The 57,671-nt window shown below is 53.9% G+C and carries 48 protein-coding genes and 5 pseudogenes (1 of these 53 running past the window's edge); 30 read left to right on the top strand and 23 right to left on the bottom strand.

Annotated elements, in window-relative coordinates; all coding sequences use genetic code 11:
• The 3 genes from INF68_RS07300 to tolC all read right to left on the bottom strand — a co-directional run.
• Window positions 1-295, bottom strand: the start of a protein-coding gene (locus INF68_RS07300; protein ID WP_126785776.1) for a glutathionylspermidine synthase family protein. Its footprint begins 866 nt before the window's first position; 295 of the gene's 1,161 nt are visible here — the first part of the coding sequence; its start codon is at window positions 293-295; its stop codon lies off the left edge, out of view.
• Window positions 296-297: 2 nt separating this feature from the next.
• Complete coding sequence (locus tag INF68_RS07295) at window positions 298-966, bottom strand: DUF1190 family protein (RefSeq protein ID WP_126785777.1); 669 nt, start codon at window positions 964-966, stop codon at window positions 298-300.
• 189 nt (window positions 967-1,155) lie between these two features.
• Complete coding sequence (tolC, locus tag INF68_RS07290; protein ID WP_032659905.1) at window positions 1,156-2,634, bottom strand: outer membrane channel protein TolC; 1,479 nt, start codon at window positions 2,632-2,634, stop codon at window positions 1,156-1,158.
• Between the two features lie 204 nt (window positions 2,635-2,838).
• Between tolC and nudF the strand changes: the two genes are divergently transcribed.
• Genes nudF through parE form a run of 5 tightly spaced genes read left to right on the top strand, consistent with a single transcriptional unit; the run spans window position 2,839 to window position 7,247 of the window.
• Window positions 2,839-3,471 carry an ADP-ribose diphosphatase gene (gene nudF / locus INF68_RS07285; RefSeq protein ID WP_008502974.1) on the top strand — a complete coding sequence of 211 codons (633 nt, stop codon included), beginning with the start codon at window positions 2,839-2,841 and terminating at the stop codon, window positions 3,469-3,471.
• The gene (locus tag INF68_RS07280; RefSeq protein WP_003862516.1) at window positions 3,468-3,890 is read left to right on the top strand and encodes a DUF1249 family protein; all 423 of its coding nucleotides are present in this window, start codon (window positions 3,468-3,470) and stop codon (window positions 3,888-3,890) included. Before nudF ends, INF68_RS07280 begins: the two co-directional genes overlap by 4 nt.
• 27 nt (window positions 3,891-3,917) lie before the next feature.
• Window positions 3,918-4,745 (top strand): 3',5'-cyclic-AMP phosphodiesterase, encoded by an 828-nt coding sequence (gene cpdA / locus INF68_RS07275; RefSeq protein ID WP_024906493.1) that lies wholly within the window; start codon window positions 3,918-3,920, stop codon window positions 4,743-4,745.
• Window positions 4,745-5,326 (top strand): esterase YqiA, encoded by a 582-nt coding sequence (gene yqiA, locus INF68_RS07270; protein WP_193525296.1) that lies wholly within the window; start codon window positions 4,745-4,747, stop codon window positions 5,324-5,326. Before cpdA ends, yqiA begins: the two co-directional genes overlap by 1 nt.
• A gap of 28 nt (window positions 5,327-5,354) precedes the next feature.
• Complete coding sequence (gene parE, locus INF68_RS07265; RefSeq protein WP_193525295.1) at window positions 5,355-7,247, top strand: DNA topoisomerase IV subunit B; 1,893 nt, start codon at window positions 5,355-5,357, stop codon at window positions 7,245-7,247.
• A gap of 83 nt (window positions 7,248-7,330) precedes the next feature.
• On the opposite strand, the gene INF68_RS07260 is transcribed toward parE, so the two are convergent.
• The gene (locus tag INF68_RS07260; protein WP_126785778.1) at window positions 7,331-9,472 is read right to left on the bottom strand and encodes a TonB-dependent siderophore receptor; all 2,142 of its coding nucleotides are present in this window, start codon (window positions 9,470-9,472) and stop codon (window positions 7,331-7,333) included.
• Window positions 9,473-9,856: 384 nt separating this feature from the next.
• Between INF68_RS07260 and INF68_RS07255 the strand changes: the two genes are divergently transcribed.
• From INF68_RS07255 to INF68_RS07235, 5 genes are read left to right on the top strand one after another with little or no spacing between them, the layout of a single operon-like run.
• Complete coding sequence (locus tag INF68_RS07255; RefSeq protein WP_126785779.1) at window positions 9,857-10,669, top strand: ABC transporter ATP-binding protein; 813 nt, start codon at window positions 9,857-9,859, stop codon at window positions 10,667-10,669.
• A complete protein-coding gene (locus tag INF68_RS07250) occupies window positions 10,666-11,649 on the top strand; it encodes an iron ABC transporter permease (protein WP_126785780.1) in 984 nt (327 codons plus the stop codon). The genes INF68_RS07255 and INF68_RS07250 overlap by 4 nt, the downstream gene beginning before the upstream one ends.
• Window positions 11,646-12,686, top strand: a complete 1,041-nt coding sequence (locus tag INF68_RS07245; RefSeq protein WP_126785781.1) for an iron ABC transporter permease — start codon at window positions 11,646-11,648, stop codon at window positions 12,684-12,686. The genes INF68_RS07250 and INF68_RS07245 overlap by 4 nt, the downstream gene beginning before the upstream one ends.
• 9 nt (window positions 12,687-12,695) lie before the next feature.
• A complete protein-coding gene (locus INF68_RS07240; protein WP_126785782.1) occupies window positions 12,696-13,646 on the top strand; it encodes an iron-siderophore ABC transporter substrate-binding protein in 951 nt (316 codons plus the stop codon).
• Entirely contained in the window at window positions 13,643-14,530 is an 888-nt protein-coding gene (locus tag INF68_RS07235; protein WP_023309195.1) for a MurR/RpiR family transcriptional regulator, read from the top strand. The genes INF68_RS07240 and INF68_RS07235 overlap by 4 nt, the downstream gene beginning before the upstream one ends.
• A 17-nt stretch (window positions 14,531-14,547) precedes the next feature.
• Here INF68_RS07235 and lysM read toward each other — a convergent pair whose 3' ends face one another.
• The 5 genes from lysM to qseB form a co-directional block, all read right to left on the bottom strand.
• A complete protein-coding gene (lysM, locus tag INF68_RS07230) occupies window positions 14,548-14,988 on the bottom strand; it encodes a peptidoglycan-binding protein LysM (RefSeq protein ID WP_023309194.1) in 441 nt (146 codons plus the stop codon).
• Between the two features lie 141 nt (window positions 14,989-15,129).
• Window positions 15,130-15,444: a putative quinol monooxygenase gene (locus INF68_RS07225; protein ID WP_023309193.1), complete on the bottom strand. Its 315-nt coding sequence runs from the start codon at window positions 15,442-15,444 to the stop codon at window positions 15,130-15,132.
• A 31-nt stretch (window positions 15,445-15,475) separates the two neighbouring features.
• Window positions 15,476-16,057 (bottom strand): NAD(P)H-dependent oxidoreductase, encoded by a 582-nt coding sequence (locus INF68_RS07220; protein WP_023309192.1) that lies wholly within the window; start codon window positions 16,055-16,057, stop codon window positions 15,476-15,478.
• A gap of 104 nt (window positions 16,058-16,161) precedes the next feature.
• Window positions 16,162-17,511 (bottom strand): quorum sensing histidine kinase QseC, encoded by a 1,350-nt coding sequence (gene qseC / locus INF68_RS07215; RefSeq protein WP_126785783.1) that lies wholly within the window; start codon window positions 17,509-17,511, stop codon window positions 16,162-16,164.
• Window positions 17,508-18,167 (bottom strand): quorum sensing response regulator transcription factor QseB, encoded by a 660-nt coding sequence (gene qseB, locus INF68_RS07210; RefSeq protein ID WP_193525294.1) that lies wholly within the window; start codon window positions 18,165-18,167, stop codon window positions 17,508-17,510. The genes qseC and qseB overlap by 4 nt, the downstream gene beginning before the upstream one ends.
• 139 nt (window positions 18,168-18,306) lie before the next feature.
• Here qseB and INF68_RS07205 point away from each other — a divergent pair, with 139 nt between their 5' ends.
• From INF68_RS07205 to ftsP, 4 genes are all read left to right on the top strand, one after another.
• Window positions 18,307-18,708, top strand: coding sequence for a YgiW/YdeI family stress tolerance OB fold protein (locus INF68_RS07205; protein WP_193525293.1), 402 nt, complete (start codon window positions 18,307-18,309; stop codon window positions 18,706-18,708).
• A gap of 118 nt (window positions 18,709-18,826) precedes the next feature.
• Window positions 18,827-21,085, top strand: a complete 2,259-nt coding sequence (gene parC, locus INF68_RS07200; RefSeq protein WP_032659942.1) for a DNA topoisomerase IV subunit A — start codon at window positions 18,827-18,829, stop codon at window positions 21,083-21,085.
• A gap of 163 nt (window positions 21,086-21,248) precedes the next feature.
• On the top strand, window positions 21,249-21,986 hold the full coding sequence (gene plsC, locus INF68_RS07195; RefSeq protein WP_023309187.1) for a 1-acylglycerol-3-phosphate O-acyltransferase: 738 nt from the start codon (window positions 21,249-21,251) through the stop codon (window positions 21,984-21,986).
• Window positions 21,987-22,044: 58 nt separating this feature from the next.
• Window positions 22,045-23,457 (top strand): cell division protein FtsP, encoded by a 1,413-nt coding sequence (gene ftsP, locus INF68_RS07190; RefSeq protein ID WP_023309186.1) that lies wholly within the window; start codon window positions 22,045-22,047, stop codon window positions 23,455-23,457.
• Between the two features lie 30 nt (window positions 23,458-23,487).
• Here ftsP and INF68_RS07185 read toward each other — a convergent pair whose 3' ends face one another.
• A complete protein-coding gene (locus INF68_RS07185; RefSeq protein WP_045356053.1) occupies window positions 23,488-24,963 on the bottom strand; it encodes a TrkH family potassium uptake protein in 1,476 nt (491 codons plus the stop codon).
• A 199-nt stretch (window positions 24,964-25,162) separates the two neighbouring features.
• On the opposite strand from INF68_RS07185, the pseudogene INF68_RS07180 reads away from it, so the two are divergent.
• A pseudogene (locus INF68_RS07180) lies at window positions 25,163-26,338 on the top strand (YgiQ family radical SAM protein); the annotation flags it as partial.
• A 135-nt stretch (window positions 26,339-26,473) separates the two neighbouring features.
• Here the strand turns inward: INF68_RS07180 and INF68_RS07175 are convergent.
• A complete protein-coding gene (locus INF68_RS07175; RefSeq protein ID WP_023279901.1) occupies window positions 26,474-27,109 on the bottom strand; it encodes a hypothetical protein in 636 nt (211 codons plus the stop codon).
• A 613-nt stretch (window positions 27,110-27,722) separates the two neighbouring features.
• Between INF68_RS07175 and INF68_RS07170 the strand changes: the two genes are divergently transcribed.
• From INF68_RS07170 to INF68_RS07150, 5 genes and pseudogenes are all read left to right on the top strand, one after another.
• Window positions 27,723-28,970 carry a site-specific integrase gene (locus INF68_RS07170; RefSeq protein ID WP_007897923.1) on the top strand — a complete coding sequence of 416 codons (1,248 nt, stop codon included), beginning with the start codon at window positions 27,723-27,725 and terminating at the stop codon, window positions 28,968-28,970.
• On the top strand, window positions 28,957-30,723 hold the full coding sequence (locus INF68_RS07165; protein ID WP_007897920.1) for a hypothetical protein: 1,767 nt from the start codon (window positions 28,957-28,959) through the stop codon (window positions 30,721-30,723). The genes INF68_RS07170 and INF68_RS07165 overlap by 14 nt, the downstream gene beginning before the upstream one ends.
• On the top strand, window positions 30,711-32,828 hold the full coding sequence (locus INF68_RS07160; protein WP_017384059.1) for a hypothetical protein: 2,118 nt from the start codon (window positions 30,711-30,713) through the stop codon (window positions 32,826-32,828). The genes INF68_RS07165 and INF68_RS07160 overlap by 13 nt, the downstream gene beginning before the upstream one ends.
• A gap of 3 nt (window positions 32,829-32,831) precedes the next feature.
• Window positions 32,832-33,260 (top strand): hypothetical protein, encoded by a 429-nt coding sequence (locus INF68_RS07155; protein ID WP_017384060.1) that lies wholly within the window; start codon window positions 32,832-32,834, stop codon window positions 33,258-33,260.
• A 90-nt stretch (window positions 33,261-33,350) separates the two neighbouring features.
• Window positions 33,351-34,039, top strand: a pseudogene (locus tag INF68_RS07150) (IS3 family transposase); the annotation flags it as partial.
• A gap of 546 nt (window positions 34,040-34,585) precedes the next feature.
• Here the strand turns inward: INF68_RS07150 and INF68_RS07145 are convergent.
• Window positions 34,586-34,894, bottom strand: a complete 309-nt coding sequence (locus INF68_RS07145; RefSeq protein WP_032415288.1) for a helix-turn-helix transcriptional regulator — start codon at window positions 34,892-34,894, stop codon at window positions 34,586-34,588.
• Window positions 34,895-34,989: 95 nt separating this feature from the next.
• The gene (locus INF68_RS07140; protein ID WP_023279877.1) at window positions 34,990-36,114 is read right to left on the bottom strand and encodes an alkene reductase; all 1,125 of its coding nucleotides are present in this window, start codon (window positions 36,112-36,114) and stop codon (window positions 34,990-34,992) included.
• A gap of 260 nt (window positions 36,115-36,374) precedes the next feature.
• Between INF68_RS07140 and INF68_RS07135 the strand changes: the two genes are divergently transcribed.
• The 5 genes from INF68_RS07135 (at window position 36,375) to INF68_RS07115 (ending at window position 41,089) form a co-directional block, all read left to right on the top strand.
• Window positions 36,375-37,307, top strand: a complete 933-nt coding sequence (locus INF68_RS07135; protein WP_158002126.1) for a LysR family transcriptional regulator — start codon at window positions 36,375-36,377, stop codon at window positions 37,305-37,307.
• An 82-nt stretch (window positions 37,308-37,389) separates the two neighbouring features.
• A complete protein-coding gene (locus INF68_RS07130; protein ID WP_017384065.1) occupies window positions 37,390-38,265 on the top strand; it encodes an MBL fold metallo-hydrolase in 876 nt (291 codons plus the stop codon).
• Between the two features lie 106 nt (window positions 38,266-38,371).
• Window positions 38,372-39,223, top strand: coding sequence for a DMT family transporter (locus INF68_RS07125; RefSeq protein ID WP_023279882.1), 852 nt, complete (start codon window positions 38,372-38,374; stop codon window positions 39,221-39,223).
• A gap of 75 nt (window positions 39,224-39,298) precedes the next feature.
• Window positions 39,299-40,135 carry a helix-turn-helix transcriptional regulator gene (locus INF68_RS07120; RefSeq protein WP_023279881.1) on the top strand — a complete coding sequence of 279 codons (837 nt, stop codon included), beginning with the start codon at window positions 39,299-39,301 and terminating at the stop codon, window positions 40,133-40,135.
• Window positions 40,136-40,429: 294 nt separating this feature from the next.
• Entirely contained in the window at window positions 40,430-41,089 is a 660-nt protein-coding gene (locus INF68_RS07115) for an SDR family oxidoreductase (protein WP_007897903.1), read from the top strand.
• Between the two features lie 41 nt (window positions 41,090-41,130).
• Here INF68_RS07115 and INF68_RS07110 read toward each other — a convergent pair.
• Window positions 41,131-41,727: pseudogene (locus tag INF68_RS07110) on the bottom strand (LysR substrate-binding domain-containing protein); the annotation flags it as partial.
• A 447-nt stretch (window positions 41,728-42,174) separates the two neighbouring features.
• Window positions 42,175-42,501: a four-helix bundle copper-binding protein gene (locus INF68_RS07105; RefSeq protein WP_022649401.1), complete on the bottom strand. Its 327-nt coding sequence runs from the start codon at window positions 42,499-42,501 to the stop codon at window positions 42,175-42,177.
• Between the two features lie 431 nt (window positions 42,502-42,932).
• Between INF68_RS07105 and INF68_RS07100 the strand changes: the two genes are divergently transcribed.
• Both INF68_RS07100 and INF68_RS07095 read left to right on the top strand, forming a co-directional pair.
• Entirely contained in the window at window positions 42,933-44,066 is a 1,134-nt protein-coding gene (locus INF68_RS07100; protein ID WP_022651297.1) for a glutathione-independent formaldehyde dehydrogenase, read from the top strand.
• 569 nt (window positions 44,067-44,635) lie between these two features.
• Window positions 44,636-44,935: pseudogene (locus tag INF68_RS07095) on the top strand (transposase); the annotation flags it as partial.
• 71 nt (window positions 44,936-45,006) lie between these two features.
• On the opposite strand, the gene INF68_RS07090 reads toward INF68_RS07095, so the two are convergent.
• The gene (locus INF68_RS07090; protein ID WP_012561117.1) at window positions 45,007-47,658 is read right to left on the bottom strand and encodes an excinuclease ABC subunit UvrA; all 2,652 of its coding nucleotides are present in this window, start codon (window positions 47,656-47,658) and stop codon (window positions 45,007-45,009) included.
• A 616-nt stretch (window positions 47,659-48,274) separates the two neighbouring features.
• Here INF68_RS07090 and INF68_RS07085 point away from each other — a divergent pair.
• A pseudogene (locus INF68_RS07085) lies at window positions 48,275-49,408 on the top strand (IS3 family transposase).
• 199 nt (window positions 49,409-49,607) lie between these two features.
• Here the strand turns inward: INF68_RS07085 and fghA are convergent.
• The 5 genes from fghA to INF68_RS07060 all read right to left on the bottom strand — a co-directional run bounded on the left by fghA (window position 49,608) and on the right by INF68_RS07060 (window position 53,181).
• Window positions 49,608-50,444, bottom strand: a complete 837-nt coding sequence (gene fghA, locus INF68_RS07080) for an S-formylglutathione hydrolase (RefSeq protein ID WP_012561110.1) — start codon at window positions 50,442-50,444, stop codon at window positions 49,608-49,610.
• Window positions 50,445-50,508: 64 nt separating this feature from the next.
• Entirely contained in the window at window positions 50,509-50,907 is a 399-nt protein-coding gene (locus tag INF68_RS07075) for a VOC family protein (protein ID WP_012561111.1), read from the bottom strand.
• A 43-nt stretch (window positions 50,908-50,950) separates the two neighbouring features.
• A complete protein-coding gene (gene frmA, locus INF68_RS07070; RefSeq protein WP_017384070.1) occupies window positions 50,951-52,060 on the bottom strand; it encodes an S-(hydroxymethyl)glutathione dehydrogenase in 1,110 nt (369 codons plus the stop codon).
• Between the two features lie 34 nt (window positions 52,061-52,094).
• A complete protein-coding gene (gene frmR, locus INF68_RS07065) occupies window positions 52,095-52,370 on the bottom strand; it encodes a formaldehyde-responsive transcriptional repressor FrmR (RefSeq protein WP_017384071.1) in 276 nt (91 codons plus the stop codon).
• A 113-nt stretch (window positions 52,371-52,483) separates the two neighbouring features.
• Window positions 52,484-53,181 (bottom strand): IS1 family transposase gene (locus tag INF68_RS07060; protein ID WP_223195083.1). Its coding sequence is split into 2 segments (ribosomal slippage): window positions 52,484-52,932 and window positions 52,932-53,181, totalling 699 coding nucleotides; the frame shifts between segments, so codons are not numbered across the junction.
• 400 nt (window positions 53,182-53,581) lie between these two features.
• Between INF68_RS07060 and INF68_RS07055 the strand changes: the two genes are divergently transcribed.
• Window positions 53,582-54,565: an MDR family oxidoreductase gene (locus INF68_RS07055; RefSeq protein ID WP_023280857.1), complete on the top strand. Its 984-nt coding sequence runs from the start codon at window positions 53,582-53,584 to the stop codon at window positions 54,563-54,565.
• Window positions 54,566-54,627: 62 nt separating this feature from the next.
• Here INF68_RS07055 and INF68_RS07050 read toward each other — a convergent pair whose 3' ends face one another.
• Together INF68_RS07050 and INF68_RS07045 are read right to left on the bottom strand one after the other, a co-directional pair.
• Window positions 54,628-55,284 (bottom strand): TetR/AcrR family transcriptional regulator, encoded by a 657-nt coding sequence (locus INF68_RS07050; RefSeq protein ID WP_023280966.1) that lies wholly within the window; start codon window positions 55,282-55,284, stop codon window positions 54,628-54,630.
• Window positions 55,285-55,707: 423 nt separating this feature from the next.
• The gene (locus INF68_RS07045; protein ID WP_023314851.1) at window positions 55,708-56,004 is read right to left on the bottom strand and encodes a helix-turn-helix transcriptional regulator; all 297 of its coding nucleotides are present in this window, start codon (window positions 56,002-56,004) and stop codon (window positions 55,708-55,710) included.
• An 858-nt stretch (window positions 56,005-56,862) separates the two neighbouring features.
• Here INF68_RS07045 and INF68_RS07040 point away from each other — a divergent pair.
• Window positions 56,863-57,669, top strand: coding sequence for a P-loop NTPase fold protein (locus INF68_RS07040; RefSeq protein ID WP_193525292.1), 807 nt, complete (start codon window positions 56,863-56,865; stop codon window positions 57,667-57,669).
• The last annotated feature ends 2 nt before the right edge of the window (window positions 57,670-57,671 follow it).

Below are 57,671 nucleotides of genomic sequence, written 5' to 3'. Positions count from 1 at the left end.
AGTAAAGCGAAGGTTGATTCGTTTTCCACGACTGGCGCACAAAGCCCCAGGTGTGCTTCGGAATGCGGAACTTTGCCATCAGCTCGTCGCTGTCGATGACCTTTTCCACGACCTTCAGGCACATCTGGTGCAGCTCGGCCGTCACCTCTTCTAATTTTTCCACCTGGGCCAGCGTGAGCTTGTAATAGGCGTCTTCACACCAGTACGGCTCGCCGTACATGGTGTGGAAGTTAAAACCGTACTCGGTGGCTTTTTCGCGCCAGTCCGGGCGCTCGGTGATACTGACTCGTTCCATGATTAGCCGCCCATTGAGCGAGTAGAGGAGGTGCCTGTCGCACTGCGCTGCATGCTGGTCTGCTTCGCCACAGATTCACCAAACCCGCCGCGGGTGATGGTGCTGGTCGTCGCAGGCTTCGGCGCCATCGCCGTTTTCGGTACGGTCACGGTGCGGCCAGGGGTCGCTGCGCCGTAGCCTTTGCCGCTGGCATCGGTATATTGACCGTAAGCCGGGCTGGCCGGGTTTTTCGAGCTAAACAGCGGCTGCTGCTGGTAGCCCGCACCGCCGCCCATCAGGCGACCCATCATGTAGCCTGCCATCAGCGGCATCCAGAAGCTGCCGCTGGACTGCGCCTGCGCCTGATTTTCAGGTGCGGTGCCTGCCTGAGCCGGTGCCTGCTGGCACTGACCTTCACCAAACTCCGCCACGCAGTCTTCGCGTGAGGCATATTTCGGCGCGGTGCGTTCCGCTTCTTTCAGCGCGCTGGTGTAAGCCGTTTTACATTCAGCGGCTTTGCCGGTTGCGGCGGAGCAGTCGTCCGCGTTTTGATACAGCGAAACCGTTTCGTCATTTTTCTCACAGCCTGCCAGCATAAAGACAGCCGTGACCGCCAGCGCAACAGGGGTGAGGTGACGCGCGTTCCAGCTCTTACGGAACGAAGCGTGATTTATAAATTTTGTCCGTTTCATGTTTGTCTTCCAGGACCCAGTGGTAATAACGCTCAGGATAGAGGATGAGTGGTTGAAAATGAAGCGAAGAGGGGCGGAATCAGGGGGATCTTTACGTTGGCTTACGTTCGGATGTGATTCAGATGCGCCCTCTCCCTGTGGGAGAGGGCGGGGCGAGGGCATCAGGCCGCAGTGGACCTGATGACACTCTTAGTTACGGAACGGATTATTGCCTTTGCTGGCGGATGTAGTGGTACGCGCAGCGGCCGGCTGTGCCGCAGGGGTGTTGCTGTTAGCGTTGAAGTTATCAACCGCGGCAACCTGCTCCGGGTTCTCCGGTGCAACGCTGTCCGGAGAGGTGGAGACCGGTTTGCCCAGCGCGCTGTTCAGCATCTGCAGATCTTGCTCGTTCAGCGTACCCAAAGCCTGTTTGATGTTCAGCTGGTTAATCAGGTACTGGTAACGCGCGCTTGAGAGCTGCTGTTTCGCGTTGTACAGCGTGGTGGTCGCGTCGAGCACGTCCACGATAGTACGTGTACCGACCGAGTAGCCCGCTTCCATCGCATCCAGAGAGCTCTGTGCAGACACAACGGCCTGTTTATAGGCGTTGATGCTGCTGATCGAGGCGTTCACGTTGTTAAAGGAGGAACGTACGGTCTGCACCACGTTGCGGTGGGCGCTTTCCAGCTGCTCGCTCGCACCAACAAAGTTGTACTGTGCCTGTTTCACCTGAGAGTTGACCTGGCCGCCCTGGTACAGCGGCAGGGAGAAGCTCAGACCTACTTTGTTCTGACCCATATTGCTGTCGTCATACTGGGACGTATTGGTTTTAGAGCCGCTGTAGGTCGTATCAGAGACACCGGTAGACGCGCTCAGGCTCAGGGTTGGCAGATGGCCGTCCTGCGCCTGACGAATTTGCTCGCGGGCCAGGTCCTGGCTCAGACGCGCCTGCAGCAAACTCAGGTTGCGGTTTTCCGCCTCTTTCAGCAGGGCGTTAACGGCCTGCGGTTTATCCGTTTTGAAGCTGTCCACGTTCAGCGACGCCAGCTCAGGATAGTAATTCCCGGTGACCTGACGCAGGGATTCCAGCGCGTTGTCGAGGTTGTTACGCGCGGTCACTTCGTTAGCCAGCACGGTATCGTACTGTGAACGGGCGTTCTGCACGTCGGTGATCGCCACCAGGCCCACGTTGAAACGCTGGGTGGTTTGATCTAACTGGCGGTAAATCGCCTGTTTCTGCGCTTCGGTGTAGGAGAGTGCGTCAATCGCGCTCAGCACGTTGAAGTACGCCGTGGCAGTGTTCAGGATCAGCGTCTGCTGGTCGGTCTGATAGGTCACATCCTGAATACCCGCACTCTTTTCCTGCAGGGTCAGGGCGCGCCATTTGGACATATCAAACAGCGTCTGTGTCAATTGCAGTGAGGCGCTGGTAGCATTGGAGTTTACGCCGTTAGCGTCGCGGAAACCGTTACTGTAGGTATAATCTGCACCTAAACCTAACTGTGGCAGCAAGGGGCTACGCGCTTCGTTAATCTTTTCAAACGCAGCATCACGATCGGCCGCTGATTTACGTAAATCAGGGTTGCCCAGACGTGCCTGCTGGTAGACCTGTAACAGGTTTTCCGCCTGGCTCATTGCACTGAAGCCCGTCAGGCTCAGGCCGATAAGGATGGGGAGCAATTTCTTCATTTGCATTCCTTGTTGTGAAGCAGTATTAGCGCTGATCTAATTAAAAAATAATTGCCGATTCTAACAGAATCTTCCATACCAAAAGGTTGGCGTAACGTGCCATCTGGCGGTAATTTGCACCAATCTACCATATAGCCTTACAAACGGCAGCCAAACAGCCTTGAAATTCACAATTTCATCACCATTGCTACCAGGACTCGACTCATGCAAAAACCAGAAAAGTTGCCCGTGACATTCGCCAAAAACGATGTAGAAATTATTGCACGAGAAACGCTTTATAGCGGTTTTTTTTCAATGGATCTTTACCGTTTCAGGCATCGCCTGTTTAACGGGGAAATGAGCGGCGAAATCAGACGCGAAATTTTTGAGCGCGGGCATGCGGCAGTCTTGCTACCCTTTGACCCAGTGCGTGACGAAGTTGTGCTGGTGGAGCAGATCCGCATCGCCGCTTATGACGTCAGTGAGAGCCCGTGGCTGCTGGAGATGGTGGCCGGGATGATCGAAGAAGGTGAAACGGTTGAAGACGTCGCCCGGCGCGAGGCGCTGGAAGAGGCCGGACTGGTGGTGGGTCGCACCAAGCCGGTGCTGAGCTATCTGGCAAGCCCGGGCGGTACCAGCGAGCGCTTGTCCATTATGGTGGGCGAAGTGGACGCCACGACGGCGGAAGGGATCCACGGTCTGGCAGATGAAAACGAAGATATTCGGGTTCATGTGGTGAGCCGGGAACAGGCTTATCAGTGGGTAGAAGAGGGGAAAATCGACAACGCAGCGTCTGTCATCGCCCTGCAATGGCTACAGCTGCATTATCAGACATTACGAAACGAGTGGAAAAAATGAAGCGCTATACGCCTGACTTCCCAGAAATGATGCGCCTGTGCGAAACCAATTTCGCACAGCTGCGCCGCCTGCTGCCGCGAAACGACGCACCCGGCGAAACGGTAAGCTATCAGGTGAGCAACGCGCAGTATCGGTTAACGATAACAGAATCAACGCGCTACACTACGCTGGTGGAGATTGAGCAAACGGCACCCAGCATTAGCTACTGGAGCCTGCCGTCGATGACGGTGCGTCTCTATCACGACGCGATGGTCGCTGAAGTGTGTTCAAGCCAGCAGATCTTTCGCTTCAAGGCGCGGTATGATTACCCGAATAAAAAGTTGCATCAACGCGACGAAAAGCATCAAATTAACCAGTTTTTAGCCGACTGGCTAAGATATTGTTTAGCACATGGAGCAATGGCGATTCCGGTTTGTTAGCGTCATAAACCTACCTAAGGACACCATTTGGAAAGCCTGTTGAACCTGACTGTTGCTGGTGGGGCGCCAGTCAGGATATTACAAATCACCGATACCCACCTTTTTGCCGAAAAGCATGAGACGCTACTGGGGGTTAACACCTGGGAGAGTTATCAGGCGGTGCTTAGCGCCATTCACGCTGAAAACCGTGCATGCGATCTGATTGTCGCAACGGGCGATCTGGCGCAGGATCAGTCCTCCGCGGCCTACCAGCATTTTGCTGAAGGCATCGCGAGCTTTAGCGTGCCTTGCGTCTGGCTGCCAGGAAACCATGACTTTCAGCCCGCCATGTACAGTTCTCTCCAGGATGCGGGGATTTCTCCGGCGAAATGTGTTTTTGCGGGTGAACAGTGGCAGATCCTGCTGCTGGACAGCCAGGTGTTTGGCGTCCCGCACGGTGAGTTAAGCGAGTTTCAGCTCGACTGGCTTGAGACCAAACTGGCTGCTGAACCTGAACGCCATACGCTGCTGTTGCTGCATCATCATCCTCTTCCGGCGGGCTGCAGCTGGCTCGATCAGCACAGCCTGCGCAACTCCGCAGCGCTGGATCGCGTGCTGGCGAAGTTCCCGCGGGTGAAAAATCTGCTGTGTGGGCATATTCACCAGGAACAGGATCTCGACTGGAACGGACGCCGCATGCTGGCGACGCCATCGACCTGCGTTCAGTTTAAGCCGCACTGCGCCAACTTTACGCTGGATACCATCGCGCCAGGCTGGCGCTGGCTGGAACTGCATGCCGACGGCACGCTGACCACGGAAGTCTGCCGTTTGACCGGTGCAAAATTCCGCCCGGATACCGCTTCAGAAGGCTATTGATGTCTACGCTCCTTTACCTGCACGGGTTCAACAGCTCGCCGCGCTCCGCAAAAGCGACACAGTTTCGCCAGTGGCTGAGCGAGCATCACCCCGACGTTGAGATGATTATCCCGCAGCTGCCGCCTTACCCGGCAGAGGCCGCGGAGATGCTGGAATCTATTGTGCTTGCGCACGGCGGCGAAACCTTCGGTGTGGTCGGTTCATCCCTGGGCGGGTACTACGCCATCTGGCTCTCACAATGCTTCATGCTGCCCGCCGTTGTGGTTAATCCGGCGGTTCGGCCATTTGAGCTGCTGAGGGACTTTCTTGGCGAAAACGAGAACCCCTACACCGGGCAGCAATATGTGCTAGAGTCACGCCATATTTACGATCTCAAAGTTATGCAGGTCGACCCGCTTGAGGCGCCGGATCTCATCTGGCTGCTGCAACAGACGGGTGATGAAGTGCTGGATTACCGCCAGGCAGTGGCGTATTACGCCTCCTGCCGCCAGACTATAGAAGAGGGCGGAAACCATGCTTTCACGGGCTTTGAGAATCATTTCACCCAGATTGTCGATTTTCTTGGACTGCACAGCCACTGACAATCAATGCGAATTGCTAGTTTAAATCATGACGCAAACCTATAACGCTGGTGCCATTGAGGTCCTCACCGGGCTTGAGCCGGTTCGCCGCCGCCCGGGGATGTACACCGATACGACGCGCCCAAACCATCTGGGCCAGGAAGTTATTGATAACAGTGTGGACGAAGCGCTGGCGGGCCATGCCAAACGCGTCGACGTTATCCTGCACGCCGATCAGTCGCTGGAAGTCATCGACGACGGGCGCGGCATGCCGGTGGATATCCACCCGGAAGAGGGCGTGCCTGCCGTTGAGCTGATCCTCTGTCGTCTGCACGCGGGCGGTAAGTTCTCCAACAAGAACTACCAGTTCTCCGGTGGTCTGCACGGCGTGGGCATTTCCGTCGTGAACGCCCTGTCCAAACGCGTGGAAGTGAACGTCCGCCGCGACGGCCAGGTCTATAACATCGCGTTTGAAAACGGCGATAAGGTGCAGGATCTGCAGGTTGTCGGCACGTGCGGCAAACGCAACACCGGCACCAGCGTCCACTTCTGGCCTGACGAAAGCTTCTTCGACAGCCCGCGTTTTTCCGTTTCTCGCCTGACGCACCTGCTGAAAGCCAAAGCGGTGCTGTGTCCGGGCGTGGAAATCACCTTTACCGATCACGTTAACAATACCGCACAAACCTGGTGCTACGCCGACGGTCTGAACGACTACCTGTGCGAAGCGGTAAACGGCCTGCCGACGCTGCCGGAAAAACCGTTTGTCGGTAACTTTAGCGGCGATACCGAAGCGGTGGACTGGGCGCTGCTGTGGCTGCCGGAAGGCGGCGAGCTGCTGACGGAAAGCTACGTCAACCTGATCCCGACCATGCTCGGCGGTACGCACGTCAACGGCCTGCGTCAGGGGCTGCTGGACGCGATGCGTGAGTTCTGCGAATACCGCAATATTCTGCCACGCGGCGTGAAGCTGTCGGCGGAAGATATCTGGGATCGCTGCGCCTACGTGCTCTCCGTGAAGATGCAGGATCCGCAGTTTGCTGGTCAGACCAAAGAGCGCCTGTCGTCACGTCAGTGTGCGGCGTTCGTTTCCGGCGTGGTGAAAGATGCGTTTACCCTGTGGCTGAACCAGAACGTGCAGGCGGCAGAGATGCTGGCCGAAATGGCCATTTCCAGCGCCCAGCGTCGTCTGCGTGCCGCGAAGAAAGTGGTGCGTAAAAAGCTGACCAGCGGCCCTGCGCTGCCGGGCAAGCTGGCGGACTGTACCGCGCAGGATCTCAACCGTACTGAGCTGTTCCTCGTGGAAGGGGACTCGGCGGGCGGATCGGCCAAGCAGGCGCGCGATCGTGAATATCAGGCGATCATGCCGCTCAAGGGTAAGATCCTGAATACCTGGGAGGTCTCATCTGATGAAGTGCTGGCCTCGCAGGAAGTGCACGATATCTCGGTAGCGATCGGTATCGATCCGGACAGCGACGATCTGAGCCAGCTGCGCTACGGCAAGATCTGTATCCTCGCGGATGCGGACTCCGATGGTCTGCACATCGCCACGCTGCTGTGCGCGCTCTTCGTGAAGCATTTCAAAACGCTGGTGAAAAACGGTCACGTCCACGTGGCGCTGCCGCCGCTGTACCGTATCGACCTTGGCAAAGAGGTTTACTACGCGCTGACGGAAGAAGAGAAAGCGGGCGTGCTGGAACAGCTGAAGCGCAAGAAGGGCAAACCGAACGTACAGCGCTTTAAAGGGCTGGGCGAGATGAACCCGATGCAGCTTCGCGAAACGACGCTGGATCCGAACACGCGCCGTCTGGTGCAGCTGACGATCAGCGACGAAGACGAACAGCAAACCAACGCCATGATGGATATGCTCCTTGCCAAGAAACGTTCGGAAGACCGACGCAACTGGCTGCAGGAGAAAGGCGATATGGCGGATATTGAGGCCTGATGCCCTCACCCTAACCCTCTCCCACAGGGAGAGGGAATGGATCGTAGGCCCGGTAAGCGTTAGCGCCACCGGGCTTTTTTACGTCAAAACTCCATCTTCACCGTCAACTGCACTTCGCGCGGATCGCCAATCTGGTTGCCCAGGTTGTTGGTCGCAATGGACGACGTGTAGTAGGTCTTATCAAACAGATTTTTCACGTTCACCTGCAGCGTCACCGGATACTGTAGCTTCATTTTGTACGCCGCAAACGCATCCGCCACGAAATAGCCCGGCAGATAATAATCCGCGCCGTTGGTTGCGGAACGACGGCTTACGCCGTGCCCGCCGCCGCCCAGCGTCAGGGTATTCCCGGCAAACGCATTGTGAATATCGTAGGTCAGGAACAGGGAGCCGGTATGGCGCGGCACGTTTGGCAGCGGTTTGCCCGCATAGTCCGGGTCTTCCAGCACCTTCGCGTCGGTATAGCCGTAGCTGGCGATAATGTTGGTGTTCTCGGTCAGCGAGCCGGCAAGATCCACTTCCACGCCCTGCGAGCGCACGCGGCCCGCGGTTTTGGCGACGGTTTCATCACCAATGCTTTCGGTGTACAGCACGTTGCGCTTGTGGATATCAAACAGCGCGATATTGGCAGTAATGCCGTCGAACAGGTCAAACTTAGCGCCGATTTCATACGCGTTAGACGTTTCCGGCGGCAGGTCGCCGATGTAGCTCGCAATGGACGACTGCGGCATAAACGTCTGGGAATAGTTGGCAAACAGCGAGACCGCTGGGGTGAGCTTATAAACAAGACCCAGCTTCGGCGTCCACTGGTCGTCGCGGCTGTCGGTGTTCACGTTAAACGGACGGCCTTTCCCCGCATACTGGGTGTAATACTGATAGCGCATCCCGGCGACGGCGATCCACTTATCGGTCAGGTACAGCGCGTCCTGCGCGTAGGCGGAGTAGCTCTCCTGCTTGATGGTTTGATCGCTGTCGGATGCCGAGACGGTGGTGCACTTGCCGAGGCTGCCGTAGCTCGGGTTGTAAATATTGAAATCCTTAACGTTCTTACAGCGGATCATGTCCGTACGCAGCAGATCGTAATTCTCATACGACACGCCGGTCAGGATCTCATTGTAAAAGCCCGCGATGTCCACGTTTCCCTGTAGATCCGCGCGCGTCGTGTGCATACGCTGGGTCGAGCCCTGGGTCGCATCCACGCGGCGGGTCAGGTTGCCGGTTTTTGAATCGTAGGCCATCACGCGGGCCTGGTTATCGCTGTATTTATCCTGGCTGTAGCTGTAGTCGAACTTCGCGGTCCACTGGCTGTTGAGGCGATACTCCGCGTTGAGCTGAGCGAGATCGGACTGGCCGTCGGTCACGTTAAACGGTTCGTCGAAGCGGGTTTTACGATCGACGTCGACGGCTTTTTTAGTGTTGAGATCGAAGATCGTTCCGCGATCGAACGGCGTTTTATAGTCGCGATGCGAATAGAGCACGGTCACAGTGGCATCGTCGCCGAACCAGGTCAGCGACGGGGCGATAAAGGTGCTGCGTTCGTTGCCGAAATTACGCCAGTAATCCTCGTCCTGATATTCGCCCGTCAGGCGATACGCCAGACGCGTGCCGTCAATCGGGCCGGTAACATCAACCTGTCCGGTGCCGCCGCCAAAGCTGGACGAGGTAGCGGAAAGTGAGCCGCCGAAGGTCTTCTCCGGGCGTTTGGTGACGACGTTGATCAGGCCGCCGGGGTCGAGAATACCGTATAGGGTCGAGGCCGGGCCTTTCAGCACCTCCACGCGCTCGGTTGCGGCATTAAAGCTGCGCGGCAGCACGGTGCGCAGGCCGTTGGTCATGATCGAGCCGTCGCGGTTCGCGCCAAATCCGCGGCGCACGAAGGCATCCTGCGTACCGCCCAGGGTGTTGGTCTGCACCACGTTGCTGACGTTATAGAGCGCTTCATCCAGCGTGGTGGCATGCTGATCCTCCAGCACTTTATCGCTGACGGTATTGACCACCTGCGGGATGTCCAGCATCGGCATGTTGGTTAACGTCGCGGTGGAGGTATTCAACGGCTGATAGCCACTCGTGGCCTCCGCCGTCGTATTTGGCTCGGCGGTGACGGTAAGCGTTTCGCCGTCTTTAGTCGCGGTGTTATCTGCTGCCTGCACCAGCGGCGCTATGAACAGCAGTGAAAAGAGCGCGCGCCCTTTTACCCCAGAGAGTGAAGGTGTGAACGTAGCCATTACATCTGTTATCCCGAAATATTCCGCGAATGCGTTCGCGGCAAACTGTGTGAGTCATTGCCCTTTACGATCTGTCCGTTAGCCACGGCGGGCATCGGACATGTAATTGAGAATCATTCAATCATGCGCGAATGTAGTAGTAAATGGAAAAAAGCAAAAATCGGCTACAACGTTTAGCCGGGCGTATAAGCGCAGCGGGATAATTATTAACTTATTGAATTAAATGCTTTTGAAAGTCCTTTTTTGTTCATTTCCCTTCAGGCTTATCCCTGGTTTTATCAGGGTGTTTCTTCTCTTGACTACTACATGGCGCAGCGTCAAACTCTCAAAAGAGAATGATTTTTATTTATATTTGTTGCGCTTTTTTATTACGTTGGCATTCACGTGGCTCACAACACAAAAAAACCGGGACTGGTTCTGGAGAACCTCTCTGCGGGCTATCAGAAAAAAATCATCGTTGATGATATCTCCCTTGCGATCCCACAGCAGAAAATGACGGTGCTGGTAGGGGCGAACGGCTGCGGAAAATCCACGCTGCTGAGCACCATTGCGCGTTTGCTTCAGCCGCTTGGCGGCGCGGCAGTTCTCGACGGCAAGGCGATCCACGAGCAGCCGACCAAAGCCGTCGCCCGCGAGCTGGGTATCCTGCCGCAGTCTCCGCTGCTGCCGGAAGGGTTAACCGTCTTTGAGCTGGTCTCGCGCGGGCGTTTTCCCTGGCAAAACTTTATGCGCCAGTGGAGCGACGAGGACGAGCTGGCGGTGGAAGAGGCCCTGCGTCTGACCGGAACGGCGGAGTTTGCCCATATGCCGGTGGAAAGCTTATCCGGCGGCCAGCGTCAGCGCTGCTGGATCGCCATGGCGCTGGCGCAGCAAACGCCGTATATCCTGCTTGACGAGCCCACGACGTACCTCGATCTTCGCTATCAGGTGGAGATCCTGGAACTGCTGCACACCCTGACCCGCCAGCACGGACGTACCGTCGTGGTGGTGCTGCACGATCTCAACTTCGCCGTGAACTACGGCGATTCGCTGGTCTTTTTACGCCAGGGGAAAGTTGAAGGCGTATTGCATGAGGGCGATGCCTGCACGCCGGAGCTGATCAAAGCGGTGTTTGATGTCGACGTGCATATGTCCATAAATCCGTTGACCGGCAAGCCGTTCTTTATGCCGTTTCGCCAGAGCACCGTTCAGCCATGATGCGCTCCTCTCTGGCCTTTCCGATCTTCGCACTGCTGCTGGCGCTGGGCGCGATTATGCACCTGGGCATCGGCGCACGCTTCATCGCCCCGCAGACGGTGGTGGAGGCATTCTTCCATTTCGATCCGCGCAATTTCGACCATAACGTCATTATCAAATTAAGACTGCTGCGCCTCTGCGCCGCGATGGTGACGGGCGCCTCGCTCGGCGTGGCGGGCGTGCTGTTGCAATCCGTGATCCGCAACCCGCTCGGCGAGCCGCATATTCTGGGGCTCAACGCCGGGGCCGCGCTGGCGGTCGTGATTACCAGCGCGCTTGGGCTGTCGCTGCCGTTTGGTCGCCCGCTCGTTGCCGCCGCCGGTGCCGCCGCGCTGTTTTTGCTGGTGCTGATGTTCTCCTCGTCCGGTCGCACCGGGCTTACGCCGATGAAGGTCACGCTGTGCGGCGTGGCGATGTCGGCGTTTGCCTCGTCGATTACCGCCGCGGTGTTAATCCTCGATGAACAGACGCTGCTCGCCATGCGCACCTGGCTGGCAGGGGACCTGGCCGGGATCAACGTGCAGACGCTCCGGAGCGCCCTTTGGGCCGCAGCAGCCGGTTTTGTTCTCGCCATCGGTCTGTCGCCCTCGCTCAACATGCTTGCGCTGGGAGACCGAATGGCGCAGGGGCTTGGCGTGTCGCTGCTGAAAACCCGCCTGCTCGCCCTGCTGGCCATCGCGCTGCTCTGCGGTGCGGCCGTCTCAATTGCCGGGCCGATTGGCTTTATCGGCCTGGTCGTGCCGCAGCTCATTCGCCGTCTGGTGTCGGTCGATTTACGCGTGATGGTGCCGCTGTCAGCCCTGTGCGGCGCGCTGGTTCTGCTGCTGGCGGATATCGCCGCCCGCACGCTGTTTACGCCCTGGGAGCTGGCAACCGGCATCATGACGGCCCTGGTCGGCGCACCCGTATTCATCTTTATGGCGTCGAGGATGTTCAAATGAACCGGGCCGGATTCCGCGCGATCCGTATTGGCCGTGTATCGGCGCTGGTTCGCCCGCGGGCGCTGGCGTGCCTGACGCTTTTGGCGCTGGTGGCGTTAAGCCTGCTGGGCTTTGGCCTGACGCACGGATCTCTTCCTGTTCCCACCTCCGCCATCGGGCGCGCGCTGTTTTCTCCTGAGAGTCTGACGGCAGAGACGCGCTACATCGTGATGGATATCCGCCTGCCGCGCCTGCTGATGGCGGTGCTGTGCGGCGCGATGCTCGGCATGGCGGGGGCGGCAATGCAGTCCATCACCCGCAATGGTCTGGCCGATCCCGGGCTTATCGGCGTGAAGGAGGGCTGTAGCGCGGCGGTACTGCTGCTGATTTTTCAGTTCCCGGCGCTGGGCCTGGCCTGGCGTCCGCTGGTCGGCATGGCCGGAGGGCTGCTTACCGTGCTGCTGGTTATCGCCCTGGCGCGCGATATCTCGCGCCCGCGGTTCATCCTGATCGGCATCGGCGTGTCGTGGGCGTTTGCCGCCGCAATGGGCGTCTTTATCACCACCGCCGACGTGCGGGACGTGCAGACGGCGATGCTATGGCTGGCGGGAAGCCTGCATGCGGCAAACTGGACGCTGGTGGGGTTAGCCGCGCTCTGGGCTGCCCCCGCGTTTGCGCTGCTGCTTTTTACCGCACGGGCTGCGGACGTGGCGTTGCTCGGCAATCAGGCCGCAGCGGGCCTTGGCGTTCGCATAACCCGGCTGGCGCTGCTGCGGGTTCTCGCCCCGGTGGTGCTGACGGCGGCCTGCGTCTCGTGCGTGGGCAGTATAGGTTTCGTGGGGCTTATTGCCCCGCATATGGCGCGCCTGCTGCTGCGCGGTGGGCAAACCGCGCTCCTGACTGGAAGCGCCGTGCTGGGCGCGCTGCTGGTGCTGCTGGCGGATAACGTCGGACGTCTGGCGTTTCTCCCGCTGCAGCTGCCGGCGGGAATTGTGATTTCATTGATTGGCGGACCGTTTTTCCTGCTGCTGCTCTGGCAGCGTCGGGACAGATTTTAGGGGACTAGGATGCGCGTAGTGTTTTCGATGCTGTTGCTGGTGGGGTTCGCGGTGGGGGCGGCGGAGCCGACGCAGACGTTTACTGACGATCTGAACCGAAAAGTGGTGGTGCCGGTTCATCCGAAACGGATTGTCTCTTTACACGATCTGGATATCACCATTCCGCTGATTGAGCTTGGCGTGCCGCCGGTGGCAAGCCATGGCCGCACGCGGCCGGACGGCAGCCACTTTCTGCGCTCCAGCGGCATGTTGACCGGCGTCGACTTCGATAATTCCGACATTAAATTTATCGGTACGGCCGATATCGACATTGAAGCCATCGCCGCCGCAAAGCCTGACCTGATCGTTACCGAGCCGACCCGCAACACCCCGGTGGAACAGCTGGCGAAAATTGCTCCGACGGTGAGCATCGATCATCTCGACGGCGGCGCGCCGGAGATCTACCGCAAGCTGGCTCAGCTGACGGGAACGCAGGCGCGGCTTAAGGTTCTGGAGCGGCGCTATCAGGAGCAGATTAAGGCGCTGAAGGCGACTATTGATACCCGCAAGGTGACCGTGTCCGTGATTCAGGCGAATCAGGGAAAGATTAACGCCATGCACAGCTACCACTCGCTGGGCCGCGTGCTGCGCGACGCCGGGTTCACCTTCCCGCCGCTGATTGAGAGCATCCCGGAAGGAGGGCGCATCGACGTCAGCGCCGAGCGTCTGCCGGAGCTGGATGCCGATTTCGTCTTCGCCACCTGGCGCGGGGATACGGGCGGTAAACCGCAGGACGAGCTGACGGCGATGAATGCGGTCATGCCGGGCTGGTGTCAGTTCCTGAATGCCTGCCGAACCGGGCATTACGTACTGATCTCGCGTGAAGAGGCCATCTCGAATTCGTACGCCTCGTTAGGGCTGATGGCCGCGCAGGTACAGTCGCAGATTGCCGGACGTCCGCTGCCGGAGGCGACACGGTGATCCGCAAAGAGAAAGGGCGCGTGGATGTCTATGGCGACCGCTTTCGCGCGCGCGCGCATCAGCTGACGCCGCGTCTGCTGCAGGTTGCACGCTATATTCATGACAACCGAGAAGCGGTGATGGAACAGACCGCAATGGAGATCGCGACGCTGTTGAAAACCTCAGACGCCACGGTGGTCCGCGCCATTCAGGCGCTGGGTTTCGCCGGGCTGCGCGATCTCAAGCAAACGCTGGAGCAGTGGTTTGGTCCGGTGGTCACCTCCAGCGAAAAGATGTCCACCACAGTGAATACGCTCGCCAGCGACGTCAACGCGAGCATTGATTTCGTGCTGGAGGGGCATCAACACACCTGCGAAGTGTTATCCGAACCCCACAACCGCTACGCGATGGCCCAGGCCGTCTCGCTGCTGGCGCAGGCGAGGCAGGTCGCCATATTTGGCATTGGCGCCTCCGGCATTCTGGCCGAGTACACCGCCAGGCTGTTCAGCCGCATGGGGTTACCCGCCACGCCGCTTAACCGTACCGGCATAGGGCTTGCCGAGCAGCTTATTGCGCTTCAGCGCGGCGACGTGCTGGTGATGATGGCGCAGAAATCCGCGCACCGGGAGGGGCAAACCACGCTGCGTGAAGCAAAACGGCTGGGCATTCCAACCATCCTGCTGACCAATGCCCTCGATTCGCGCTTCAGCAAGGAGGCCAGCGTGGTGATCCACGTTCCGCGCGGCGGCGAAAAAGGCAAAATCCCGCTCCACGGCACGGTGCTGCTGTGTCTGGAGATGATTATTTTATCCGTGGCTTCCACCGAGCCGCAGCGCACCATCAAGTCGATGAAGCGCATCAACGAGTTACATCGTGGGTTAAAACCGGGGAAGAAAAGCAGCTGATTTCCCCGGCTCGCGGATCACGCCTTAGGAATACGCAGCGTCTGGCCAGGATAGATTTTATCCGGGCTGGAGAGCATCGGGCGGTTAGCCTCAAAAATCTTATTGTACTTGTTGGCATCGCCGTAGACGGTTTTGGAGATAGCGCTCAGGGTATCGCCGGATTTCACCGTGTAGTAGGTGGCTTCATCTTTGGCATCGGTCGCGGTGATGTTGTTCTCCACCTCGCTGACGCCGGCGATGTTCCCGACGGCGACCTGGATTTTTTCTTTCTGCTCCTGGGTCAGCCCGTCACCCGTCACGCTGGCTTTGCCGTCGGTAACGTTGACCTGAACCTTATCTGAACCGGGAATATTGAGTTTTTTGAGATGCTCGGTGATTTTGTCGCTCTGGCCTTTATGATCGGTCAGGTTATCCCATAGCTTTTCGCCTGCTTCTTTCACGAAGTTAAAAAGACCCATTCCATCCTCCTGTTAATCATGAAGTCAGAATAAGCATAGCAGTTGAGTTTTAAGCTGATAAAAAACCCGGTAGCGCTGACGCTCACCGGGCCTGGATCTGTTCTCCCTCTCCCGGTGGGAGAGGGCGGGGTGGGGGGAAACTTAAACCCCTTGCTCCAGAATGCGGATGTGGGTTTCCAGCACGTCACCCTTCACCGCGTCACTCCACGCTTTCATGTGAGGGGTCTGCAGGTGCGCTTCAAGATGCGCGACGGTTTCCCACTGCTCAACCATAATGATTGAGTCTGGCGCGGTCGCCTGGAAGCTGGCGTCAGTGGCGGCATCCACCATCGGCGCGTAGCCGTGGCAGCCTTCTTCTTTCAGTACGGTCGGGATAATTTTCACGAACTGATCCAGCACCGCCTGACGGTGATGTTGACCTGGACGAGTACGGATTTCTGCGATTACGGTAAGCATGTTTACTACTCCTTTAATTCCAGGCTACCAGTTAAGCAAAAATTTTCGCGAGATGCTTGCGATATTCTGCGATATAGCTCGGGACGTCAGGCATTTTAATCACGTCGTTGACGATAAAGGTCGGCAGCGGATCCATGCCCAGGAACTGGTTAGCCTTGTGGAACGGCAGGTACGCGCCGTCGACGCCCACGCCTTCGAAGAACTGATCTTTATCGGTGAAGGCTTCCAGCGGGGCGTTCCAGGTCAGCGAGAGCATATATTTTTTGCCCTGAATCAGGCCGCCCGAGCCGTATTTTTTGGAGGCGTCAGAGCGGGTGCGGCCATCGCTGGCATACAGTGAGCCATGACCTTCGGTGAACACGTCGTCCATGTATTTTTTTACGGTCCACGGCGCGCCCATCCACCAGCCTGGCATCTGCCAGATCACCACGTCAGCCCACAGGAAGTTCTGCACTTCGGCCTTCACGTCATAATTGCTGTCTGCACGCACGACCTTAACATCATGCCCGGCGTCGCGCAGGAAACCGTCCGCGACCTCGGTCAGGGTGTCATTCAGCTGGCCTTTAGAATGCGCAAATTCTTTTGCACCGTTGATAATCAGGATATTGCTCATTATTTGTCCTCGATGATAAGATTATGGCCAGTATTCTACGCGCGAGGACGGTGCGGTAAAATGAGCAAAATGTGCAAAGTCTTTTGCGTTAAACGCAATAATCCCTACCAGTTGACCTTCACTTCAAAACCGCCTTCAGGCGCATTGCTCAGCGAAACGCGCATCCCGTGCAGGGCGGCGATGCGTTTTACTATGGATAACCCCAGCCCGCTGCCCGTGGCATCCTGACCCGGCGGACGATAAAAGCGCTCGCCGACGCGCGCCAGCGCGTCAGGTGAAATGCCTGGGCCGTTGTCGCGCACGGTAAAGCTACGCGCGTCCAGCGTCACGTCCACCACGCTGCCGCGCGGACTGTAGCGAATCGCGTTATCCAGCAGGTTGCGCACCAGCAGGCTCATGAGGAGCTGCTGGCCCGTGCGTGTAACCTCTGGTGCATGGATGTTCAGGCGAATATCAATGCCCGCCTGCTGCGCCGGATGCCAGATATCCAGCACGGCTGACTGCAGTAAGTCGGCCAGGGGAATCGGTTCGACATCGTCAAGGTTATCCAGCGAGTCCAGGCGCGACAGCGTGAGAAGTTGATCCACCAGCCGGGAAGCGCGGTCGATGCCAGCATGTAGCTGCGAAAGGGCTTTGGACTGCGCCTCGGGATCGTCCTGATACAGCTGCGCCACGTCAGTTTGCACCTTCAGGGCCGCCAGCGGGCTGCGTAGCTCGTGGGCGGCATCGGACGTAAAGCGGCGCTCGCGGGTCATCATCTCCTGGGTGCGCGCGAAGAGATGATTCAGCGCGTCGAGCAGGGGACGCACTTCCGTAGGAAGGCCCTCCGTCGGCAGTTTATCGGTGGCATCCGGCGAGCGGGAGCGCAGGGTCTGCGCCAGCTTTTTCAGCGGCTTCAGCTCCCGACTCAGGAGGACGATCAACAGCAGCAACATCACGGGCAGCGCCACCAGCCAGGGGGTCAGCTGCGAGCTGACCACGTCCAGCGCCATCTCCTGGCGGTACTCCCACTCCTGGCCGACCACCACGCGGTATTTTCCGTCAGGTGAGGTCAGCCATAAAAAACGCCACTCGTCGTTGTCGCTCTGTAGTTGCCCGTTATCGAACCCGTCGCGGCGATAGTGGTACGGAATATTGCGTCCGTTTTCACCGTCGTTGAGGAGCATTTTGCCGTCGACGGCGTAAATGGCGAAAGCCAGCGCGTCGTCGTCCAGACGACCGTGCTTCACTTTTTTCGGGATCTCGCGCATGCGTTCGGGGGCGCGGATCTCGTCCAGATCCATCGTCAGCAGTCGTTTAGCAAACAGCATTTGCTGGGTATCGAACAGCTTGTCGAGCTTGTGGGTCGTCTGCTGCCAGGCGACCAGGCTGGCGGCAAACCAGGCCGTCAGAGAGAGCAGCAGGAAGAGAAGCGTCAGGCGCAGCTTCAGGCTCAGGCGTTGCGTCAGTTTCATGCTTTACCCAGGGTGTAGCCGATGCCGTGCACGGTGCGGATAAACTCGCTCCCGAGCTTGCGGCGCAAATGATGGACGTGAACCTCGATGGCGTTGCTGGAGACGTCGTCGTCCCAGGTATAGAGTTTTTCCTCGATCAGCTTTCGCGGCAGCACCCGACCGGCGTTACGCATTAACAGCTCCAGCAGCGCGAACTCTTTCGGCTTGAGCGTCAGCGGCTCACCGTCCAGCGTGGCGATGAGACGGGTCGGATCGAGCGTGACCTTCCCGTGACGCAGCTCGCTACGCGCCTGGCCGTGGCTGCGGCGGACCAGCGCTTCGAGGCGGGCACCCACTTCGATCAGCGCGAACGGCTTACAGAGATAATCATCCGCCCCAAGACGCAGCCCCTCGACGCGCTGGTTCAGCGCATCCCGCGCCGTCAGAATTAATACCGGCTCGCTGCGCCCGCTTTCGCGCCACGCGCGCAGAATGTCCAGACCGTCATTTTCCGGCAGCGTCAGATCCAGCACCACGGCATCATAGGGTGCAGAGGAGAGCGCGGCCTGGCCTGTTTTACCGTCGGTAAACCAGTCCACGCTAAAGCCCATTTTGCTCAACCCCGCCTTGATACCGTCGCCGATTAACCTGTCGTCTTCTACCAGTAAAATACGCATGTTCCCTCCTTGATGCCGTCAGTAAACCCTCTGTAAGCGCCTGCTGTACAGCAATAATAAATAAATTTTTCCCTTAAGAAGTTGTTAAGGATTACCCTGTTAAATGGATTGCGAAACGACATTAAAGGGAGAGATGAAAATGAAAAAATTCGCTGCAATTGCTGCCATCATGATGATGACCACCGCGCCGGTCTTTGCTGCTCAGGGCGGTTTTACTGGCCCATCGGCCACACAGACCCAGACGCAAACTCAGCAGGGCGGTTTTGTCGATAACAACGCCAACCTCACCACCGCGGCAAAAGTGAAAGACCTGAAGGACGATGCCTGGGTGAAGCTGCGCGGGAACATTACCGAGCGCCTGTCCGATGACCGCTACACCTTCCGCGATGAGTCCGGCGCGGTCGTAGTTGAGATTGACCACAAGCGCTGGAACGGCGTGACCGTCACTCCGCAGGATAAAGTTGAACTGCAGGGTAAAGTCGATAAAGACTGGAACGAGTTTGAAATCGACGTGAAGCAGGTTATTAAGCTGAACAAATAACCCGAAAAGGGCCGCCTGTGCGGCCCTTTTTCTTTGTGACTCAATTCATCAGATGAGGTAGTATCTGCGGCAACATTGCCTGAAACCCTTCGGTTTCTGAGTTGAGGAATCACACGTAATGAGCGATATGGCAGAGCGCCTCGCGCTACATGAATTCACGGAAAACGCCTACCTGAACTACTCCATGTACGTCATCATGGACAGGGCGTTGCCGTTTATCGGGGATGGCCTGAAGCCCGTTCAGCGCCGCATCGTCTATGCGATGTCCGAACTGGGGCTGAACGCCACCGCCAAGTTCAAGAAATCCGCCCGTACCGTCGGTGACGTACTGGGTAAATACCATCCGCACGGCGACAGCGCCTGTTATGAAGCGATGGTGCTGATGGCGCAGCCGTTCTCTTACCGCTACCCGCTGGTGGACGGTCAGGGGAACTGGGGGGCGCCGGACGATCCGAAATCCTTCGCGGCGATGCGTTATACCGAATCCCGTCTCTCTAAATATGCCGAAGTGCTGCTGGGTGAGCTGGGTCAGGGAACCGTTGACTGGGTGCCAAACTTCGACGGTACGATGCAGGAGCCGAAGATGCTGCCCGCGCGTCTGCCGAACATCCTGCTGAACGGCACCACCGGTATCGCGGTCGGTATGGCGACGGACATTCCGCCGCACAACCTGCGTGAAGTGGCGAAAGCCGCTATTACCCTCATCGAGCAGCCGAAAGCGACGCTCGACGAGCTGCTGGATATCGTGCAGGGGCCAGATTTCCCGACCGAAGCTGAGATCATCACCTCGCGCGCGGAAATCCGCAAAATCTACCAGAACGGTCGCGGCTCCGTGCGCATGCGCGCGGTGTGGAATAAAGAGGACGGCGCCGTGGTGATCACCGCGCTGCCGCACCAGGTTTCCGGTGCCAAAGTGCTGGAGCAGATCGCCTCCCAGATGCGCAATAAAAAGCTGCCGATGGTGGACGACCTGCGCGACGAATCCGACCACGAGAACCCGACCCGCCTGGTGATCGTGCCGCGCTCCAACCGCGTGGACATGGAGCAGGTGATGAACCACCTGTTCGCCACCACCGATCTGGAAAAAAGCTACCGCATCAACCTGAACATGATTGGCCTCGACGGACGCCCGGCGGTGAAAAACCTGCTGGAGATCCTCACCGAATGGCTGACCTTCCGCCGCGATACTGTCCGTCGTCGTCTGAACCATCGTCTGGAGAAAGTGCTTAAGCGCCTGCATATCCTCGAAGGTTTGCTGGTGGCGTTCCTCAATATCGATGAAGTGATTGAGATCATCCGTACCGAGGACGAGCCGAAGCCGGCGCTGATGTCGCGCTTTGGCATCAGCGAAACCCAGGCCGAAGCGATCCTCGAACTGAAGCTGCGCCATCTCGCCAAACTGGAAGAGATGAAAATCCGCGGCGAGCAGAACGAGCTGGAGAAAGAGCGCGATCAGCTGCAGGCGATCCTCGCGTCCGAGCGCAAGATGAACACCCTGCTGAAAAAAGAGCTGCAGGCTGATGCCGACGCGTTTGGTGACGACCGTCGTTCTCCGCTGCACGAGCGCGAAGAAGCGAAGGCGATGAACGAGCATGACATGCAGCCGTCCGAGCCGGTCACCATTGTTCTGTCGCAGAGCGGCTGGGTGCGCAGCGCCAAAGGCCACGATATCGACGCGCCGGGGCTGAGCTACAAAGCGGGCGACAGCTTCAAAGCGGCGGTGAAAGGCAAGAGCAACCAGCCGGTGGCGTTTATCGACTCCACCGGCCGCAGCTACGCCATCGACCCGATTACGCTGCCTTCCGCGCGCGGGCAGGGCGAGCCGCTCACCGGCAAGCTGACGCTGCCGCCGGGTGCGACGGTTGACCATATGCTGATGGAAGCCGATGACCAGAAGCTGCTGCTGGCGTCCGATGCGGGCTACGGCTTTATCTGTACCTTCAACGATCTGGTCTCCCGTAACCGTGCCGGTAAGGCGCTGATAAGCCTGCCGGACAACGCCCACGTGATGGCGCCGCTGGTGATTGAGAATGAAAGCGACATGCTGCTGGCGATCACCACCGCCGGACGTATGCTGATGTTCCCGGTCAGCGATCTGCCGGAGCTGTCTAAAGGCAAGGGCAATAAGATCATCAACATCCCGTCGGCGGAAGCCGCGAAAGGCGAAGATGGCCTGGCGCACCTCTTCCTCCTGCCGCCGCAGAGTACGCTGACCATTCACGTCGGCAAGCGTAAGATCAAGCTGCGTCCGGAAGAGCTGCAGAAAGTGGTGGGTGAGCGCGGTCGCCGCGGCTCGCTGATGCGCGGCCTGCAGCGCATCGACCGCGTGGAGATTGACTCTCCTGCACGCAGCGCTGCGGGTGACAGCGAAGAGTAATGTCGTGATATCCCCCTCTGCCCGGAGGGGGAGTTTCAATAAAATTTCCCGTAAAATCGTTGTTAATTCGTGCGTTGCGATTAACAATACGCGCTCGTAATAAAGTCCTTACCTGGCCACAGGTGAAGTATAATTGTCAGCTGTTGGGGCTTCAGAGGTCGCTATGCTATATATTGTTCGTCTTATTCTTACCGTTATCTACTGCATTCTGGTCTGTATTTTCGGCTCTATTTATTGCCTTTTCAGCCCGCGTAATCCGAAGCATGTTGCCACCTTTGGCCATATGTTCGGTCGTCTTGCGCCGCTGTTTGGTCTGAAGGTTGAAAAACGTCTGCCTGAAGGGGCGGAGAATTTCGGTAACGCCATCTATATCGCCAACCATCAGAACAATTACGATATGGTGACCGCCGCAAATATCGTGCTTCCACCGACCGTGACGGTGGGAAAAAAAAGCCTGCTGTGGATCCCGTTTTTTGGCCAGCTGTACTGGCTGACCGGTAACCTGCTGATCGACCGTAACAACCGTGCGAAAGCGCACAGCACCATTGCGGAAGTGGTGAATCATTTTAAAAAGCGCAAAATCTCAATCTGGATGTTCCCGGAAGGAACGCGCAGCCGCGGCCGCGGCCTGCTGCCGTTTAAAACCGGGGCGTTTCATGCCGCAATTGCGGCAGGTGTTCCAATTATTCCCGTGTGCGTTTCCAATACTTCGAATAAGATTAATCTTAACCGCCTGAATAACGGGCTGGTGATTGTCGAAATGCTGCCACCCGTCGATACCAGCAAATACGGTAAAGACCAGGTGCGCGAGCTGGCAGCGCACTGCCGTGAGCTGATGGCTCAGCATATTGCGCAGCTCGACAAAGAAGTCGCAGAGAGAGAAGCCGCCGGTAAGATTTAATCCGGCGTTGAAGGGAAAACGAATTCCCGCGTTGTTAGTCGTTTCAGATGGAGCTTATATGTCACTCAGTCGGCGTCAGTTTATTCAGGCTTCCGGGATCGCCCTTTGTGCGGGTGCGATGCCGCTGACAGCCAGCGCCGCCGGGCAGCAACAGCCGCTGCCTATTCCGCCATTAATTGAATCTCGTCGCGGTCAGCCGCTTTTCCTGACGCTGCAGCGCAGCCACTGGTCCTTCACCCAGGGGACGCGCGCGCCGGTCTGGGGCATTAACGGACGTTACCTTGGGCCGACCATACGCGTGTGGAATGGCGATGACGTAAAGCTCATCTACAGTAACCGCACCCCTGAAAATGTTGCCATGACCATCAGCGGCCTACAGGTGCCCGGCCCGTTGATTGGCGGCGCGGCGCGAATGATGTCACCCAGCGCCGACTGGGCGCCGGTTCTGCCGATTCGCCAGAGCGCGGCCACCCTGTGGTATCACGCCAACACGCCTAACCGTACGGCGCAGCAGGTTTATAACGGCCTGGCAGGAATGTGGCTGGTGGAAGATGAGGTCAGCAAATCCCTGCCGATCCCGAACCACTACGGCGTGGATGACTTCCCGATTATCATCCAGGACAAGCGTCTGGATAATTTCGGTACGCCGGAATACAGCGAGCCGGGCAGCGGTGGTTTCGTCGGCGATACGCTGTTGGTCAACGGCGCGCAAAGCCCGTATGTCGAGGTCTCGCGCGGCTGGGTGCGCCTGCGCCTGCTCAACGCGTCCAACTCGCGCCGCTATCAGCTGCAAATGAGCGATGGCCGTCCGCTGCACGTGATCTCCGGCGACCAGGGCTTTTTACCGGCCCCGGTGTCCGTCAAACAGCTGGCGCTCTCGCCGGGAGAACGTCGCGAAGTTCTCATTGATATGACCAATGGGGATGAAGTGTCTGTCACCTGCGGTGAAGCGGCCAGCATTGTGGACCGCATTCGCGGGTTCTTTGAACCGTCGAGCATTCTTGTCTCGACCCTGGTGCTGACCCTGCGCCCGACCGGTCTGCTGCCGCTGGTGACCGATAGCCTGCCAATGCGCCTGCTGCCGCAGGAGATCATGAGCGGCTCGCCGGTGCGCAGCCGTGATATCAGCCTGGGCGACGATCCGGGCATCAACGGCGCGCTGTGGGACGTCAACCGCATCGACATTACCGCGCAGCAGGGCACCTGGGAGCGCTGGACGGTCCGTTCAGATATGCCGCAGTCGTTCCATATTGAAGGGGTGGCATTCCTGATCCGCAACGTCAACGGTGCGATGCCGTTCCCGGAAGACCGCGGCTGGAAAGATACTGTCTGGGTGGACGGTCAGGTTGAACTGCTTGTCTACTATGGTCAGCCTTCGTGGCCGCACTTCCCGTTCCTGTTCCACAGCCAGACGCTGGAGATGATGGACAGGGGCTCCGTGGGGCAGATGCTGATCAACCCTGCGCCATAATCCTGACATTCCCGGTTCGCCGGGAATGGTTTATGCCCGCCAGAAAAAGCGCGAGAACAGAATCAGCACCGGGTAAATTTCCAGACGCCCTAAGATCATCGCCGCGCACATCAGCAGTTTTGCCCCCTCTGTTAACGTGCCAAACGTCGACGCCGTCTCCCCAAACCCCAGCCCCATGTTGTTGATGCAGGCGGCGACCGTTGCGAATGCGGTGAACAGGTCGTAGCCCATCAGATTGAGCGACCAGACAAAAAAGCCCGTGATCATGACGTAGAGAAAAAAGAAGCTCCATACCGAGCGCAGGACGCGTTCATTCACCACGCTTTTGCCCACCTTAATGCTCAGCAGCGCTCTCGGATGCGCCAGCTGGTTCATCTCCTGAATACTCTGCTTGAACATAATGAGAAAACGCAGGGCTTTGATCCCGCCGCAGGTCGAGCCTACGCAGCCGCCAAAAAAGCTGGCGCTCAACAGCAGGAAAATGGTGTGTGCGGGCCATTGGGCATAGTCGGCGGTCGAAAGGCCGTTATCGGTCATCATCGAACTGGCAAGGAAGAAGGCGTGCACCAGGCTATCCGTAGCGTTGTACATCCCGGCATGCCAGACCTGCCAGGCGGTGATGGCAATAATCACCGCGGCGGCGCTCAGAAAGAATTTAACCTCCGGGCTGCGGCGAATCGGTTTTAGGGTGCGTCTGACAATGGCGACGTACCAGAGGGTGAAGTTGAACGCGGAGAGCAGTGAAAACGCCCCGGCGACCAGCTCAATCGCGTGGCTGTCATAAAACCCAATGCTTTCGCTGCGGGTGGAGAACCCGCCCAGCGACACGGTCGACAGCCCGTGACAGAGGGCGTCAAAAAATGACATTCCCGCCAGCCAGTAGGCCAGGGTGCAGGCCACGCCCAGCGCGAAGTAGGTCACCCACAGCGTGCGCGCGGTATCGGCAAGGCGGGGAGTCAGACGCTCCTCCTTGAACGGCCCCGGCATCTCTGACTGATAGAGCTTCATGCCACCAATGCCCAGCAGCGGCAGGACCGCGACGGCCAGCACGATGACGCCTAACCCGCCAATGAAATTCAGCTGTGCGCGGTAATAAAGGTACGACTTAGGCAGGGCGCTGACGTCCCCGATCACCGTTGCCCCGGTGGTGGTGATCCCGGAAACCCCTTCAAAGAGCGCGTCGGCAAAGGAGAGCCGTAGCCCGTCATCCATCCAGAGCGGCATGGCGCTAATGAATGAAAACAGCAGCCAGAACAGCACGATAATCACAAACCCGTCGCGGGTGCGCAGCTGTATGCCGGCGTGACGGGTTGCCCGCCAGGTTAACCCTCCGAGAGTAAAAAAGGTTAAAAAGGTGGTCAGAAAGGCAAAGTAGGTCCGCTCTTTATTCAGCAGGGCGATAACCATCGGCGGCAGCATGGAAAGGCTGTACAGCAGAACCAGAAAACCGCAGAGGTGAAGGACAACCCGCAGCTGGGATACATGTAACGAATCGTTGGGCTTCACGACAGAGCTCCGCGCAATAACACGTTCCGGGGCAAATCACCGGAAAATATAGTGAATATTATGATTCAAAATTATCAGGGCGCCGTATTTTAACGACTTCCCCGAATATCTGCCTGCTTCATGCAACCTTTTCTTCAAATCTGGCGGATGAACAGCGTATAATCCCGCTCCTTTTGTCTATTTTTTCTTCGGAAGCATTATGAGCGCAATCTCCCTGATCCAGCCGGATCGTGACCTCTTCTCCTGGCCTCAGTACTGGGCGGCCTGCTTTGGACCGGCGCCGTTCCTGCCGATGTCCCGGGAAGAGATGGACCAACTGGGCTGGGATAGCTGCGACATCATTCTGGTCACGGGCGATGCCTACGTTGACCACCCGAGCTTTGGTATGGCGATTTGTGGCCGTATGCTCGAAGCGCAGGGCTTCCGCGTGGGGATCATCTCCCAGCCTGACTGGAACAGCAAAGACGACTTTATGCGTCTGGGTAAACCGAACCTGTTCTTCGGCGTGACCGCAGGCAACATGGATTCGATGATCAACCGCTACACCGCCGACCGTAAGCTGCGCCATGACGATGCCTACACGCCGGATAACGTGGCGGGCAAACGCCCCGACCGCGCAACCCTGGTCTATACCCAGCGCTGTAAAGAAGCCTGGAAAGACGTGCCGGTGATCCTGGGCGGCATCGAGGCGAGCCTGCGCCGCACCGCCCACTACGACTACTGGTCTGATACCGTACGCCGCTCGGTGCTGGTGGATTCCAAAGCCGATATGCTGATTTACGGTAACGGCGAGCGTCCGCTGGTGGAAGTGGCGCACCGTCTGTCGCAGGGTGAGCCGGTTAGCAGCATCCGCGACGTGCGCAATACCGCCATTATGGTGAAAGAGGCGCTGCCGGGCTGGAGCGGGGTGGATTCCCGCATCATTGATATGCCGGGCAAAATCGACCCGATCCCGCACCCGTACGGCGAAGATCTGCCGTGTGCCGATAACAAGCCGGTTGAGCCGAAAAAAGCGGAAGCGAAGGCTATCGTTGTGCAGCCGCCGCGCCCGAAACCGTGGGAAAAGACCTACGTGCTGCTGCCGTCCTACGAGAAGGTGAAAGCCGACAAGGTGCTCTACGCGCACGCGTCCCGTATTCTGCACCATGAAACCAACCCTGGCTGCGCCCGCGCGCTGATGCAGAAGCACGGCGAGCGCTTTATCTGGATCAACCCGCCGGCGATCCCGCTCTCCACCGAAGAGATGGACAGCGTCTTTGCGCTGCCGTACAAACGCGTTCCGCACCCGGCGTACGGCAACGCCCGTATCCCGGCGTATGAGATGATCCGCTTCTCGATCAACATCATGCGCGGCTGCTTCGGCGGCTGTTCGTTTACTCTTGTTTTTATGTATTTAGAGTTAAACTCTACTTTTCTATTTTTAGAATTCAAGCTATTCATCGTAATTGAGAGATATCCTTTTAATGTTCAGCAAGCCTGTTAAAAGCACTTTATCTGAACCGCGTTTTGCCTAAATCCTGCTCAATATATACTCTCCCTGAGTTCTGAAATCCTCAAATTCCCCAATCTTAAAGCATTGATACATAGATGATGTCAGATAATGCGCAATCATCTCACCGCCAATATGGATCCGTTCCGGGTGTGAGTATGTCGCCTGTATAGCCCTTTGTTCATTCATCATTACAGGAATTGTCTGCAACAAATCCCCATCCAGGATTTGGCACTCAGGTTTTACTCCTGTTCCGTATTGTAATTGCTCTGATTCGAAATCATGGACTGAGCGATAGGCGAACGAAACGATATTTCCTGTTTCCTCGCAAATTGCGAACTGATAAACACTGGTTGTCACCGTTGAAGAAGAGGGAATTGCATGGTCATGCTTGTATTGTTTCCACAGCCTCCTTAGACAGGCCGATGTATGATAATTGAGATTTTGTATACCTGATACGACCATTCTGGTTGATGCTTCAAGCAACCAGGTGTTAGAAAATCCACCTGCCCCCGTACCTGCTATGATGGTTCTTAGCTGGGGGATGTAACCTGCTTTGGAAACAAAAGATAACGGCTCCCCATTATCGGTGACGGCAAGGGTATCTGTTACAATCAGTGCTTGTGCTTCGTCTGTATAAAATATCAGTGATGACATATTTTCCTCATCCAGAAAAGACATTACATGAATCACAGAACAGGTCACTACAACCACGTGAAAGGGAGTCAGACCATTTTCCAGAGGTAAATATATTCTTGTGTTTGGACGCGTTGCGGTTCTCTGTAAAAAATATATAGCACAAACAAAAGTCCCCGCAGGGATAAATATAGTTATATGCGCTTTTTCTGCTGGCTTTTACAATTGAAAGTGACAGGTAAACGAAATGTGTTACAGGTTTCTTTTGCTTTTCGTTGGGTTCTGTATATGCGAATTTACCCTGTGTGTTATTTTTGCAATGGACTCAGGCTGTATTCAATCAATTAAGGTTTACTTCTGGCATTAAGATGTATCCGTTGCCTGTTTTTTAAGGGCACGGTTTGTGCCGGGAAATGAAAATCACATCTTAAGTTCTTCACTCAAAGGATTTGTGATGTTTATCACGTATGGTCCGGGTAACGTGTTGAGGTCAATGTATTGCATCGTGATGGTGTCGTTACATCTTTTACTTTCCTCCTGATTTGCATATTCACTCCCGGCAACCTGGTTGTTTGTTTTTTCTTCTTCCGGATTTATAGTGTAGGCATGAGGTGGCGTTTCAGGGCGACAGACTGTGAGGATAATCACTAACATTCATGCGCGTTATGGGCGTGTCAGCAAACTGGATGCAACAGAGCCGAAACTGAAATTTGAACCCGGATTTCTGTATGCTGAAATACCTTATATTAGCGGCATCCAGAATCGAAAACTGAGCCGATATGTACACTTTTATCTTATGGATAAAGCTATCCTGCAGGCCAGGGATTTAAAGCCTTTAGCCCGGGCATTTTTACGCTGGATAAGGTGGCTGGAGGATAACGGACTTGACCCTTTCACCCCGGGAACGTTGAAATACCAAAGCCCTACATATGGCTTCAGGGAGTATCTTCTGGGGGCCGTAAGGCAGGGGCGCATCGCCTCATCCACCGCGGCGGTGTACATCAGCGTTATCCGACGGTTTTACGTATTTCTGGGCAAGTGTGGTGAGCTGGCTGCCAGCTCATTTTTTACGTTGGTCGAAAAAGTCGTTGACGGGCGACGCAAGGTGATAAGTTCGGATCTTGCCATCAGGATAACCAGCACAACAAAAAGGACAATCAACCCACTGAATGATGCAGAGGTTCATATCCTGGATGAGGCACTGAAATCTGAGTCCGGGTTGTTCAGTTTAATGATTGTGCTGATGAAAAATTGTGGGTTACGGCTGGATGAAATGCTGACCCTGCCGTCGTCACTCTTTACTGAAGAGTACCTTGCCAGTGTCCCTGTATCTGAGTTGACCATCAGGGGGCTTCATATTGGTCCGAGATGCGGAGTTCATACGAAGTTTGGGATGACGCGAGAACTCTTCATCACCAGACGATTGTACGAGCAGGTTCTGGATTATCTGGCGGATGAGGAGTATGAAAAGAAGATCCAAAAATGGCGTGCACGACAGGGTGGGGAAGGGCGGCACGAGCCTTTATTTTTAATGGCAAACGGGAAACGGATGTCTGAAAAAGCCTTTTACTCCCGCTGGTACAGTTTTCGCCATCGCCTGGCCCGGTCTGCTCCGGGAAATGTGTTCAGACATAAACCCCATGATTTGCGGGCAACGTTTGCGACCCATTTTTTACGCTCGGCACTGAGTTGCTATCCCGATCAGGCCGCAAATGCGCTGGGTACAGTAAAATACTGGATGGGCCATAAAAGCGAAAATACGACGATGAAATACATCGTCTTTCTTCAGCAAAACCAGATTTCTGATGCAGTCGCCGGGGTCATGGACGCATTGATTGACGGTGCTGCAGGTCGCGATGGAGCCATATATGAGCCGGAGTGAAACGCAGATAACGTGGATGGCCGAAAATGTGCTGTCATGGGAGACGGTCAGCGGACACATCACTCAGCGGGATCTGAACCGATATTATTTACTTGACGTTTATCTTCAGGCTCATTTTTCAGATTATGTGTTGCTCCCCGGATGGTTTAGTGAACATTCGCATCTTGCCCGCCCTGAAAAACGCGATTTTATTGCCTCTCTGAAACGATTTCTTCTGTCTTACCGTCCCGCCGGAAGGTTAACCATTTTCCGTTATCTCAATATGTTTTTTATATGGCAGTCAGTCAATCAGTATGACTATGGCACGGCTGAAGGCGTTGAAATGTATATTAAACATCTCATGAACGATATTCGTCGGCGAAAAATTTCAGTCAGGATGGCAAGACACTACTTGTCCGTGGTCAACCGGTTTTTGCTTACGGGCGGGCAGATTCAGAGGCGGTATGAATATGAATTCTTACCGAAAGGAACGTATCAGCAGCAGGGAAGGGATAGCTATACCAGGAATGAACTTTCCGAGATCCTGAGGCAGTTGTCATCCATGAATGAGTTCCTTGCGGGATGTATCCGGGAGCATATCGCTAAATCGGAAAAAGGGGTGCGGCATTTCTCACCGTCTTTGCTGGCACCTGTTTATGAAGCGTATTTCCGGTATCCGGGAGAGAACGGGGTCAGCAGGGCAGAGATCATCATCAGGGACGTTCTGGAAAATTACTTTCTTACTTCTTTTTTTCTGTTCTGTTACCACACATGGGGAAACACCTCTCAGGTTCTGGGTCTGACGCGGGATGATATACATCTGGATGAAAAGGGTATCAGCACTGATTATGTTTATAAGGGGAGAGCGAATAAGTATATACGTCTGACGATAGGTAAATCGGAGTATGTGACCAAACGTGCGGGCTATTACTGGTTTCTGTCTTTTATCAGGCTCAGGGACGACATCGTTAACTATCTGGTTTCCGCAGATAACTTCCCTCCGGTACAGGCGCTGTTTCTGAGTGAGCCGCAGGTGAAATTCCGTAAGCTTTATTCTCTTAATCCCAGTCATCTGACTAAATTTTCTAACTCTGAGGGGGCGTGGGCCACGATGCGGCAGCTTAATCCCTCGCTTCCATCAATTACCGTTTCTGGCTTGCGCAAAACGTCTGAGCAGTATACGGACAGAACATTAAAGAATGGTCTGATTACGGCGGAAAAAGCACAGCATAACTGGGGCACTTACAGGCGGAATTATGCTGCAGGTAACCCACAGGGGGCGAAGGAAAACTTCAGTGCTGCACTTGATACGCTTATGAATCAGGGGATTGCGACACGTGCGTTATCCGAGCGGGTAAAAGTTGCTGATGAGCTGGGGATCGATCTGCGTGGAAGCGATGAGGGTGTGGATCTTTTATTGAATGGCCTGGGATGTCGATCGCAGGAGCCGCCTACAGATATTGAATTGCGCTTTATAAAAAAGCAAAAACGATTTGGCCGGACACCAAAGGCTTGTGCGGATTTTTCTCATTGTGTCGAATGTTCAAAAAGTTGCGTTGTGGAAACGCTGGAGTCTGTATGGCTCCTGCTGTCATTCAGGCATGCTATCGAGTATGGAAAACCGTTGTACATCGGTTCGGTCAATGCTGTGGAGCGTTATGAAACGTTACTCCTGAAGATTGATTTACGGCTTGGGCTGGTAGATGAGGCGACCCTGAAAAAAGCGCGCGTTAAACTTCAGCGAGAAGGTGTGGCTCCGGTATGGCAGATTTGAAGAAAAAAGAGGTAAGCCGTAGTCGAATGGCGGAGTTTCCTGCCGGAACGCCGCTTCGTTCAGGGGATGAGTTTCCGACTGAGGATATCATCTGTGAGGCACTAGAAAACAAAAGCTTTGAACGTCTGAATAACTGCCTGGTTATCGCCAGCTCAGATGAACATGATATGCGTTTTATTAATGAGGAGACGCTGAATATTTATTTCAGGGATGATGTCTGGACCAATCGCTATGTCAGAACCCATATTGGTGAAACGTTAAGAACCGTTAATTTTTCAGGCATACGGGATCCTGAACTGCGTCTTGAAGCCAAAATCATCTCAGCCAGCCTGCTCTGGATTGTCGGCAGGACCGCGAAGACGCAGTCCCTGATCCGGAAATGTGCAAACATTGTGGCGGGAGCCCGTATTATTGAGTCTATGGGGTATCGCAGTCTGTTTCAGCTTCGTTTTCCGCTTGTCCGGAATGCTTTCATTGTAAAGATGAAGGAGGAGGATGAGCACGGCAGGAAGCGTTCTGAAAGAACATTACGTAATTACTTTATGGACCTGGCGGATATCTCGCTGACAGGTCATACCCGTCTTCGAAAATACGGTTACTTTCCTGATATTAGCTTCGACAGTTACAACAGTGTGGATGATTCAAACCAGACATATTGTATGCCTTTCAGTCTTATGATGTCTGTCTGGGAAGGGCTGATTACTGAACTGGATGCTGAAATCAGTGATTTCGATTTTGACGGGTTTTCCCGGCTGTGCGCTATCATAAACGGTTTTTATGATTCGCCTTACTATACGTCGATGCTGGAAGCCCGTAAAAGAGGGACAGCAAAAAGCATACCGGATTACCGGGCCGCGTATTACTACAATATTGTTGCCGGGGAAATTCGGGCGCTTTTCGCGACACTTGGCCCCGGGATGCAGGGCTGGTTCTCGGTACATAAAAATAAGCGCTGGAGATCTGATTTTATTGGCGTTGATCACATAAAGCTGAACACCTGGCATTTTGAGCTGACGTTAAAAGTCATGAATGTGATACAGGCCATGTCGGGGATGAGACACAGCGAAGTGCTTGGCGTGATGCACGGTTCACTGATTTATGATGGTGATATCCTGGGACTTCGTTCGGTGTTGCATAAGTTCGCCCCGGAAGGTGGAAGTCACGAAGACTGGGTTGTTTGTCGCTATGTGGAAAAGCCTTTTCAGCATTTACGCAGAATTAATCAAATCATGACAGGCCTGGACGGGAAGACGCTGGACAATGTTCCATTGTCTTTAAATATCAGGTCGTGGTTCTCGGAGCAAAAACTCTCTTTTATGGGGACGCAGCGCCAGACTGAGTGGGCAAAGAAATTTGTGAAAAGACACCATCTGTTCATCCGACGTGACCATATTGATGAGTTCAGGCTTTTAAATCCAAACATACGTGATGATGAACGCGTTGCGATGGAGATTCGGGAGGGGGCTTTCTGGCCATTGCGAACCCATCAGTTTCGCCGTTCACTTGCTGTACACCTCAGGCGTCTTGATCTGATTTCTACTAATGATCTTATCCGGCAGTTTAAGCACTTAATCAGAGGCATGACGGAGTGGTATATGTCCGGTGCACTCAACGCTTCGCATTTTAGCCGGGCGATCCCTCAGGCATTCGCTGCCGAGATTGAGAGGGTTGATACCGAACTCTCAGCTTCCAGGGCTGTTTCTTATCAGCATGAAGGCCTGCTTTATGGCGAAGGCGGGAAGTTACTGATGTCCCAGAGAGGTGGGCACTTACATCAGATGACGTTTCCTACACTGAAAAAAGCGATGAGCATGGCTAAACGAGGCGGGCAAAAACTGGTATCTCTTGGAAACGGTTTTTATTGCATGAATGGCCATGACTGCGAGTTTAAGGCGGTTGTTCAGTCAGCGTCCTGCAATCCGGGATGTGAGAACATGCTGGCCGGAGCTGATTCTGTTCCCGTGTGGAAACGCAGGATGGCTCATTATGACAACCTTCTGGAGATTGCCGTGCGAAATAATGCTCCTCAGGCTGACAGGGATTTTCTGATGCTTGAGAGAGATTTTTATGCAGATGCTGTCCGTTTTTTTGAAAAGGATGAATAGAGCATGACGAACGAACAGTCGGGGGTTAAAAAAACACAGGCAAGAGCAGAGCAGGCCCTGAGGGAACTGATGTTATCAGGGGAGCGTATCAGCCAGTATGCTGTGGAAAAACGAGCGGGGCTGGCAAACGGCACCCTGAATTATAACTGTCCTGAGTACAGGCAGGTCAGGGAGGCTATCCGCAGTCTGAAAAAAACGTGCCAGGGCACCGCGCCGGTTGATGAGCAGGGCATTGAGCAGCAGATCAAGCTGAAAGAAAAGTATCGCCGTCAGAGAAATGAGCTGAGGGAAGAAATCAAAAAGATGATGGCTGAAAATGTAGAGCTGTTACATAACCTTATACTTTTACAGCAGTATGTCAGGGAGCTTGAACGCAACACCGGGAGGGAGAAAGGGGACGTCATTCCGTTCTCGGGTGGTGTCAGGGACTGAGGCTATACTGAACGGAAGGACGCGAGGTGAATCGCCACAGGTTTAACAGACACCTCAGAGTCATTTAAGATGACTTAAAGAGAGGTGCCCATGAGCGGTAAGCGTTATCCTGAAGAGTTTAAAATTGAAGCAGTCAAACAGGTTGTTGATCGCGGTTATTCTGTTGCCAGCGTTGCAACGCGTCTCGATATCACCACCCACAGCCTTTACGCCTGGATAAAGAACTACGGTCCGGATTCTTCCACTAATAAAGAACAGTCAGATGCTCAGGCCGAGATCCGCCGTCTTCAGAAAGAGCTGAAGCGGGTTACCGACGAACGGGACATATTAAAAAAAGCCGCGGCGTACTTCGCAAAGCTGTCCGACTGAGGTACGCCTTTATTCGTGACAACACCTATTGCTGGCCTGTTCGCCTGCTCTGTCGGGTGCTGGATGAACATCCCAGTGGTTTTTACGCCTGGCTTCAGCAGCCGCATTCACAACGCCATCAGGCAGACCTGAGACTGACAGGACAGATTAAACAGTTCTGGCTGGAATCGGGATGCGTCTATGGTTATCGCAAAATCCATCTGGATCTGCGGGACAGCGGGCAACAGTGCGGAGTGAACAGAGTCTGGCGACTGATGAAACGTGTCGGGATAAAGGCTCAGGTCGGATACCGGAGCCCGAGGGCATGTAAAGGCGAGGCCAGTATCGTGTCGCCCAACAAGCTCCAGCGACAGTTCAATCCGGATGCTCCGGATGAGCGTTGGGTAATCACAGCGTGGTTTCCTCAAACCCTCGCTGTGAATTAACTGAAATACTTCATTGAAGCTGTAACCAAACAGTTAACTGAAAGAATGAGCCCGCAGAGCATTGCACAGCGATGACACCATTTGTTGAGCTTCACCGTTTTCGCATACAACCGTCCGGAATTTGGAAAAGCACTGTCTTTTTGTACTGACCGATCATGATTAAGTGACACCTCTTCGAAAAAGAGAGCGCGATGAGCGATTAATATATGGCTCGAAAGACAATTATGTTGGGCTTTTATGACCGCTGTCAGAGGTATTATCTTACCCGGACGGCAACAGGGTCGGAATGTCATCAGCGGCACTGTAACAAGCTATCCGCCATCTTAAATATCTGCAGGTCCTTGCACCGAGTATGCACACCAACCGACAGAGTGATTTGACCCAAACTGGTGGATATTTTGCAAAACTATTAGCCTCTTATGACCGGTCTGCAGCCTGATATTGAGGAATTAGTGCGCTTTCATGGAATGCCTGCCGGGATCGCAAGTACGAACCCCCGGTACTGTTACACTGAATGTGCTCAGTCCTGTATCAGATTGTATTTTTCAGCAACTCAAGAACAACCCTTATTTTATCATTGTCACGTTTGTAGTACGTCCAGGGACCGATGCGCTGAGAAGTAACAAGTTGTGCCCGTTGAAGAGCTGAGAGGTAAAGAGAAACGGTAGACTGTGAGAGCCCGACCTTTTCCTGAATGATACTGACACACACACCGAACTCGTCCGCATCAGCATAAGGCTGATGGAAGTGTATTTTCGGTTCCTTGAGCATATGCAGAATTTTTCTTCTAACAGGGTTTCCCAGCGCCTTAATCACGTCATTCAAATCAATATCAGGCATAAACTCTGTCACTTGTCGCATTGAGGAATTGCAATGTTACGATACTTCTCTACGTTAAGCATCAGCTTTTGAAAAGCTGATGCTCATAAGAATGGTTAGCCAAAGGCGGGATAATCTGTGTAGCCTTTTGCCGTTCCACCATACATGGTTGTTGGATCGACCGGATTCAGTGGCCATTCATGATAAAGGCGCTGCGGTAAATCCGGATTAGCTATGAACGGGCGGCCAAATCCGATAATGTCTCCCCAGCCAGCACCGATAATCCGTTCGGCTTTTTCTTGCGTATATCGCCCGGCATACATAATTACACCGCTGAATAACTTACGGACTTCAGCTCTGAATGCTTCAGGCAATTCGGGAGCATCATCCCAGTCGGCTTCAGCAAGAGAAATATAGGCTATTCCGATTTCTTCAAGAATTTTAACGGCTTCGGTATAGGTTTCATGGGGATCATCTTCCACCAGGCCAAGATAGACCCTTACTTCATCCGTGGTCTGAAAGAGCGGAGCAAAACGGACTCCCACACGGTCTTTACCGACCACATCAGCGACAGCCTGCGTCACTTCGCGCAGAAACCGCAGCCGGTTATGTAATGAGCCACCATATTCATCCTCTCTTTTGTTGCTATGGGATGACATGAACTGGTTAACCAGGTATCCATTTGCACAGTGAATTTCCACACCGTCAAAACCGGCATCAAGGGCGTTCTGAGCTGCCCCGGCGTACATCCTGACAATCTCACTAATTTCCTCTTTTTCCAGTGCGCGGGGGCAGGAAGCGGTAGCCAGCGCACCCTCTCCCGGCCCGGTTTCGATGAATACCTTAACGTTTTCCCCTGCCGGTATCGCCGACGGAGCGACAGGCGAGGCGTTACATGGCTGCAGGGAGTTATGGGATACTCTTCCGACATGCCAGAGCTGGGCAAAAATGATGCCTTCTTTTTCATGCACTGCCCGCGTCACTTTCTTCCAGCCTTCCACTTGCCGTGAGCTGTAGATCCCCGGGGTCCACGCATAACCCTGCCCACGAGGTTCGATTTGTGTTCCTTCGGTCACCATAAACCCGGCACTGCTGCGCTGTGCGTAATATTCAGCCATCAGTTCGTTCGGAATATCACCCGGTTGTGAGCTCCGTGAGCGGGTTAAAGGCGGAAGTACAACACGATTCTTCAGGGTGTAGGGACCTAGTCTGGTGGGAGAGAACAGGTTTTTCGTCTTCATTACATATCCTGATATAGCGAATTTTCAATATCACTGAAACGCCATGTCTCAGCATTTACGACCTGGCATGTCGTCGTTCGGCCGATGTAGCCGCAGAACCACGACACTTTATTCCACATATTGAGATTTACCAATATCTAGATTTATAAAAATTATGATCGGATGAGCGGAACGGGGGGGTTGCCTGATGGCTCACAGAATCGGCATCATGAACCTAAATGGTTCTGATAATGTTATCGGAGATCCTGAACGGGAACGGTATGCGTCACGATTTTAATGACTATGTTGCATTCATGGCAGTAGCACAGGAGTGCAGTTTTTCACGGGCTGCTGTCCGCCTCGGGATCTCGGCATCCACGCTTTCACACACGATACGTCGTCTCGAGGAGCGCGTTGGCATGCCGTTACTTATGCGTACAACCAGGCGGGTGGCTGTCACCGAAGCCGGTAAACAATTATTACTGACGCTTGAACCCGGTCTTGCGCGCATTGAAGCGGGCGTGACAGCTCTTCAGAGACTGCGCCATACACCGGCTGGGCTGGTCAGACTTACGGTATCAGATCACATGATTCATGAATGTCTCTGGCCACGATTGTCACCGTTACTAAAAAAATATTCGGATATCAAGGTGGAAATGTCGCAGCAGAACGGTTTTGTCGACATTGTTGAGGGCAATTTTGATGCCGGAGTCCGAATTGGTGATGACATATTAAAGGATATGGTGGCCGTCCGAATCGCACCGGACATACGGTTTGTCGTCATTGGATCGTCCACCTATCTTGCAGAAAGAGGTCTGCCGCTACATCCCTCTCAGCTGGAAAAACATGACTGCATCAATATACGTCTGTCACCCACAGGCCCGCTGTATGGCTGGGAATTTGTCAGGCAGGGGGAGATTGTGAAAAAAGTGGACGGGCAGCTTACTTTTTCAAGCATTTATCCAATGCTTCAGGCAGTAAAAGATGGCTACGGCCTGGCCTACCTGCCGGAGTCTTCTGCCCTGGCGGGGATTGAGGCGGGACACTATTGTCGGGTGCTTGAGGACTGGTCAGAGGCTTTTCCCGCCGACATGATAATTCCAATAATGTCCATTACAGGCTCCGGTAAAGATAATACCGACACCTTACATGAGAAAGGCAAAAGCAATATAACCTGCTGTGCTCCGGATTTTAAGAATGAGCGGTTTACGTAGCAGGATGAGCAGTTCGAACCAGAAATTTCGTTACTATTGCTAAAGTAAAACCTGATGACCTCTAATCGTAACGGAGACCAATATGACTTCACAACTGAACTGGCAGGCCCCGGCTATCAATCGCAAAAAAGTAGGTGACATGACTGTGACCATGCTGAGTGATGGCTATCTGGACGTATCTTTTGAGCTGCTGTCTGGTATTGACGGCTCACGTGCCGAGGATTTACTGCAGAAGCGCGGTGTGCCAGCAGTACCCCGTATTAATATCAACGTCTACGTTATCCAGACGCCTGAGCGAACCATCCTGATTGACAGTGGTGCCGGAGGTATCAATGGCTGGGGCGGTCGGCTTCAGGTAGCCCTGGCCGCGGCAGGCATTGACCCGCTTCAGATTGATACCCTTCTCCTGACTCACGCGCATCCTGACCATATCGGCGGGCTTGCAGGCCCCCTGCAGACTCCCGTTTTCCGCAATGTTCAGCAGTTGTTTGTGCATGAGAAAGAACTCGCTTTCTGGCGTGATGAAACCATTTCCGCTGGCGCGCCTGACGCATTCAAGCCGTTCTTTGAAGTAGCAAGGAACGCCTTCAGCGCTTATGACGACAAACTGGTGCCATTCCGCGAGGAAGCGATTTTACCAGGTATTCAGACTGTACCGCTGTTCGGCCATACACCAGGACATACCGGTTATCTGCTGGGTGATGAAAAAGAGTCGCTGCTCATCTGGGGTGATATTGTTCACTTCCCGCACATTCAGGTTGCTCAGCCTGACGTTACTATCGCGTTCGACAGCGATCCTGCGGCGGCGGCGGCCATCCGTAGCAAAGTGCTTGACCGCGCAGCGAGCGATAACCTGGCTGTCAGTGGTATGCACTTCAACCTGCCTACTACCGGTAAGGTTATCCGTGAAGGTAACAGCTTCGCACTGAATTACGACCTGTGGTCACCCGCAGTCTGATCACCTTCCTTCCCGGTGCACACAATAGTGACCGGGAAGATCCCCTTTCATATCGCCCGACAAGAACCCACCTGCAATACTATGAATATCACTGCCTCACAAAAAAATGGCTCATTACTCTTGCGCCCTGGCTTTTTGTATTCCTCTGGAGTCAGGGTTTGTCGCAGCCAAATTTACCGTGCAGTACAGCGCGCCGTTTCATCTTTTATTCCTGCGTGGCGCATTTTCCTGTCTGGTCCTTCTGCTGCTTACACTGGGGTTCAGGGCCCGTTTTCCGTCCGGCAGAGGAATGGTTCGCAACCTGATTGTCGGACTTTTCCTGCAGAGCTTCTTTCTGGGCGGATGCTTTTATGCCATCCATCGTGGCATGCCGTCAGGCATTGTGGCGCTCATCACCGGCCTGCAGCCGGTACTGACTGCAATACTGGTTTCACTCATGCACCGTCAGTCCCTGCATCCCCGGAAATGGCTGGGTATTGCGATTGGCTTTGCGGGCGTTTTCCTGGTGCTCTCGCCAGGCCAGCATAGTTTTGCACTGGATCCTGTGGCTTTTGGGTCGGTCATGCTGGGGTTATTTGGCGTAACGATCGGAGCGCTTTATCAGCGCCGTGCTCAGGGAGATGGACATATCTTTGCGAACACGTTTTTACAGTACGTCACTTTGACAATATCGATGGGTGCAATTAGCCTGATGTTCGAATCTGCTCCGACGCAGTGGAGCTTATCATTTGCGCTGGGTCTGGGCTGGCTGGTTATTGGCGTATCGGTTCTGGCGATTATGTTGCTGATTTTTATGATACGAAGCGGTGAAGCAACCAAAGTCGCTACTTACTTTTACCTGGTTCCCATTCTCACGGCAGCTGAAGCGTGGTTGCTGTTTGGAGAGGCCATTACATTGCCCATGCTTGTGGGTATGGCAATAACTATAATCGGCCTGATTTTTGTCATCCGGGAATAGACAACCGCACGCGTCGCTGTATGCTTTTGTATATGGCGACGTATAATAGCGGTCAAAGTCAAATTCCGGATGAATATGCAAACAGTCAGCTTTTCCGATTCTCCCGTTGATGATCTCCTCGCTGAGCTTCTTACCCTGGCACGCTCCCGTTTTCCACTTCCCTGCGATTGCCTTCGCGCAGAACAGACGCATCAGGTAAAGAAGTTCGAGGTGGAAGGTGCGACCCTTTCCTTCCCGCTGGAAGGAGAATTCCGGTATCGTGAAAATGAGAAATGGCACCGGGTGATCCCGGGCGAGATTATGGTCGTCCCGAATGCCCGTAGCATCGATATAGAATATGCCCCTTCAGAACAAAGTGGTGAGTTTGTTGCCCTGAGCGTGGTGCTCGCGGAGGAACAGCTTGAAGCAGCCAGGCTGTTACTTGCCGCACCACCACCACAGGACACCGGCAGCATCGCAGCCATTTCCGTATCAGCTCTTCTTTCACCCCTTAACCGCTGGACAGCCGCAATGCGGGAAGGGAAGCGTCCGCTTTCCCTGCACGCCATGGTTGAAGTGGTGCTCTGGCTTTATGGCATGGGATACCATGCTTTGCTGCGAGCCCGGCAGCCAAGTCTGGCCATGAAAATCCGTCAGATGGTAGCGGACAAACCGGCTCATCCCTGGAGTGCTGCTGAAATTGAAGATCTGACGGGACTCAGTGGCCCCACGCTTCGGCGCCACCTGGCCAGTGAGTCAACCAGCTTACGCTCAGTTATCGCCGATGCACGTATCGCGGAGGCTCTCCGCCTGCTGATGACATCGACGCTGCCGGTAAAAACGGTCGCGGGGCGGGTGGGTTACAATTCACTATCGAGCTTCAGCAAGCAGTTTTCTGAACGCTATGGAATCGAACCTTCAGGGTTCCGCTGACTTCAGTTCGTTCAAGGTACACATTGCGTCCCTCGCACTTCAGTAACTTGCGTGGATCTTTCGAATATAACGGAAGATATTGGCCGGCATTGCGTGTAACCGGTTCAGGAGTTCTCATCGTGACGGGAGAGCTAAATCGGTACGGCTGTTGTTCTCAGCTATAAGAACAACTGAGTATCTGACCAGCTGTCTGGTGCTGGCAGCAGCATGCAGTGCAATCGGTCAGGCTCAAAGGAACTGACCTGATGTCAGGTTATAATTTCGGACACATCATAACCCCAGAAGGAGACAACTGTGGTTCATGTTTTCATTATCGGTGGTGCAGGCAAAATCGGCCAGCGTCTGTGCAGGATCCTTTCAGGTAGGGGGCATGCTGTTCGTGCCCTCTACCGTAAGCCAGAGCAGCAGGCATTGCTAGGCGAGCTGGGTGCTGAGCCCGTCAGTGGGAGCCTGACAGAGCTGGATGCAGCTGCGCTGGCGATGCACTTTGCAGGTAGTGATACAGTGGTGTTTACTGCCGGTGCCGGCGGTAAGGGGGGACAGGAGATGACCAATGCGGTCGACGGCGAAGGGCTGAAAAAGTCGGTAGCTGCCGCCCTCAGTGCCGGTGTGTCTCGCTTTCTGCTCGTTTCTGCATTCCCGGAGTCCGCACGGGGAGAAACCACTTCTGAATCATTCGAAAATTATATGCGTGTTAAAAAAATGGCCGATGTGGAACTAGCACAAAGCGAGCTTGACTGGGTGATCCTGCGCCCCGGCGCGCTGCAGGATAAGACTGGTACGGGTTATGTACGTGCCGGCCTGGCCATCCCGTATGGTAACGTGCCCCGTGATGACGTGGCGGCTACGCTGGCTGAACTCATTGAGCAACCTGCCGTCAGCCGCGTCATCATTGAGCTGACGTCTGGCGATGCTCCTGTCCGTGAAGCCATACAGAAGCTGGCGGGCCGATAAAAGGCAGCGCACGTACCAGCAGGCTGCAGGCCCCCAGGCGTTTACAATAAACTTTCCAGCCAGTCGGTAAACGCCCGTACTTTTCGGGAGAGATGGCGGTGCGGATACAGAAGTTACAGTTTGCGATTCGGGGACGTATTATCTGGCAGAACCTCTACCAACAGCCCGCGATCGAGATAAGGCTGCAAAAAAATATTCATGCCCTGTAGTATTCCCAGCCCCGCCAGGCCTGCTGCAATGTAGGCTTCTGAGTTATCCACGACAAGCCTGCCTGGAAGTTCAATTTCGGTGGAGCCCTCTGACGTCCCGAATGTCCAGGGCATAACTTGTCTGTTGCTGCTGTTAATCCAGTTGACGGCCTGATGCTGCTGCAACTCGTCCATTGTTTCCGGGGTGCCGTGTTGATCAAGATACGCAGGACTGGCGCAGGTCGTCATTTTAACGGTTCCCACCTCCTTTGCGATATAGTCGCCATCGTCCAGCTCCCCCACCCTCAGTATGCAGTCCAGGCCATCATGCAGCATATTCCGTCGGCGGTCTGAGCTGCTCAGGATAATTTCAATTCCGGGATGCTGGCGATAAAAATCAGGCAGGTTGGGTATAACAAGTAAAGCCGCAAACGCGACAGGCATATCTATGAGCGAATAGCGGGCGTCAAAATGATAGCGACAGGAAAGTTCTGCCATATTAAACATAACAACCCTTGGGCGCACCGCCGCAGGCGCCCTCAGCACGTTTCTGCGGCCTCCCGCCTGTTTCCGGCACCTTTCAAACGCCCCTGATGATTTCTGCGCGTCTGCATGGCTATGCAGTGAGATCTGCTCTCCACCGATTAGTGCATGCAGATTTTGGAAACGTCCAATTCTGGCACGAAGCGGTCACCCCGGCGGGGTGCAGTCCGCTGTCAGCGAAAACGGACATTGAGCCAATCAAATAATCTGTGCCAGAATTTGTCATTGAGGCTAGTACTTTCGAGTAGATCTATTTCCCGCCCGTACTCTTAAACTCATCTATCTCATCCTTCTACGACTTATTACCGGGAATATAAAACCCCGCCGAAGCGGGTTTGGTAATTTGAGTTTTTCTCAGGCGGCCATCTTTCTGCATTGTTCGGCGCAGTGATGACAAGCGCTTGAGCAATCCTGACAATGGTCATGTTCATGCTTTCCACACTCGTCACCGCACTTCTGACAAACATCAGCGCAAAGACGGCAAAGATCCTGGGCAGACCCGCTATTTAGTGTCATGAATTGAGCTGCAAGACGGCAGATATTTGCACACTGCATATCCAGTTTTATGCACTCGCGCATCATCTCCAGATTCTCTTCGTCGAGACACGAAGCCGCACAGTTATCACATGCCGTTGCACATAGATAACAGGCTTCGATGCATTTTTTGTATTCGTCTAACATAATTTCTCCTTAGCTAAGGTTACGTATTAAGCATGGAAGAGATAACTGATTATTCAAATTTTGAATTAGTTAATTACCTTTTCAGCATTTCATATCATTGATTCAAAGTGCATCTCTAGGGTTACCTAATTCACCTATGTCTACTTCTGGCACAATGCAGAAATGAGATAGATTTACTTTATCCGCTTCTCGCTCAAAGCTGTCCGTAATCCCTTGCCTGCTTAAAAAAACCGGATTAACGTGTGATGTTTTTACGTTTTCCAGGCAGCCTTCATCGGTAAGTACCTGTCTTACAGACTTCAATGCACTTAGTTAAGAAACATCCTAATCGTCCTTTCGCCGATCGCGAGATCTGTTATGGCAGCTAAACTCGATTGATACCCCAATCCGCGGGGCAGCATTTCCTTTCCGCACGCAAGAAGGAGAAGATCATGAAAGCAGTAATTTACAACGGTCCTTATGATGTAAAAGTAAAAGACGTACCGGATGCGAAAATTGTCCGCCCCACGGATGTACTCGTCCGCATCACCACCACCAACATTTGTGGGTCGGACTTGCACATGTATGAGGGCCGGACCAGCTTTGAACAGGGACGGATTCTGGGTCACGAAAACCTGGGTGAAGTGGTCGAAATTGGCTCAGGCGTTGAACGTATTAAGGTGGGCGACTATGTTTGTCTGCCGTTTAACGTGGGATGTGGTTTTTGCGAAAACTGTGAAAAAGGTCTGACCGGCTTTTGTCTCACTACCAATCCGGGTACGGCAGGCGCAGCTTATGGTTTTGCTGAAATGGGTCCCTGGGAGGGAGGTCAGGCGGAACTGCTTCGGGTGCCATTTGCCGACTTTAACTGCCTTGTTCTTCCCCCTGATGCGGCAGAAAAAGAAGATGATTATGTGATGCTCTCTGACATTTTTCCTACCGGCTGGCATGCAACAGAACTTGCCGGATTGAAGCCTGGTGAAAGCGTGGCCATTTATGGCGCGGGGCCGGTCGGTTTGATGGCAGCTCATTCGGCGATCATTAAAGGTGCTTCACAGGTGTTTGTGGTTGATACGCACACAGACCGGTTGGCTCTGGCTGAAAAAATGGGGGCGACGGGCATCAATGCTACTGGCGATGAAGCTGTACAAAAAATTCTCGACCTGACGGATGGACGCGGTACGGATTGTGGCTGCGAATGTGTTGGCTATCAGTGCTGTAACAAACATGGCCATGAAGATAACTCTGTTACCATGAACAGTCTTGTTGCGTCGACGAAAGCAACCGGGGGAATTGGTGTGGTTGGCGTCTTTATTCCTCAGGATCCGGGGGCTGAATCGGAGCTTGCCAGAGAGGGTAAGATGCCATTTGATTTTGGGAGTTTCTGGTTTAAAGGACAGGCAATCCGTACCGGCCAGGCGAACGTTAAGGCCTATAACCGTCAGCTGTCTCGCCTCATCCATCACGATAAAGCCAGTCCGGGCAAAATAATTTCTCATCGTCTTTCGCTTGAAGAGGCTCCTGCCGGATATAAGCACTTCGATGAGCGGGATGAAGGATGGACGAAGGTTATCCTTAAGCCTTAAATAGAGTTATCCGGTATGAGAAAGCAAAAACCGGGAAAGAATGTATGACTTTTGACAGGGTGCAATAAAATATCCTGTCAGGGCGTTATTATTCATACTTTCAGCTGCCAGGCGCTTCCATATCCAGACTTGTTCCCTGATTTTGCCGACGAGATAGCAAAATTAATACATTCAGGAGGAGGCATCTGCGGTTGATCTGTTCCGTATTTATTAACGCCCTGTGCTGTAAGTATTGTCTGCCTCTACCACATAGCAGACATGTGCGCAGGAACGGTCCGCTATGAGCGAAAAGCGGACTTCCGGTCCTTGCGCAAACTCCCGTTCCGAGAAGTTGCAGTTCACAAATCACCTGTTAAAGAAGGTATGGTAGCCCACAGCATTAATTTTGCTTCCATCTTCAGTCAGACTGGCCGGTACCGGCTTCCGATAAGTTTCGTCGGCTGAGGCCCGCTAAAGTAGAGAGGTCAAAAAATAACCTTGACGTACAATAATTTTCGATATCCAAACTGACCCCTAATTAGGTGGACACCTGATGACTGACTTAAAATTTCTATCACGCCAGCGTTACACATCCGCAGTCGCATCTTGCGGGGTTCAGCGGGGTGTTGCAGGCGGACGTGCACGTGCGGACGCCCTCTGACACCACGACCGAAGCGCTGTGCCGTATCGGCGAGCTGTATGGCATCGAGGCGGGCATCCGGGGCAAAAGCGCGGCGGAACGGCTGGCCATTCGGCAGGAAAAAGCGGTACCGCTGCTGACCGCGCTGGAGGGCTGGCTGCGTGAAAAGCAGAAAACGCTGTCACGGCACTCGGAGCTGTCGAAGGCGTTCGCGTACGCGCTGAACCAGTGGGATGCGCTGAAATTATACCTGCGGGAGATTACTGATACAGAACACGCCGGGAATGTGCCGCCATTGACGCAATGACGACACAGCCCTTTTTAACCGTTCCGTGAGAGTTCCCTGGCAATATACTGTGCGGTACGGCTTTCTTTGACCTGCGATACCTGTTCGGGAGTTCCTGCGGCAACCAGGCGTCCTCCCTCATGTCCCGCTCCAGGACCGATGTCGATAACCTGGTCTGCCTGAGTAACCGCCCGCATATCGTGTTCAATCATTATCACCGTATTTTCTGCATCAACAAGCCGCTGCAGCTGCACAAGGAGGCGGTCGGCGTCTGAAGCATGCAGGCCGGTTGTCGGTTCATCTAGGATATACAACGTGTGGCCACGTTGGCTACGTTGTAGTTCGGTTGCCAGCTTGATCCTTTGCGCCTCCCCTCCGGATAACTCGGTTGCTGGTTGTCCCAGACGCAGGTAGCCCAGACCAATTTCACTCAGCAGACGGAGGGGACGAGCCACTGGTTCTTCAGTCGCAAAGAACTGACTGGCTTCATCCACCGTCATATGCAGGACCTCCGCGATATTTTTGTCCTGCCAGCAGATCCTGAGAGTATCCCGGTTATACCGCGCGCCATGGCAGGTCGGGCACGGTGCATACACGCTCGGCATAAACAACAGCTCCACGCTGACGAATCCTTCACCTTCACAGGTTGCACAGCGGCCTTTTGCCACATTGAAAGAGAATTGACCCGCATCGTAATGATGGAGTTTGGCGTCAGTCGTTCCGGCAAAGAGCTTACGAACAGGATCAAACAACCCGGTATATGTCGCCAGGTTTGAACGGGGGGTCCTGCCTATCGGTTTCTGGTCAACCTGAACCAGACGCTTTACCAGTCCGGTATCACCGGTCAGGGTACCGTACGTTTTCTCCGTTACGGATGGCCCCTCAGCGTCGCTGGCTTCGGAAAGCACGTCTTCTGGCTCACCGCCAAGTGAAGAAAGCACCAGTTCCGGTAAGGCCTGGGCAATCAGACTGGATTTACCGGAGCCAGAGACTCCCGTCACGGCTGTCAGCACACCCAGAGGAATATCAACATCGATCCACTTAAGATTGTGGCGATGGATCCCCTGCAGTTTCAGCCACCCGGATGGGATACGGGCAAAAGATTGTGGTGGCCGGACTTCATCAAATAAATAACGCGCGGTACGAGATTGGGTGACGGCTTTCAGATCTTCAGGAATACCACTGTAGAGAACATGTCCTCCCTGTTCACCAGCCGACGGTCCCACATCAACAAGCCATTGCGCCCGTCGCATCAGGTTAAGATCATGTTCAACGACAAACACCGAGTTGCCGGCATCACGAAGGTTCTCAAGCGCATCGTAAAGCGCTTTACTGTCTGAGGGGTGCAGACCCGCAGACGGTTCATCAAGAACATAGACCACACCAAACAGCATCGAACTGAGTTGCGTGGCAAGACGCAGTCGCTGAAGCTCTCCTGCAGATAGAGTTGGGGTTGCTCTGTCCAGCGTAAGATAACCCAGCCCCAGCTTCTGCAACTGATACAACCGGGCCATGACACCACCGGTCAGCCGTTGTGCCGCCAGTCGTTTCTCTTCCGATAACGCCGATGTCCGGCAGACATCGGCGTTATCGGAATGGACCGCTTTTCCGGATGCAGCACGCTCTGTCAGATCCCGACGGGTGATATCCCTGTCGGCATCTGCGCCGGCGTGGTGGGCACTGAAATCCCCCCGGGAGATTGGAAGGAGCAATTCCGCCAGCTGGTCTAAGGGCATCTGCATAAATTCACCAATGTCCACACCGGCAAAGGTGACGGACAATGATTCTGACTTCAGTCTTTTCCCGTGACAGACCGGACACAGCTTGCCTTCCATAAAACGGGAGACTCGTTTTCTCATCAACGCGCTTTGCGTGCTGGCGAAGGTATGTAGCACATAACGACGTGCCCCGGTGAAGGTCCCCATATAACCCGGCGTCATTTTTTTCCTGACGGCTTCGCGCGTATCTTCCGGACTCAGTCCCGGGAAAACCGGTACAGTGGGGGTGTCTTCGGTAAAAAGGATCCACTGACGGTCTTCCGCTGGCAGATTTTTCCAGGGAGTGTCGATGTCATACCCCAGCGTCACCAGAATATCCCGCAGATTCTGTCCGTGCCAGGCCGGGGGCCAGGAAGCAATAGCCTTTTCACGGATACTAAGTGAGGGATCGGGCACCATCAGTGTTTCAGTTACCTCATAGATATGGCCCAGACCATGGCAAGAAGGGCATGCCCCCTGCGGCGTGTTGGGAGAAAAATCCTCGGCATACAGCATCGGTTGTCCGGCAGGATAAGCGCCCGCCCGTGAGTACATCATTCGCACCAGACTGGATAAGGTGGTCACGCTGCCGACAGAGGAGCGCGCGTTACTGGCACCGCGTTGTTGCTGAAGCGCAACGGCTGGCGGCAGTCCGTCAATGGCATCCACATCCGGAACCCCGACCTGATCAATGAGGCGACGAGCGTAGGGGGCAACCGATTCAAAGTAGCGCCGTTGCGCCTCAGCATAAATGGTGCCAAAGGCCAGTGAAGACTTACCCGAGCCTGACACACCCGAAAAAACAACCAATGCGTTGCGCGGAATGGAAACATCCACCTCTTTAAGGTTGTTCTCGCGAGCACCGCGAATCACAACTGAATTGTTGTCGTCAGTCAGGATGGGATGATAACCGAAAAGTTTCTTTGCCATAGAATTTCCTGTGCTAGGTGTGTCCGCTCTTAATAAGGCCACCTCTTGTGACGGTATCTGGTGTGCCGGACCGCTCGATCAGAAAGCCCGTCGAAAAAAGCGTTTGTGTGACTGGAAACAGATTGCTGAAGCTGGGCCCGGTGGTACCATGTGGGACACCGCTGAAGTTTCAGCGGTACCCTGCGGATCCGCCTTCTGTATGAGAACTGGCTGGCGGCGTACCCGGGACCGGAGATTTGGCTCCCGTGATAATGCGGGCTCCCCGGTACGCGACGCTGTGGTTCCAGACCCAGCTGATGGCGACACTCAGGCGGTTTCGGGTACCAATTAAAAAATACAGATGAATAATGCACGTGATTTCATATGTCATTTCCTTTCATTACAGTTTTAGACCCCATCAGACATCTGCCTGGCAGAGTTAACGGAGATAGGAGCGGACTATCGAAATGGTGTCGTCGATTGACCTCTTCTGCGACTCATTTCGTTTGCCCGTATCGGGGAATTCCTCCCGAAGATAGCTTTCCAGAACAACCGCCATCAGGTCGTTAACGGCTCCCTGGACTGACCCCGCCCCGGTAGACGATCCTGCCCTATAGTTTGAGTATAGGAGGAGCGTATGGGCACACCACGATTTACACCTGAATTTAAGGAAGAAGCCGTCCGTCAGATAACGGAACGCGGTTATTCCGTCGCCTAAGTATCTGAGCGTCTGGGCGTCTCTGCACACCGCCTCTACAAGTGGCTACGGGCTATCAAACCTGATAACAGCGAGCAGCATGCCCGGGATTTACTGGAAGCTAAAAGCGAGATCCTGAAACTCCGGGCGCAGCTAAAACGCACCGAAGAAGAACGGGATATCCTGAAAAAGGCCGCGCGGTACTTTGCAAAGGAGCCCGACTGAAGTACCGCTTTATCAATGAGCACCGAACTGTATGGGGTGTGATGACGATGTGTCGGGTACTGAATGTCGCCCGGGCCGGGTTCTATGCGTGGCTGCATAACCCTGTCTCGGCGCGTGATAAAGATAACCAGCGCCTGCTGATGCTTATCCGCGACTCATATTCCCTGAGCGGAGGCGTATACGGTTACCGGCGGGTTCATGGCGATCTGAACGAAATCGGGGAAACCTGTGGTAGAAACCGGGTGGGTCGGATCATGCAACTGGACCGGATTAAAGCTGTGCGCGGCTATAAAGCGCCACGTCGTATCGCTGGCAGGCCTTCAGTCGTTGCTCCTAATCTCGTGCAGCGGCAGTTCACCGTTGTCCGGGCCACCCAGGTCTGGGTCACCGATATTACTTATATCCGCACCTGGCAGGGCTGGCTGTATCTGGCGGTGGTTATCGATCTCTTCGCCCGTAATGTGGTCGGCTGGTCGATGAAACCCACTCTCTCACGCGAACTGGCGCTCGACGCGCTGATGATGGCGGTCTGGCGCCGAAAACCAGACAGCGAGGTTATCGTACATAGCGATCAGGGCAGCCAGTACGGCAGTGACGACTGGCAGCGCTTCTACCGGGCCAATAACCTGGCGCCGAGCATGAGCCGGCGTGGCAACTGCTGGGATAATGCGGTGGCCGAATCGTTCTTCAGTTCGCTGAAAAAAGAACGGATCAGAAAACGCATATATAAAACCAGGGATCTGGCCCGGGCGGATCTTCGATTACATTGAAGTCTTCTATAACCGGTCCCGGCGCCACAGCCACCTCGGCGACGTCAGTCCGGAGGCCTTCGAACAGGCCTCGTCGTGAGGACAGGATTTGTCTACAGGCGTGGGGTCAGTCCAAACTATAGGGCAGGATCGTCTACCGGGGCGGGGTCAGTCCATCAACGGCTCGGAAGTGTCTAGATTATCCGTGGCGATTCAGTTACAGTACATCTCAGGTCTGCAGGGTTCAGGCCCTGTTCAGGCCTGAAAATTAAGCACATTTTCTGAGGCTGGAAATCAACTCATGCTGACAGCCTGAGCCTGTTGGCATGGTAAGCAATGTGCTCACCAATAAAGCTGGAAATGAAATAATAGCTGTGGTCGTATCCAGTATGATATCGGAACGACGCATTGAGGTTCATCTCATTGCATACTCTCTCAAGGATTTTGGTGCGCAGTTGCTCTTCATAAAAGGCGTCACTCAGCCCCTGATCAATGAAGATTTCTGGTAATTTTTCACCCTGTAAAATGAGGCTGACTGGATCGTAGGCTTCCCACGTTTTTCTGTTTTCACCCAGGTAAGCGCTAAATGCCTGTTGCCCCCATGGCACCTGAGAAGGCGATACTATCGGGGAAAATGCTGATACGCTCACATATTCACCAGGATTTCGCAGAGCCAGCACCAGAGCACCCAGCCCTCCCATAGAATGACCGGATATAGATTTTCTTGCCGTTGCAGGAAAATGATTCATGACGACATCCGGAAGCTCTCTGAGAATATAGTCATACATCCTGTAATGAACATTCCACGGCTGTTCCGTCGCGTTCAGATAAAAACCGGCCCCCTGGCCAAGATCGTAACTGTCGGCATCCGGGACATTATTACCCCGGGGACTGGTATCCGGGACAACAACGATGACGTTATGCCGGGCTGCATAATGCTGCATACCTGATTTGGTGATGAAATTCTGCTCAGTACAGGTCAGGCCCGACAACCAGTATAGTACCGGCAGTTTTTCTGTTACTGCTTTGGGAGGAAGATACACACCGAAATTCATTTCACAATTAAGGGATTGTGAATAATGCCGGTACACGTTTTGCCAGCCGCCAGAGCTGGCATGCTGCTCAATGAGTTCCATCAGCCGTTATCTCATGGTTATTTCCCCTGACCGAAGCCAGGGGAAGTATCTTTAAATCCGGACGTCAGATAAACGTATACGCCGTGATTTTGTTACCCGCCGGATCCCGCAGGTAGGCAGCATAGGCCCCGGGAAGGTGACCACGCGGGCCAGGTTGACCTTCATCAGCTCCACCGGCGGCAAGGCCGGCAGCATGGAAAGCATCAACCTCTTCCGGGGTGGCAGCAGCGAAGCCGACAGTCACCCCGTTAGCGGAAGGTGCTTCACCGTTGCCCGGACGGGCAATGATAAATGCCGGCTTTTCGCGGCCATAGAGTACCCAGCCGTTGCCAAACGGGCCGAGGTTATTGATACCAAGCGTGCCCAGGACGACATCGTAAAATGCGGAGGATTTCTCGACATCGGCTGCGCCAATGAACACATGAGAAAAGATGCCGTCACCAGAAATTACCGGAGTTGTCATTTTCCACTTCCTTCAGTTTGAGTTGATTAAAATTCTGATGGGATCAGTAATGAATCACTGTCCGGATAGATTTGCCTTCATGCATAAGCTCGAAGGCGTCATTGATTTCATCCAGTGTCATCGTATGGGTTACAAATGGCTCAAGGTCAATATCCCCCTTCATGGCATCCTCGACCATACCGGGGAGCTGAGTGCGGCCTTTTACTCCGCCAAACGCGGAACCTTTCCATACGCGCCCGGTGACCAGCTGGAAAGGACGGGTGGAAATCTCCTGTCCGGCCCCTGCGACACCAATGACAACGGACTGCCCCCACCCACGGTGAGCACTTTCCAGCGCTGCACGCATGACGTTAACGTTACCGATACATTCAAAGGTATGGTCAATACCCCACTTGTTGATATCCAGCAGAACATCTTTAATCGGTTTGTCATAATCATTCGGGTTAATGCAGTCAGTGGCCCCGAACTGACGGGCCAGGTCAAATTTTGTCGGATTAGTATCGATAGCGATAATACGTCCCGCTTTTGCCTGACGGGCCCCCTGTACCGCAGCCAGACCAATTGCCCCCAGACCAAAAATGGCAACTGAATCGCCCGGCTGCACTTTAGCCGTGTTATGGACGGCGCCAATACCGGTAGTCACGCCACAACCCAACAGGCAGACGTGTTCATGGTTCGCCTCCGGGTTAATTTTTGCCAGAGAAACCTCGGCCACAACGGTGTATTCACTGAATGTGGAACATCCCATGTAGTGGTAAAGAGGCTGACCGTTGTATGAAAAGCGAGTGGTCCCGTCAGGCATCAGTCCTTTGCCCTGAGTCTCGCGAACCGATACACAGAGGTTCGTTTTACCGGACTGGCAGAATTCACACTCCCCGCATTCAGCGGTGTAGAGCGGAATAACATGGTCACCCGGCTTCACACTGGTGACGCCTTCACCAACTTCAACGACGATACCGGCTCCCTCGTGGCCGAGAACCACCGGGAAAACGCCCTCAGGGTCATTCCCTGAGAGGGTAAAGGCATCGGTATGGCAGACACCTGTGTGGGTGTTTTTAATCAGCACCTCGCCTTTTTTAGGCGGAGCAACATCAATTTCAACAATCTCCAGGGGCTTCCCTGGTGCAAATGCAACAGCGGCACGTGATTTCATACGTAATATATCCTCAATGTAATAATGGCCTCACCTATTTAAGATAGGCACGAACCAGCTCAATCGTATCGTCAACTGATTTACTGACTTCATGACTGTAGCTGTCATTCTGGTCAAAGGTTTCCCGTATGTGGCTCTCCAGCACCTCTGCCATCAGTCCGTTAGCGGCGCCCCGGACGGCGGCGATTTGCTGGAGAACGGAACGGCATTCAGCGCCACTTTCAAGTGCTCTTTCCAGAGCATCAATCTGACCCCGGATACGGCGAACCCGGGTTAGGACCTTTTTTTTCTCTTCAGGAGTACTGGGCATTGCTTACCTCACTGCTCTGTATTTCTTATACTATAGGGGAGTATTACATTAAGATCAACACATACCCCACTATAGTATAATAAATATATCAGAGCACCGGTAATGACTCCAACTTACTGATAGTGTTTTATGTTCAGATAATGCCCGATGACTTTGTCATGCAGCTCCACCGATTTTGAGAACGACAGTGACTTCCTGCCCAGCCTTGCCAGATGCTGCCTCAGATTCAGGTTATGCCGCTCAATGCGCTGCGTATATCGCTTGCTGATAACGTGCAGTTCTCCCTTCAGGCGTGATTCATAAAGCGGCCAGCCATCCGTCATCCATACCACGACCTCAAAGGCCGACAGCAGGCCCAGAAGACGCTCCAGCGTGACCAACGTGCGTTCACCGAATACGTGCGCCACAACCGTCCTCCGTATCCTGTCATACGCGTAAAACAACCAGCGCTGGCGTGATTTAGCGCCGACGTAACCCCACTGTTCGTCCATTTCCGCGCAAACAATGACGTCACTGCCCGGTTGTATGCGTGAGTTTACCGACTGCGGCCTGAGTTTTTTAAGTGTCGTAAAATCGTGTTGAGGCCAACGCCCATAATGCGTGCACTGGCGCGACATCCGACGCCATTCATGGCCATATCAATAATTTTCTGGTGTGTACCGGGCTGAGAGACGGTGTAAGTGAACTGTAGCTGCCATGTTTTACGGCAGTGAGAGCAGAGATAGCGCTGATGTCCGGCAGTACTTTTACCGTTACGCACCACGCCTTCAGTAGCTGAACAGGAGGGACAGCTGATAGAAACAGAAGCCACTGGAGCACCTCAAAAACACCATCATACACTAAATCAGTAAGTTGGCACCATTACCCGAATTACCAGCGTCTGCTCTTGGCACGGAGCGGACCTATTTACTGAGCCGAAGGTCCGCTCAGACTAACTCATTAAAGCCTGGTTGTTTTATCGCATCATCAGCCGTGTTCTGAAGCATTAGCTATGTATCTTCAGGGATGCTGATTTTCCCTCTGCACCAGATAAACCAGAATACAGTTTGATGTCGGTCAAAAAAGACAGCTTTAAGTGCATGAAATGAATAATGTTTCTTGAATGCTGGCAAAGCACTGGGATCGTAGTGTTGATTATTAGACGATCGGTCAATATTATTTATTGACGACTTAATGACTGAACGGTAAACGCCCGGACAAACGAGGTGAACGTGTTTAAATCTTTATTAATCAACAAAACAGATGGACGCTATAGTGCGCAACTTGCTGAAATCGCTGAAAGTGAACTACCGCAGGGGGATGTGGAGGTCAATGTTGACTATTCATCCATCAACTACAAAGACGCACTGGCCATTACGGGCCGGGGCCCAATCGTCCGACGCTTTCCCATGGTGCCCGGCATTGATTTTACCGGTACAGTGTCCGCCAGTTCACATCCCGAATATCAGGCCGGAGATAAGGTTCTCCTGACCGGCTGGGGTGTTGGGGAAAAACACTGGGGCGGACTATCCGAAAAAGCACGGGTAAATGGAGACTGGCTGACGCCGCTCCCGGCTGGCGCTAACGGCAAACACGTAATGGCAATCGGAACAGCTGGGTTTACCGCGATGCTGTGCGTAGACGCACTTCTGAATCATGGTATTAAGCCTGAAGATGGTCCGGTACTTGTTACCGGTGCCAGCGGCGGCGTCGGGAGCATTGCGGCCATGATCCTTGCATCAATGGGGTACCGCGTTACGGCGTCTACTGGACGCCCGGAAGAGGCTGCCTGGCTCTATAAAACGGTCGGTGTGGACGAGATTATTAACCGTTCCGAGCTCTCCTGTCCCGGAAAACCGTTACAGAAAGAACGCTGGGCTGCCGCCATTGATACAGTCGGTAGCCATACGCTCTGCAATGTATGCGCCGGGGTGCGTTATGGCAGTATTGTTGCAGCCTGCGGCATGGCACAGGGGATGGAACTAATGGGGAATGTGGCTCCGTTTATCCTGCGTGGCGTCACGCTGAAAGGGATTGACAGTGTCATGTTCGCGAAGGAAAAAAGAGCGGCGATCTGGCAGCAGGCGGTACAGTATTTACCGGAGTCCAGACTGGATAGCCTGACCACCGTTTATCCGCTGAGTGATGCCATCAATGTGGCCGAAAAACTTCTGAGTGGCGGAATTCGTGGCCGGGCAGTAATTCAGTGTAGCTAATGAAGTGGAAGCCAGGCTCAGCCTGGGTTTGATAATTATTATCAGGGGCTGCGGCCCCTTTTTTACTTTTCAACAGCCGTGTCCTTAGAGGGCTGATAGCGTACTGACTTTTTGAAATAGCTCCAGAAGTCGTACACAGGCTGGGTTGAGCAATAAAGTTTGGCACGCATTACGGCACCCTCCCAACTGCTCCAGAAAATGGCCGCCAGTTGCGTATTATTCATATCGGAACGGATTTCGCCCGAAGATAACGCGTCGGACAGACAGCACGCCACAAGCGCCTGCCAGCGCTCAAGTATTTCGTGGAGCTGTTTGATAAAGGACAGTGGAAGACCCGGACTCTCCTGCATCATATTGCCAACCAGACAGCCCCGGGTGAAATTGTACTTTTTAATGCCGTCGCAGGCATCGTCGATGAAATTTTCCAGACGCATCATTGGTGTGAAGGATGATTCATACAGATGTTTTTGGAGTTTATGCACAAAGAAACTGTCATAGGCGCTCAGAACAGTCTGGGCATACTCTTCTTTGCTCTTGAAATAGTAATAAAATGAGCCTTTAGGAACACTGGCATTTTTGACAATGGCATCGACTCCCGTTGAAAGAAAACCATTCTGCGTGAGCAGTTCAAGCCCGCTTCGGATCAGGTCATTACGGGTATCTGTATAGGTACTCTCTGTTTTTCGTGGCCTGCCTCGCCCACGAATTTCGCCAGTCATGACTTTGCTCCTGCATTTTATTAACGGAAAAGAATAAGTGATTTTGCGCGGAGGCTTCAATCAGTTTATCCCCGGCGGTGACGAGGTGGCCACCTATGCCGACTGGACAGGGGACTGACTATTGCCATAACGCCATCGCAGGTTGCTTCAGTAAACCTGCTAATCCCGTACAATGGCGAATTCGCTATATCCGCTTCTCGCACTTAGCTGCCATAAATCGGCCAGGCAATCACAGGTCATTTCTGTCTCGCAAAGAAGGTGCCGTTTCTGCTTTGCGTTGACACCCCTAAATATTAGAATTAAAAGGAGAGAGTTACTGGAAAAAGGCAGCGGAGGCAGTGACAATCGTGGCTTGAAGCCACTACTCGATGGATGCGGACATGTAGTTGGCGTCATTCGACAAAACTAGCAAACTTCTAATAGTCACCATTTCTCCCGTCTGGCGGGAGTGCTGTCAAATGCCCCCCTCATCTCTGTGTGGGAAATGAAGGGTGAAGGGGAAATAGATGACAGCGTTATTTCTACGCCCAGAATACTGAATACCTTGTACAGACGATCAATACTGGCGCTAGCAGGGTTTGCTTCCAGGCGGGCATAGGTTTGCTGCGTTACGGCAAGCCTCTCAGACACATCTTTTTGCGTGAAGCCCTTGATTTTGCGAAACCCGATTAGCACAGGTCTGAGCTGGTTCAGCGTTTTTATCGGGAACTGATTATTCATAAGTGACCTGCCTCGCAGACTGAGTAGGGAGTACCGCCCTGTAATACAGCAGGTAAGGTGTATTTTGTGTTATACAGACTATAGGCTGTAAAACCTTTATTGAAAAGATGCTGATGTTCCAGGGGCATGCCGAGCATGGACGATTTTCTGCGGGGCGGTATTTCGCTACGGGGGAGATTGCGTTCGGGCAATGTACCGGTGTAAAAAACGTCAATTTTTCAAAACCGCTGTTATCGGGATAAGCTGAAAACTCCGAAGGCAGACACAGCCACGAATAATGTCAGACTTAAACTCTGTAGCTGTCTTCTTTTGCCTGTAAATAACGTCTAGTTTGACTCTGATGAAGGCTGTACCAGGCAGAGAACATGTCACTCTCGGGGCCGGATGATAAAATGTGTTCAACTGGCTGGGCAGGGTAATAGCGAAGAACGTTCTCTGAAATTCGATTCAGCTCAGCGTAACGTGCGCTGTAGGTATGTATAATCCATTGCATCAATTTTGCATCCGTATTATTCGCAGATTACACACAAGAAGCTTAACAATGGCTGAAAGAGTGAGCAGGGATATGTAACAAAAACAAGGGCTTCAAGATGAACTGGATAAAACCGGAGCAGAGCAAGCCCTGTTGCGGTTTGTCAGGCTTTGGAATTTCTTCCAGGCCCCTGCAGCTAGTCACAACAAACACATTAATGTTTTCATTGCTTCAATTCAATATTATTGTGTGAAAGGGATTCCATCGAAATCGGCTTATGCATGCTTAAAACTAAACTGCCCCGGCTGCAGTCATTTGGTTGCTGTGGGCTCTGTACTGTGTCTAATAGTGAAAGAATCTTACGTTATAACGAAGGAAATTGCTGAATGACTCTACGATTGCAGACGGAATCACCCGCTGACCAGGATATGTTTAGAGGCAGCAGTCATGAAAAAGTTGCAGAGAATGTGGCTCAGATCATCAGGACACCTGATGTCAATATTATTGGTCTGGAAGGTGAGCTGGGTTCAGGTAAGTCAACAATATTGAAGTTCCTGCAGAAAAAGCTTAAAGATGATTTTACGTTCATTAACTTTGATGCAGAACGTTACCATCATGGCTCAACTAAAAAAGCGCTTATCGATGTCATCCACCACGGGGTCAGCCTACAATGTCCGGGCTCCCGGGATGTGTTGGATAAGTATAAAAATCTGGCTCTGGGTAACATCGTTGAATACGACAAGAGGGTCAGCAGCAGGCTAAGCTGGTTGACCGTCGTTTTTATTTTACTGTCATTGCTTTCCATGCAGATGCTTCGTTATGTGCTAACAGACCTTAATCAATATTTTACTAACAAGGAGTCATTATTAGGGTGGCTTTTTTATGTTGAGGTGGCCGCGTTTCTTTCTCCTGCCATTATGGTCGCAGGACTGGCATGCCTGCAGAACATGGAATGGTACAGAAAGAAAGGGTATTCGAGTATTGGTGATTTGTTCAAACGCAACAGTACTGACAGGATTGAAGAGACTTGGCTAGTTAATAAGGAGGTCGGAGCTATTGAGCTGGCTGAAGCTCTGCAGGGATTTACCTCCAAAGAGGTCATTTCCCATGGAGATCGCTTCATCCTTATCATTGATAATCTGGACCGAATCAGTGCAGACAAAGTGAAAGAGCTCTGTGAAGTGGCACACTGAAT

Source organism: Enterobacter cloacae complex sp. P16RS2, assembly GCF_014982155.1.
Classification (GTDB): Bacteria; Pseudomonadota; Gammaproteobacteria; order Enterobacterales; family Enterobacteriaceae; genus Enterobacter; species Enterobacter cloacae_M.
This window is presented reverse-complemented; position numbering and strand designations above follow the sequence as displayed.

What these genes read in the sequence shown, in the direction of transcription:
- INF68_RS07120 (WP_023279881.1), top strand. Translation starts at nt 39,299, where the DNA reads ATGCAAACAGTCAGCTTTTCCGATTCTCCCGTTGATGATCTCCTCGCT.
- INF68_RS07125 (WP_023279882.1), top strand. Translation starts at nt 38,372, where the DNA reads ATGGCTCATTACTCTTGCGCCCTGGCTTTTTGTATTCCTCTGGAGTCA.
- INF68_RS07245 (WP_126785781.1), top strand. Translation starts at nt 11,646, where the DNA reads ATGAACCGGGCCGGATTCCGCGCGATCCGTATTGGCCGTGTATCGGCG.
- parE (WP_193525295.1), top strand. Translation starts at nt 5,355, where the DNA reads ATGACGCAAACCTATAACGCTGGTGCCATTGAGGTCCTCACCGGGCTT.
- INF68_RS07075 (WP_012561111.1), bottom strand. Translation starts at nt 50,907, where the DNA reads ATGACAACTCCGGTAATTTCTGGTGACGGCATCTTTTCTCATGTGTTC.
- nudF (WP_008502974.1), top strand. Translation starts at nt 2,839, where the DNA reads ATGCAAAAACCAGAAAAGTTGCCCGTGACATTCGCCAAAAACGATGTA.
- INF68_RS07135 (WP_158002126.1), top strand. Translation starts at nt 36,375, where the DNA reads ATGCGTCACGATTTTAATGACTATGTTGCATTCATGGCAGTAGCACAG.
- INF68_RS07105 (WP_022649401.1), bottom strand. Translation starts at nt 42,501, where the DNA reads ATGTTAGACGAATACAAAAAATGCATCGAAGCCTGTTATCTATGTGCA.
- INF68_RS07130 (WP_017384065.1), top strand. Translation starts at nt 37,390, where the DNA reads ATGACTTCACAACTGAACTGGCAGGCCCCGGCTATCAATCGCAAAAAA.
- INF68_RS07250 (WP_126785780.1), top strand. Translation starts at nt 10,666, where the DNA reads ATGATGCGCTCCTCTCTGGCCTTTCCGATCTTCGCACTGCTGCTGGCG.
- parC (WP_032659942.1), top strand. Translation starts at nt 18,827, where the DNA reads ATGAGCGATATGGCAGAGCGCCTCGCGCTACATGAATTCACGGAAAAC.
- INF68_RS07090 (WP_012561117.1), bottom strand. Translation starts at nt 47,658, where the DNA reads ATGGCAAAGAAACTTTTCGGTTATCATCCCATCCTGACTGACGACAAC.
- INF68_RS07155 (WP_017384060.1), top strand. Translation starts at nt 32,832, where the DNA reads ATGACGAACGAACAGTCGGGGGTTAAAAAAACACAGGCAAGAGCAGAG.
- INF68_RS07160 (WP_017384059.1), top strand. Translation starts at nt 30,711, where the DNA reads ATGGCAGATTTGAAGAAAAAAGAGGTAAGCCGTAGTCGAATGGCGGAG.
- frmA (WP_017384070.1), bottom strand. Translation starts at nt 52,060, where the DNA reads ATGAAATCACGTGCCGCTGTTGCATTTGCACCAGGGAAGCCCCTGGAG.
- qseC (WP_126785783.1), bottom strand. Translation starts at nt 17,511, where the DNA reads ATGAAACTGACGCAACGCCTGAGCCTGAAGCTGCGCCTGACGCTTCTC.
- INF68_RS07040 (WP_193525292.1), top strand. Translation starts at nt 56,863, where the DNA reads ATGACTCTACGATTGCAGACGGAATCACCCGCTGACCAGGATATGTTT.
- INF68_RS07045 (WP_023314851.1), bottom strand. Translation starts at nt 56,004, where the DNA reads ATGAATAATCAGTTCCCGATAAAAACGCTGAACCAGCTCAGACCTGTG.
- qseB (WP_193525294.1), bottom strand. Translation starts at nt 18,167, where the DNA reads ATGCGTATTTTACTGGTAGAAGACGACAGGTTAATCGGCGACGGTATC.
- INF68_RS07295 (WP_126785777.1), bottom strand. Translation starts at nt 966, where the DNA reads ATGAAACGGACAAAATTTATAAATCACGCTTCGTTCCGTAAGAGCTGG.
- INF68_RS07100 (WP_022651297.1), top strand. Translation starts at nt 42,933, where the DNA reads ATGAAAGCAGTAATTTACAACGGTCCTTATGATGTAAAAGTAAAAGAC.
- INF68_RS07280 (WP_003862516.1), top strand. Translation starts at nt 3,468, where the DNA reads ATGAAGCGCTATACGCCTGACTTCCCAGAAATGATGCGCCTGTGCGAA.
- INF68_RS07220 (WP_023309192.1), bottom strand. Translation starts at nt 16,057, where the DNA reads ATGAGCAATATCCTGATTATCAACGGTGCAAAAGAATTTGCGCATTCT.
- INF68_RS07240 (WP_126785782.1), top strand. Translation starts at nt 12,696, where the DNA reads ATGCGCGTAGTGTTTTCGATGCTGTTGCTGGTGGGGTTCGCGGTGGGG.
- INF68_RS07260 (WP_126785778.1), bottom strand. Translation starts at nt 9,472, where the DNA reads ATGGCTACGTTCACACCTTCACTCTCTGGGGTAAAAGGGCGCGCGCTC.
- INF68_RS07140 (WP_023279877.1), bottom strand. Translation starts at nt 36,114, where the DNA reads ATGAAGACGAAAAACCTGTTCTCTCCCACCAGACTAGGTCCCTACACC.
- INF68_RS07175 (WP_023279901.1), bottom strand. Translation starts at nt 27,109, where the DNA reads ATGTCATCACTGATATTTTATACAGACGAAGCACAAGCACTGATTGTA.
- plsC (WP_023309187.1), top strand. Translation starts at nt 21,249, where the DNA reads ATGCTATATATTGTTCGTCTTATTCTTACCGTTATCTACTGCATTCTG.
- fghA (WP_012561110.1), bottom strand. Translation starts at nt 50,444, where the DNA reads ATGGAACTCATTGAGCAGCATGCCAGCTCTGGCGGCTGGCAAAACGTG.
- ftsP (WP_023309186.1), top strand. Translation starts at nt 22,045, where the DNA reads ATGTCACTCAGTCGGCGTCAGTTTATTCAGGCTTCCGGGATCGCCCTT.
- INF68_RS07050 (WP_023280966.1), bottom strand. Translation starts at nt 55,284, where the DNA reads ATGACTGGCGAAATTCGTGGGCGAGGCAGGCCACGAAAAACAGAGAGT.
- tolC (WP_032659905.1), bottom strand. Translation starts at nt 2,634, where the DNA reads ATGAAGAAATTGCTCCCCATCCTTATCGGCCTGAGCCTGACGGGCTTC.
- INF68_RS07225 (WP_023309193.1), bottom strand. Translation starts at nt 15,444, where the DNA reads ATGCTTACCGTAATCGCAGAAATCCGTACTCGTCCAGGTCAACATCAC.
- yqiA (WP_193525296.1), top strand. Translation starts at nt 4,745, where the DNA reads ATGTCTACGCTCCTTTACCTGCACGGGTTCAACAGCTCGCCGCGCTCC.
- INF68_RS07205 (WP_193525293.1), top strand. Translation starts at nt 18,307, where the DNA reads ATGAAAAAATTCGCTGCAATTGCTGCCATCATGATGATGACCACCGCG.
- lysM (WP_023309194.1), bottom strand. Translation starts at nt 14,988, where the DNA reads ATGGGTCTTTTTAACTTCGTGAAAGAAGCAGGCGAAAAGCTATGGGAT.
- INF68_RS07165 (WP_007897920.1), top strand. Translation starts at nt 28,957, where the DNA reads ATGAGCCGGAGTGAAACGCAGATAACGTGGATGGCCGAAAATGTGCTG.
- INF68_RS07145 (WP_032415288.1), bottom strand. Translation starts at nt 34,894, where the DNA reads ATGCCTGATATTGATTTGAATGACGTGATTAAGGCGCTGGGAAACCCT.
- frmR (WP_017384071.1), bottom strand. Translation starts at nt 52,370, where the DNA reads ATGCCCAGTACTCCTGAAGAGAAAAAAAAGGTCCTAACCCGGGTTCGC.